At 61.8% G+C, this 45,951-nt stretch carries 27 protein-coding genes (1 of these 27 only partly in view); 3 read left to right on the forward strand and 24 right to left on the reverse strand.

Annotated elements, in window-relative coordinates:
- From Q7C20_RS16085 to Q7C20_RS16150, 14 genes are all read right to left on the reverse strand, one after another.
- Nucleotides 1-6,495, reverse strand: the 5' portion of a protein-coding gene (locus Q7C20_RS16085) for a hemagglutinin repeat-containing protein (protein WP_375068653.1). 3,852 nt of this gene lie to the left of the window's left edge; 6,495 of the gene's 10,347 nt are visible here — the first part of the coding sequence; it begins with the start codon at nt 6,493-6,495; its stop codon lies off the left edge, out of view.
- A 30-nt stretch (nt 6,496-6,525) separates the two neighbouring features.
- Complete coding sequence (locus tag Q7C20_RS16090; protein ID WP_375068654.1) at nt 6,526-8,250, reverse strand: ShlB/FhaC/HecB family hemolysin secretion/activation protein; 1,725 nt, start codon at nt 8,248-8,250, stop codon at nt 6,526-6,528.
- Nucleotides 8,251-9,108: 858 nt separating this feature from the next.
- The gene (gene pgaD, locus Q7C20_RS16095; protein WP_348055836.1) at nt 9,109-9,591 is read right to left on the reverse strand and encodes a poly-beta-1,6-N-acetyl-D-glucosamine biosynthesis protein PgaD; all 483 of its coding nucleotides are present in this window, start codon (nt 9,589-9,591) and stop codon (nt 9,109-9,111) included.
- Nucleotides 9,592-9,593: 2 nt separating this feature from the next.
- Nucleotides 9,594-10,934: a poly-beta-1,6-N-acetyl-D-glucosamine synthase gene (pgaC, locus tag Q7C20_RS16100; protein WP_375068656.1), complete on the reverse strand. Its 1,341-nt coding sequence runs from the start codon at nt 10,932-10,934 to the stop codon at nt 9,594-9,596.
- Between the two features lie 2 nt (nt 10,935-10,936).
- Nucleotides 10,937-12,934 (reverse strand): poly-beta-1,6-N-acetyl-D-glucosamine N-deacetylase PgaB, encoded by a 1,998-nt coding sequence (gene pgaB / locus Q7C20_RS16105; protein WP_375068658.1) that lies wholly within the window; start codon nt 12,932-12,934, stop codon nt 10,937-10,939.
- Nucleotides 12,935-12,946: 12 nt separating this feature from the next.
- Nucleotides 12,947-15,427, reverse strand: a complete 2,481-nt coding sequence (gene pgaA / locus Q7C20_RS16110; protein WP_375068660.1) for a poly-beta-1,6 N-acetyl-D-glucosamine export porin PgaA — start codon at nt 15,425-15,427, stop codon at nt 12,947-12,949.
- Between the two features lie 800 nt (nt 15,428-16,227).
- Nucleotides 16,228-17,724: a YdgA family protein gene (locus Q7C20_RS16115; protein ID WP_375068662.1), complete on the reverse strand. Its 1,497-nt coding sequence runs from the start codon at nt 17,722-17,724 to the stop codon at nt 16,228-16,230.
- Between the two features lie 158 nt (nt 17,725-17,882).
- Complete coding sequence (locus tag Q7C20_RS16120; RefSeq protein WP_348062332.1) at nt 17,883-18,515, reverse strand: NADH:ubiquinone oxidoreductase subunit N; 633 nt, start codon at nt 18,513-18,515, stop codon at nt 17,883-17,885.
- Between the two features lie 80 nt (nt 18,516-18,595).
- The gene (locus tag Q7C20_RS16125) at nt 18,596-20,038 is read right to left on the reverse strand and encodes an efflux transporter outer membrane subunit (protein WP_375068664.1); all 1,443 of its coding nucleotides are present in this window, start codon (nt 20,036-20,038) and stop codon (nt 18,596-18,598) included.
- Nucleotides 20,035-20,925, reverse strand: coding sequence for an efflux RND transporter periplasmic adaptor subunit (locus tag Q7C20_RS16130; protein ID WP_375068666.1), 891 nt, complete (start codon nt 20,923-20,925; stop codon nt 20,035-20,037). The genes Q7C20_RS16125 and Q7C20_RS16130 overlap by 4 nt, the downstream gene beginning before the upstream one ends.
- Nucleotides 20,922-21,131, reverse strand: coding sequence for a DUF1656 domain-containing protein (locus tag Q7C20_RS16135; protein WP_016969155.1), 210 nt, complete (start codon nt 21,129-21,131; stop codon nt 20,922-20,924). The genes Q7C20_RS16130 and Q7C20_RS16135 overlap by 4 nt, the downstream gene beginning before the upstream one ends.
- Nucleotides 21,128-23,206, reverse strand: a complete 2,079-nt coding sequence (locus Q7C20_RS16140) for an FUSC family protein (protein ID WP_375068669.1) — start codon at nt 23,204-23,206, stop codon at nt 21,128-21,130. Before Q7C20_RS16140 ends, Q7C20_RS16135 begins: the two co-directional genes overlap by 4 nt.
- Complete coding sequence (locus Q7C20_RS16145) at nt 23,203-23,622, reverse strand: MarR family transcriptional regulator (RefSeq protein WP_348061960.1); 420 nt, start codon at nt 23,620-23,622, stop codon at nt 23,203-23,205. The genes Q7C20_RS16140 and Q7C20_RS16145 overlap by 4 nt, the downstream gene beginning before the upstream one ends.
- Nucleotides 23,623-24,058: 436 nt before the next feature.
- The gene (locus Q7C20_RS16150; RefSeq protein WP_375068671.1) at nt 24,059-25,669 is read right to left on the reverse strand and encodes a glycosyltransferase family 39 protein; all 1,611 of its coding nucleotides are present in this window, start codon (nt 25,667-25,669) and stop codon (nt 24,059-24,061) included.
- Nucleotides 25,670-25,863: 194 nt separating this feature from the next.
- Between Q7C20_RS16150 and Q7C20_RS16155 the strand changes: the two genes are divergently transcribed.
- Entirely contained in the window at nt 25,864-28,029 is a 2,166-nt protein-coding gene (locus tag Q7C20_RS16155; protein ID WP_375068673.1) for an outer membrane assembly lipoprotein YfiO, read from the forward strand.
- Nucleotides 28,026-28,730 carry a DUF3142 domain-containing protein gene (locus Q7C20_RS16160; protein WP_375068675.1) on the forward strand — a complete coding sequence of 235 codons (705 nt, stop codon included), beginning with the start codon at nt 28,026-28,028 and terminating at the stop codon, nt 28,728-28,730. Before Q7C20_RS16155 ends, Q7C20_RS16160 begins: the two co-directional genes overlap by 4 nt.
- A 174-nt stretch (nt 28,731-28,904) precedes the next feature.
- Here Q7C20_RS16160 and Q7C20_RS16165 read toward each other — a convergent pair whose 3' ends face one another.
- From Q7C20_RS16165 to Q7C20_RS16210, 10 genes are all read right to left on the reverse strand, one after another.
- Nucleotides 28,905-30,344 (reverse strand): efflux transporter outer membrane subunit, encoded by a 1,440-nt coding sequence (locus tag Q7C20_RS16165; RefSeq protein WP_375068677.1) that lies wholly within the window; start codon nt 30,342-30,344, stop codon nt 28,905-28,907.
- On the reverse strand, nt 30,341-31,399 hold the full coding sequence (locus Q7C20_RS16170) for an HlyD family secretion protein (protein ID WP_375068679.1): 1,059 nt from the start codon (nt 31,397-31,399) through the stop codon (nt 30,341-30,343). Before Q7C20_RS16170 ends, Q7C20_RS16165 begins: the two co-directional genes overlap by 4 nt.
- Nucleotides 31,400-31,414: 15 nt before the next feature.
- Nucleotides 31,415-32,950, reverse strand: coding sequence for an MFS transporter (locus tag Q7C20_RS16175; protein ID WP_375068681.1), 1,536 nt, complete (start codon nt 32,948-32,950; stop codon nt 31,415-31,417).
- Between the two features lie 235 nt (nt 32,951-33,185).
- Nucleotides 33,186-34,106, reverse strand: a complete 921-nt coding sequence (locus tag Q7C20_RS16180; protein WP_375068682.1) for a LysR family transcriptional regulator — start codon at nt 34,104-34,106, stop codon at nt 33,186-33,188.
- Nucleotides 34,107-34,171: 65 nt separating this feature from the next.
- Complete coding sequence (locus Q7C20_RS16185) at nt 34,172-35,020, reverse strand: ABC transporter permease (RefSeq protein WP_375068684.1); 849 nt, start codon at nt 35,018-35,020, stop codon at nt 34,172-34,174.
- Between the two features lie 9 nt (nt 35,021-35,029).
- Nucleotides 35,030-35,881, reverse strand: a complete 852-nt coding sequence (locus Q7C20_RS16190; RefSeq protein WP_375068686.1) for an ABC transporter ATP-binding protein — start codon at nt 35,879-35,881, stop codon at nt 35,030-35,032.
- A gap of 22 nt (nt 35,882-35,903) precedes the next feature.
- The gene (locus Q7C20_RS16195; protein ID WP_375068688.1) at nt 35,904-36,797 is read right to left on the reverse strand and encodes a TauD/TfdA dioxygenase family protein; all 894 of its coding nucleotides are present in this window, start codon (nt 36,795-36,797) and stop codon (nt 35,904-35,906) included.
- Nucleotides 36,798-37,011: 214 nt separating this feature from the next.
- A complete protein-coding gene (locus tag Q7C20_RS16200) occupies nt 37,012-38,376 on the reverse strand; it encodes an HlyD family type I secretion periplasmic adaptor subunit (RefSeq protein ID WP_348060629.1) in 1,365 nt (454 codons plus the stop codon).
- Nucleotides 38,366-40,522, reverse strand: a complete 2,157-nt coding sequence (locus Q7C20_RS16205) for a type I secretion system permease/ATPase (RefSeq protein ID WP_375068689.1) — start codon at nt 40,520-40,522, stop codon at nt 38,366-38,368. The genes Q7C20_RS16200 and Q7C20_RS16205 overlap by 11 nt, the downstream gene beginning before the upstream one ends.
- Nucleotides 40,523-40,563: 41 nt before the next feature.
- The gene (locus Q7C20_RS16210) at nt 40,564-41,922 is read right to left on the reverse strand and encodes a TolC family outer membrane protein (RefSeq protein WP_375068690.1); all 1,359 of its coding nucleotides are present in this window, start codon (nt 41,920-41,922) and stop codon (nt 40,564-40,566) included.
- A 336-nt stretch (nt 41,923-42,258) separates the two neighbouring features.
- Here Q7C20_RS16210 and Q7C20_RS16215 point away from each other — a divergent pair.
- A partial coding sequence (locus Q7C20_RS16215; protein ID WP_375068691.1) for a retention module-containing protein occupies nt 42,259-45,951 on the forward strand: 3,693 nt, incomplete at its 3' end.

Genomic DNA, 45,951 nt, shown 5'->3' on the forward strand with positions numbered 1-45,951 from the left:
GTTGGCGGCTTCGATGCGCGCGGCGTTGTCGACGAAGTCGGTGCGCTCGGTGCGGTAGCCGCTGCTGCTCTGGTGGCTGGTGACGGTGCGTTCGTTGAGCACATCGCCGTTTATGGCGCCTACGCTGACGTCGCGCCCAGCGATGATGCCGCCGGCGCGGTTGGTGAGGCTGTTGCCAGCGAGCAGGTCGAGGCGGTTGCCGGCTTCGGTGAGGCCGCTGTTGACCATGTTGCGCCCGGCGCTGGCGGCGAGGTTGTTGGTGGCGCGCAGGGTGCCGACGTTGTTGAGGTCGGTGCCCGACACCAGGCTCAAGTCGCTGCCGGTGATCAATGCACCATTGGGCGCCAGGCGGTTGTTGGCCTGGGCCAGGTAGAGCACGGGCACCAGCACTTGTTGGCCGGCGACGGTGGCGTTTTCCATCCACACGATGTCGTGGGTCAGGGCCGCGACTTGTTCGGCGGTGAGGCTTACGCCCACCGACAGGTTAAGCGCCTGCTGGCTGCCGTAGGCGTTGTCCATCAGGTACTTGAACATCGCCATATCGCTGGTCTGGCCATCGATGAAGCGCTGGCCAGTGCGAGCGATCACGGCTTGCTGAATCAGGCGTTGTTCGTAGAGGCCGTCACCCAAGCGTTTTTGTGCCTGGTCCGGGTTAAAGCCCAGTTTTGCCAGCAGGTAATCGGAACTCAGGAACTGGCTGAGGTTGGTCAGCAGCGGGTTGGTTTCGATCAGGTATTTCTGCGGGTTGGAGACAAACTGGCTGTCGGGCAGGCCTTGCACACGGTTGACCACGACGCCATCGGCCGAGGTGCTGCTAACGGGTACGCTCGGGCCACTGGCTGGCGCACGGTCAACGGTGCCGCCACTCAGGGTCCAGCCTTGAGGCGCGGTGCTGCCGGGCGCGCTGGCGCTTTGGCCACTGAGGCGGAACAGACCGCCCTGCCCGGTTGGCAGGGTAAAGCCGGGCAGGCTCAGCGGGTTGATCTGCTGCTGTGCCAAGTCAGGCGGCAGTTGCTGGTTGAGGGTGACGCGGGTGGAGTACCCGGCGGCGCCACTGGCACCGGTGGCGCCAGTGGTGGTTTTGGCACCTGCGCCAATGTAGTTGTAACCCAGGCGCACCACGCTGTTATCGATACCGGCTTGCGCCTTGACGTCCACCGCGCCAGCAGCCTGAATCACGGCGGCGTAGCGTTGATCATCGCTGGCGATTTTGGTGACTTTGCCGAACTGGGTGTTCTCGCTCTCCATCATGCCGATGAAGTTGGCGACGCTCGCTTCCAGGCCGCCGAGGTCATTGGGGTTGTAGCCAGGGCTTAGATACCAATACTTATTGGTCAGCGCGCTGGCGGCATTGAACCAGCCGCGCGGATGCTCGGTACGCTCTGAGGTAAAGTTGCGGTAGGTTTCGGTCTCGCCGGTTTCGATCCCGGTGTTCACCAGGTTGTTCAGGCGCGCGGTGAAGTTGCCGCCAGTTGCAATTGAACTGCTGCTGTTGAGCAGGTCGCCGCCGGCCAGGGTCATGTTGCCGCCCGAGGTAATGCTCGAGCCGGCACTGGCGGCAGTCACTTCCAGCTTGTCGCGGGTCACCACTTCCCACACATAGTTACGGCCCGTACCGCCGGCATGGCAGTCACCGGCGTTGACGTGCTTGATGCACGCGCCTTCAGTGGCGGAAGCGGTGTAGACGCCTGCGTCATTGACGGTCAGCACCGCACGCTCATTTTTGATCGTGCCTGCGCTTAGGCTCAGGTTGCCGTCGCTTTGCATACTCGACGAGCTATTGATGATGCTGTCGGCCCAGCCGCCCTGGCCGTCGCGATCGACGCTCAGGTTGCCCATGCTGTAAATATCGCCGTAGCTGTTGTTCAACGACGCAACGCGCAGGCTCATGTCGGCGCCGCTGAAGATCAGGCCGTGGTCGTTGAGCAGCGCGCCGGTGGTAGCGGTGAGTGTTTGCCCGCTGCCCAAGGTGGCGTAGTTGTTGAGCGTGCCCGCGTTAACCACCAGGTCGGTGGCGGAGGTCAGGCGACCATGGTTGTTCAGAATGCCGCTGATGGTCGCGCGGGTCACGCCACCGCCGGCGATGCTGGCGGTGTCAGTCAAGTTCGCCTGAGCCGCCGTGAGGTTCAATTTGCCCAGGCTGCTGATGCGCCCGCTGCTGTTCAAAGCGCCGCTCAACGTCAGGTCAAGGTCGCCGTCGCTGGCGATAAGGCCGTTGGTGGACCAGTTGCCGCCGCTGCCGATAAAGCGCTGGGCACCGAGCAATTGGCCGGTGCTGGTCTGGTCGAGCGTGTTGACGTTGACCGTCAGTTGCCCGGCCTGGATCACGCTGCTGTTGGTCCAGTTGCCCAGGGTGATGGTCAGGTCACCGCGCGTCACCAGGCTGCCGCCGACGTCGTTGAGGTTGGCGGGCGCAATGCCAAAGGTGCCGGTGCCCACGTGCAGTACATTACCGCCGAGGTTTTGCAGGCTGCCGGCGTTCAGCGTCAGGTTGGTGTTGGCGGTTTCCAGCACGCCGTTGCGGTTGTCGAACACGCCACCGATGGCGAATTCCGTGGTGCCATCGGCGCCCAGGGCACGCAGGCGTCCGGTCTGATTGTCGAGGCTGGCCGCGCTCACCTTGAGCGTGGATTCGCTTTCGATGATGCCCAGGCGGTTGTTCAGTGCGCCGCTCAGGTCGAGGTCGATCTGCCGGGCGGCGATTTGGCCATCGTTGTCGCCGCTGTTATCGAAGTCGTGCCCGACCACGCGCATCAGGCCTTTGGCGTACAGCCCGCCGTTGCGGTTGTCGAAATTGCCGGTGGTGACCAGGCCGTTGCCGCCTTGCGCAGAAATGCGCCCGCCATAGTTATCTACGTTGCCGGCTTGCAGGTCGAGGGTTTGCCCCTGCATCACGCCGCCCTGGCGATTGTTGTTGAGGTCATAGCCGTTGCGCAGCACGCCGACGACACGGGTCTGGAGCAGGGCCTTGAGGCTGGCGAGGGTGCCGCCCCGGTTGTCGAGGCTGGCGGCTTTGACATTCAGGTCGCCGGCCTGGGCGATCAGTTTGCCGCTCTGGTTGTCGATGGCGTCAGCCACGTCGAGGGTCAAGCCGTTCTGGCTTTGCACGGCGCCTTTGCCATTGTCCAGTCGGTTGGCGGCGAGCGTGAGGTCGGCGTTCTGGCTGTAGATCAAACCATCGCTGCCGTTCTGTACCAGGCCGCTGGCAGTGATGCTCAGGCGGTCGTTGGCGGCCAACGTGCCACGGTTGCGGTTGTCCAGGCCACCGGTCAACAGGGTCAGCAACCCCTGGCTGGCGAGTTGACCGCCCTGGTTGTTGATCTGCGCCGCGCGACTGATCAGCAGCGGGCCACCGCTGGCCAATTTGCCGTTGGTGTTGGTCAGCGTGGCGAGCAGGTCGAGGGTGGTGGCGGTGCCGCCGCTGATGCTGCCGGCGGTGTTATCCAGGTTCTGTGCGTTCAGGCTGAGCGCCGCAGCGCTGTCGATCACGCCGCCTTGGGCGTTGTTGAGCAAACCGCCCACGGTGAGCGTCTGGCCGGCGGCGCTGGACAGCACGCCGTTGGCGCTGTTATCCAGCTCGCCAGCGTTAACAGTGAGCGCTTTCTGGCTGACCAGCGCGCCCGCGCCGCTATTGAGCAGGCTGCCGGTCAGCGTGGCATTGAGGTCGCCGTAACGGCTCGACAGTGTGCCGTTGTTGCGGTTGTCCAGGTTCGCGCCGCTGACGGTCAAGCCTTGCCAGCCGGACATCAAGCCGTTCTGGTTGATCAGCGTGTCGGCCTTGAGCACCAGCAGGTTATTGCTGATCAATTGGCCGTTGCTGTTGTTCAGGGTGCGACCACTGAGGTTCAGGGTTTGCGCACTGGAAAGTTCACCGCCGCTGTTGGTCAGGTCGCGCAGGTGATTGATGCTCAGGTTGCCTGCGGTGGTGATCAGGCCACCGGTGTTGTTCAGGTCGCCGGTTGCCGCGCCGAAGTCCAACGCAATCGCACTGCCCAGCAGCGAGCCGCCACTGTTGTCCAGAGCCGCGCTGTTGAGCGTCAAGGTGCCAGCGGCGTTAATCAGGCCTTTATCGCGATTGACCAGTTGGCCAGCGACGTTGAGCAGGGTATCGCCACGGCTGGTGACGGTACCGCCGCTGTTGTCCAGACTGGCAGCCTGGGCATCCACCGAGGCGGCGGCAATCATGCCTTTGACGTTGGCCAAAGCCTGGCCGATGCGCAGGGTCAGCGCGGTATTGCTCAGCAATTTGCCGTCGCTGTTGTCGAGGTTGTCGGCAGTGAGCGTGAACGCCTGGGCACTTGAAATTTCGCCGCCCTGGTTGTGCACGTCCTTGAGGTTATTGAGCATCAGCAGCGGGCCGTTGATCAGGCCGCCGCCGTTGTTGAACTCGCCACGGTTGAGGTCCAGGGTCAGACTGCTGGCGCCTGTGATCTGGCCACCTTGCGTGTTGTTCAGGTTTGACGTGCTGATGTTGGCGGCTTGGCGCGCGCTCAGGGTGCCGTTCTGGCTGTTGTCCAGGTTTGCGCTGTAAACGTTCAAGGTGCCGTCAGTCACCAGGCGCCCGCCTTTGTTGTCCAGGGCCCCCGTGTTGGTGATGGTCAGCGGTCCGGCGCTCGACAGCGTACCGGCGCTATTGACCAGAGTACCCGTCGTGACAGTCAACAGCCCTTCGCTGCTGATCAGGCCCTGATTGCGGTTGAGCAATTGGTCAACCGTGAGGTTCAAGCCGCTGCCGGCAATCACCAGCCCGCCGTCGCTGTTATCCAGTTGCGTGCCGGTGACCAGCACGCCCGCCCGGCTCGACAGCTCGCCGTTGCGGTTGTCGATGTTGGCCACATTCAGCTGCACACCACCGGTACCAGCAACCAGACCTTTCTGGCGGTTATCCAGGCTGTTCCCGGCAAGGGCGACGGTGCCCTGGCTGGTAATCAGCCCGTTCTGATTGTTCAGCGCGCCTGTATTCACGCTCAGCGCCTTACCGGCTGTGATCAGGCCGGCGACGTTATCAAGGGTCGCGACGGTCAGTGTTGCCGTGTCCAGGCTGGAGACTTCACCGCCGTGGTTTTGCACATCACCTAAGGACGCGGTCAGCGCGCCATTGCTGGTAACCAACCCGCCTTGCGTGTTCTGCAGGCTGCCAGCCGTGATGTTCAGGCTGTCGTTGCTGAGAACGCGGCCGTTGTTCTGGTTGTTGAGCGTGGTGGCGGTAACCTGTGCGTGCTGCCTGGCACTCAGGGTGCCGCCCTGGTTGTTGAGCGTTTGGGCATCAACGGTCAATGCACGGCTGGCGGTGACGCTGGTGCCGGAGTTGTTGAGGGTCTTGGCGCGCAGGCTCACATCACCGGCTGCGTTGCGGGTGTTATCGGGGTTAACGCCGGCTTCGATGATGTCGCTGTTGGTCAGCGTGCCGCCGCTGGACAGTGCAATGCGGTCACGTGCGGCGAGGCTCTTGCGGTTGGTCAGGTCACCTTGGGTTTGCACGTCCAGCGTTGTACCGGCATACACCTTGTCGGTGAGGTCGACGCTCTGCGCCGTGACCTTGACGTTACCGGTGGCCGCCGCCTGCGCCATGCTCAAGTGGCCATTGGCATCCAGCTGAATATCCCCACCACTGGCCGCCAGCGTGCCGTCGAGCTTCACGCCCACACCGGCTTCGGTGCCCACCAGTTTGATCGCGCCTGCATACATCCCGCCCAGGGCCGACGAATCAATCGCCAGCTCCGGTTTGGCGCTGCCGTCGTCGGCACGCGGGGTGGCGGTCAGGGTTTTGGCATCGACGTCGTTGCGACCGGCGATCACCGCCAGTTCGCGGGCATTGATCTGTGCGTTGATCTTGGCCGAGCGGGTGATGATTTCGAAACGGTCGACGTTGCTCGCGTTCAAGCCTTCGCCGTCGATGGTCACCGCGCCGCCGTCAACCTGGTAGCGCTGCAACTGGCCGCTGGCGTCGAGCACCGGCTTGCCGGTGGTCAGGGTCACGTTGGGCGTGTTGATAAACCCGCAACCGCTGCACGTGACGCCGTAAGGGTTGGCGACGATGACCTTGGCCGACTGGCCGGCCACTTCGGTGTAGCCGCGCAACTGGCTGGGGCTGCCGCCGTTGACTTCGTTGAGGATGACGCTGGCCGCGCCGCCCTTGAGGTTGGGGTTGCCGACGATGTAGCCGCCCAGCTGAGTGTTCTGCACCGCGCCGGTGGCGTTGTTGAGGATCACGCCGTTGGGGCCGACGTTGTAGTCCTTGAACTGGTTGTGGGACAAGCCACTGCCATTGGGCGTGGCGATGTTCACCACCGGCACGCCATTGCCTGCCTGGCCGACGGTGGTACCCGGCGCACTCACCACGATGCCTTCGGCTTGCGCCAGCAGCGGCTGCCAGAACAGCGCGTTGGCGAGAATCAGCACCAGGCCGCGCTTGGGCAGGCCAAAGAACGAATCTCGCGGCTTCAGCGCTGCAGAAGGTTGGCGGGCCAGGAAGGCAAAGTGGCGAACATCCATTTCAAATTCTCGATGCAACTAGGCGTTGAATTACAGGAAGAAATCCATGCGGAAGTAGATCGGCGCTTCGCGCTCGCTCATCACTGCCGGGCGTTCCAAAGAATGCGCAAAGGTCACGCTGGTGCTGACGTATTTGCCACGGGCGAACAGCTCCAATGAGTTGCTCGAGACCCGGCCGTGCACTTCGCCGTTGTAGCGGCCGTTGCTGATCACGCCCTGGTCATAGCCGACGCTGGCGCCGTATTCGGCAAAGGCTGGGCGCATCCAGTCCCAGGTCACTGGGCGGGCCCAGCGCACGTCGTTGCGCCAGTAGCCGCCGCTGTCGCCAGTGAGTTGCTGGTCTTTGAAACCGCGTACCGAGGATGAGCCGCCGAGGCTCATGCGCTGCGGGCTGAACAGCACGTCTTCGCTGCGTTGGCCGGTGGCCAGGCTGGAAAAGCTGAACGACTCGCCCCACAACGAAAAAGGCTGCAGGTAGCTGACGGTCGCGGTGTATTTGCGGTAGCGCGGGTTGGGGTTCAGATCGCCAAACTGGTTACGGCCTTGATGGCTGTTCTGCGCATCGAAGGCACCGATACCGTTTTGCATGCCGAGGTCGACGTTGACGAAGGCCGTGCCGATGCGGCGGCCGTGGTTGATGCCCAGTTGCAGTTCGCTCAGGCGGTTGCTGCTGGTACCGAGGCGCTCATCGTTGATGTAGTTGTTGGTGCGCAAATGCGCGACCCCGGCGTTGAGCGAGGTTTTGCTGACGTCGTCGCGGTGGATCACCCGCTCGGCGCGAAACTGATGGTTTTCGTTGTCGCCCGTCTGCTTGAACTTGAAGGTGTCCGTTTCGCCCACGGCGCGGTAATCACTCTCGCTGTAGGTGTAACTGAAGTTCCACCAGCCCCACGGCAGGTTGTAGTAGAGCATGCTGTTTTTCGAGGTTTTCTGATGGTCGCTGACACCGTCGTGGCCGCCGCGCAGCACCAGTTGGTCGGCCAGGCCGAGCGGGCTGTCCCACTCAAGGCCAGCGCCCCATTGCTGTTCGCCGGTGCTTTTCTGGCCGTCGTTATTGCGCGAGAGGCTGGCGCGCCACGGCTTTTGCGGGGTGTTCTTGACCACCACGTCGCTGCCGCCAATCTGGCTGCCGGGGGTGAGTTCCATTTGTGCCTGTTTTGATGGCAGGCGGTTCAACTGGTCCACCAGTTGCTCGACTTCACGCAGGTTGAGCGCTTCGCCTACCTTGCCGGGAAAGGCCATGGCCAGTTCGCGGTCGGTCACGCTGCTGCCTTCGGCACCTTTCAAGGCTTCGAGTTTGCCCTCGACCACCAGCACCTGCAGGTGGCCGCTGGAGAGGTCTTGCTGCGGCAGGTAGGCGCGGCTGGTAACGCGGCCTTTGGCGATGTAGTAATCGGTGATCTGCTTGAGCAGTTCATTGAGCTGCGTCACGCCCAGGCACTGGCCGACGTAAGGCTTGAGCAGGCGCTCGCGGTCGGACGCCGGCAGGCTGTCGGCGCCCTTGAGTTCGATGTCTTTGATGGGGAAGCAACGAGCGTCCACGGGCGCAGCCGGGGCTTGAGGCTTGGCCTCTTTGCCGGGCAGGTCCTTGAGTTCTTCAAGACGGCGCTGCTGCTCTTCGAGCAGGCGGTTTTGCCGGTCGCGGATCAAGTCTTGATCCCCTGGCGTGGGGGCGGCCATGGCGCTGTTCAGGCTCAGGTAAGTGAGCAGGAAAGTACACAGCAGGTACCGAGTCCGTGGTAATAACGAAGACATGTTCGATCCATCGATAATCAAGGGGCGGCAAACTAACATCGAATTTCTGCGGGTCCAAGACGCTGGACCAAGCGGTCATTCGCGCTGAGAAATTGCGCAAGCCGTTGATAAATAAATAAAACTAATTATCAAAAAAGAGTTACAAGCTGTTACAGGAAGATTTATTCCGACAGGCGGCAACTGTTTTGATGGCGATTCGACGAACTGCCTATTGAGAGCCATTATTTAGCCATCAAGTACGCGTCGAGATAGGTTAGTGCCGAGGAATGCAGAAAAGTTCTCGAGCGTTTTGTGAGTTGGATCCCATTTCTCGCAATACCACGCAGAGCCGACGGAATGTGGGAGCTGGCTTGCCTGCGATGGCTTTGGGCATCTACGCAAACTTTAAAGGCTGTAGAAACTCCCCGTGGCGAGCGGGCTTGTCCCGCGTTGGGCTGCGCAGCAGCCCCAATACCAGCCTCCACGGTATGTCAGATACATCGCATGCTTCTTTACTGGTGCTGCTGCGCAGCCCAACGCGGGGCAAGCCCGCTCGCCACAACGGCCCTGTCTAAATGGGGTAAACCATGTTGTGTGGATACCTAAGCTGCGATGCGGGCGCAGCGCAAGTATCTACACAATCTTTAGAGGCTGTCGAAACTCCCTGTGGCGAGCGGGCTTGTCCCGCGTTGGGCTGCGAAGCAGCCCCAAAACCAGCCTCCACGGTGTGTCAGATACATCGCATGCTTCTTTACTGGGGCTGCTGCGCAGCCCAACGCGGGGCAAGCCCGCTCGCCACAACGGCCCTGTCTAAAAGGTAGAGACCTATGCTGCAAGCCAGCTCCCACATTTGATCCTGGGTGCACTGCAAATCCAGTCTCAGCCGGCGCCCTGATCTTTTTCGGCGCCCGGCACCAGGGTCAGGCCCGGGCGTTCCACGTCGCGGGACACCTGGGATTTAACATCTTCCACACCGCCTTCATCGTCGTTGTGGATCACCAACACACCGGGCTTGCGAAATTGTTCCAGGTGGCCGTCGCCCAGGTTGAAGCTTTTACTCAGGCTCTTGTCGCTGAGCGCATTGGCCTCGGCGCGGCGCTGGGCGAACTTGCGCCCTCGGCGCTGTTGGTAGCGTGCCCAACTGATGAGGATCAGCGCGTTGAACACGGCAATCCACAGGTAGGTCTGCAAGGTATTGAGCGCGGCAAAAATCGGCGCTTCCAGGCGCGGGCCGCCGTGGGTTTCGAGCATGGCGCTCATCCCGCGAGCCAGCAGCCAGACCAACCCGGCCCACGCGATCACTGTCAACAGCACATCAACGATCCACATCACCGGGTTTTGGCGAGTCCTAACCAGTTTCATGATCACGCCTCCTCTTGGCTGGGTTTAATACCGCGGTCCGGGCTGACCCAGCGCGCGCGTTTCTGGTGCTGGTTGAACAGCACTTTGGGAAAGCTGACCAGCGTGGTGAACAAGCTGACCAGCCAGAACACCATCGGGTACCACACGGTCCAGAACAGGGTTTTCCACAGGTCTTTTTCGTAGCGCCGATCGATCAGAATGCTCACCGCAAATTGCAGCAGGCAGACCATCGCCAGCACCAGGCCGGTAAACGCCGGCGGCATCAGGGAATCCACAGCAATCGCTTGCGGCAGCACCATGAATTTGCCCATGCCCCAGAAGATCACCGACAGCAAAAAGGTGAAGGCCCAGCCAGTGGACAGGCAGTACTCGAACAGCAGCGGCCACAGGTAGCGATGGCGCCACTGCCAGATACCCCGGATGTTTTTGAACAGCACCTCGGCGCCGCCCTGGGCCCAGCGCAGTCGTTGTTTCCACAAGCCACCGACGGTTTCGGGCATCAGGATCCAGCACAGCGCGCGCGGCTCGTAGAAGATGCTCCAGTGGTCCAACTGCAGTTTCCAGCTGACGTCGATGTCTTCGGTGATCATGTCGGTGGACCAGTAGTCGATGCGGTCCAGCGCCTTCTTGCGAAACGCGACCACCACTCCCGACACCGTGAAGATCCGGCCGAACACGCGCTGGGTGCGTTTGATCAGGCCGATGATCGAGGAGAACTCGCCCACCTGCACCCGGCCAATCAAGGTCGAACGCGTGCGGATACGCGGGTTGCCGGTCACGGCGCCCAGACGCGGGTTGTCGAGCATTGGCGCGACCATATACGCCGCTGCGTTTTTATCGAGCAAGGCATCGCCGTCAATACACACCAGGTATTCACTGCGCGCGGCCACGGCACCCATGCGCAACGCCACGGCTTTGCCCTGGTTTTGCGCCAGGTGCAACACGCGCAGGCGCGGGTGCTGCAAAGCCAGGGCATCGAGCACTTCGGCGGTGTTGTCTTTGGAGCCGTCGTTGACCGCGATCACTTCGATGTTGGGGTACAGCTGGCCCAGCGCCGCGTGAATGGTGTCGGCCACGTTGTCGCCCTCGTTGTAGCAAGGAACGATGATCGAGATCAGCGGGTCGCCCGCCAGGGTCGGCGCCGGCGTGTCTTCTTTCCACGGCCAGTGGCGCTCCCAGTGCAGCCAGAAGTACAGGCCGCCGGCGATCCACAGCGCTGACATGAACAGCGGGTAGAAGAACACGAAGTCCATCAGGAACTGCCCGGTGACCAGAAATATCAGGCCCAGGGGCACGCCCAATACCAGCGCCAACACGAATAAAGCCAGGATTCTGTCGAACATGGTCAAGGGTTCCATTGATTGGAAAGGGCCGGACGTACCGTCTTCAGGTCCGGGGAGTTTTCCAGGAAGTTGTCCGGGTAGTAGCCAAAGCTCCTGACCCCCTGGCGTTTGAGTACACCCATCCATTCGGCCATCTGCGCGCCGTCGATGTTTGGCGCGTCTTTCGTGCGCCAGTCTTTGGCTTGCAGTTCAAACACGGTGCGCTGCAATGCACCGGGCCGTGCCTTGACGGTGGCCACGAGTTTTTCCAGCCAGGCGTTGGAGTTCTTCAGCGTCTCGCCTTCCATCAACGGCATGGCCATCGGCGCGGTCCAGTCGTAGGTCTGGAGGAAGTCGTCAAGGTTCTGCGCGAACCAGGTTTCGCTGGCCGGGTTGAGCATTGGCTCGGCGAAGATGTTGCGCGCGGTCTGCACCTGCGGCCCACGGACAGCGCGAACCTTGGCGGTCAGCTCCTCGGTGAAGTCGATCAGGTAGCGGCTCTTGAAGCGGGTCCAGCGTTGCATCACGGCCGGGTCGGCGCGCAGTGCGGCGATGCTGTTGGGCAGGCCATTGGCGGCGTAGGCCTTGAGCGCTGCGGGGCTGGCGTCTTCAAAGTCGGAGAACAGCGCGTCGTCGTGGTACAGCACGCCATCAATCGAGGTGTTGCGGGCCAGGTCTTCGTAGATCTCGCCGATCTGCTGACGCACCTTCGGATCAAACGGCGACAGGCGTTTGTATTGGTCCGGGTCGATGCCGACCTGGCCGGTTTTCGGGTCCCACCGCGTCACGCGCGGCAAGGCCGGGTCGAGGGCAAAGCTGAGCACCGGCATCCACGCGTAAATCGCCACATGGCCACGGGTGCGCAGTTGCCAGGTCACGCGGTTGAACAAGTCTTGGCGCACCGGCAGGTGGCGGTTGGGGAAGTACAGCGAGTGCACCAGGCCGTCGCCCTTGGGGTCGGCGAAGGCTTGCAGGAACACGGTGCTGGCGCCCATGTCGACCACGCGCTGGATCAACTGATCGAGGTTGCGCGCCTCTTGGGCCGGGTCGGCATCGTAGACGTTATCCAGGTCCACGTGCAGCACGCGCATGGAAGTCCGCGACTGGGTGCCTACGATGGCGTTGGCGTAATGCTCGCCGTCCGGGTCGGAAGCCACCAGGAACCGCGGGCTGCTTTGCAGGTTGGCAAGGTCGTCGAGGCCGTCGTCCAGGGTCAGCGACATCTGATAGCCCTGCTCGCCCACCACCGCGAGTGAGGTGCCATCGGCGGCGCCGTAAGGCCACACCCACACGCGCGGCGTCTTGCCGGTGACTGCGCGCAGTTTATTGGTAATCGCCGTCACATCGGCCCGCATGCGCGCCTGGAACTGGGCTTCGGTTTCATATCGGCCGGTGGCGGCGTCATAACGACGGGTTGCGGCGGCGGGCTCCAGGTTGCCTTGGGGGTTGGCCAGGATGCCGGTGTGGCTGGCGTCGGTATGGGCGGCGATTTCCACCAGGTTCGACTTCGAAATTTCGCGCACCTGCTCCCAGGTCAGGAAATCGGAACGGGCGCGTGGTGTGCCGGCAAAGTCCACGGGTTTGTTCAGCGGCGTGTCGATCCAATAGCCCACTGGCGCCAAAACGACGGGCCAGTTATAGGCGCGCAGAATCGGCAGCACACGGGTATAGAAGCTCGAATAACCATCGTCGAAGCTGAGCATCACGGCTTTGGGCGGCAACTCACGCCCGCCGCTGCGCGCGGCCAGGATCTGGTCGACGCTGACCGGCTGGTAGCCGTTCTCGCGCAGCCAGGCCAACTGGTCAATCAAGCGCTCGGTGCGCACCGCCACCACCGCCTGATCGGGGTCGCGGTCTTCGATGTCGTGGTAGGCAATGCCCAGAAAGTGGTTTTTCGGCCACGGCGCTTCACGCGCGGGAACCGGGCGCTCGGCGGGGGGCGTGTAGGGCGCGGGCTGCTGGGCGCAAGCGCCGGCGAGCATTACACCCAGGACCAATAAGCAACGGCTGAGAACAGTCATGGTCAGGCTCTTCTAGAAACGGTAAGTGAGGTCGATGAGCAGGCGCAGGTCGCGCTCGCGATCGCCGTCATAAGGGCGGCTGATCAGGCTCAGGTTGGCGCCGGCTTCGAGTACGTCGTTCCAGCGAACGCGTTGGCCGTAGCCGATCAAACCGACGCCACCGGTGGAGTAATCCCGTTGGCTATACGTACCTGCACCGACCTGGAACTGCTGGCTCCACTGGGTCTCGTAGCGGTGATAGAGCACATGGTTGACCGTAACGGTGGGCAACACACTGAGGTCAGACTTGGGGTTAAAGTAGAGCGTGTCGTCCTTGGTGTTGCGGCTGGCGCCGACGTCCAGGCCCAGGTCGACTTGCACGTTGGGCGAGCTGTAGATGCCCTGGCGCCCGGTGAGCAAGGCTTCAAGGCGGTTGTTGCCGTCACTGAAGTGCGAGGGGCTCAACGACAGTTTCCACTCGCGGCTTTCGTTCTGGCGCCAGCGGATAAAGCCGCTGCCGCCATTGGCCGTCACGTCGTCATTCAACGCGCGCAGCGGCGTAGTGGTGAGGAGGTAGCCGAGGCTGCCGCCGTACTGCCAGTTGTCATTGATGTCGCGGGTAATCGACACCGCCGCGCCCTGCTTGGAGCCATAACCGTAGGAGTGGTTGGAGACTTCGGCCTCCAGGGTCATGTCGCGGGTGCGCTGTTCCACGCCGACACGCTGCCAACGGTGCTGGCCGGTGCCTTCGGTGAAGTCGGCGGTGGCGTAACCGGCACCCGCGAACACGCGCCAGTCTTCGTTGATCGGCGGGCTGTAGAGCACGCTTTCGATGCCCCAATCACGACTGCCCGACACTGCGCCGGCGTCGCCATTGTTGCCGCCACCAAAGCTCTTGCCGGTGTAGGCCTCGACGCGCAGTTCGGCCATGTCGTGTACATCGCGCAGGCGGCTGAGGCGCTGCACTTGGCGGTTGTCCGGGTTGCGTGCGAGTACATCGTCCGTCAGCGCGTCCATCTGGCGCCACTCCTGCAGGTCCATGGCGGTGTAGGCCTGGGACACTTCCAGGCCAATGTCACGCGGCGCCTGAGCTTCGATTTCCTTGAGGGTGCCTTCGGCGCGCCGGGGCAGGTCGCGGGCACGGTACATGTCGGCTTGAGCCAGGCGCAGGCCGACGTTGCCCGGAGCCCTGGCCACCAGGGCTTCAAGGCCGGTTTCGCTGCCTTGCAGGTCGCCGCCGTAAGTGCCGGCCTGGGCCGACAGTTGCTGGGCGTCCATCCAATTGTCATTCGGGTTGCCGATCGCCAGGCCCTTGAGTTCCACACGCGGCTTCTGGCTGGTGGCGAGGTCGTTGGCGACGGTACGCGCTTCGTCGACTTTGTCGCTTTCGAGCAGCGCATAAAACAGTGCAGTGCTGTCATCCACACGGTAGCTGGCGTCGGCGTCCGGGGCGGCTAACACCTGGCGATACAGCGGTTCGGCCTGTTCCGGCTGACGCTGGTCGAGGTAAGACGCGGCAACCCAGCGCAGCGCATAAGTCGGCAACTGCACACCTTCGCCCTTGAGGGCCTGGTACTCGCGAATCACTTCAGCGGTGCGCGCCCGCGCCTTGAGCGCGCCAAGGCGGTCGATGCGCCAGCGCACCACGTCGTCATGGGCACTGGCGTCCGGGGTCCAGCGCGTGAGCAATTTGTCGTAGTCATTAAGGGCGCGGTCGGCAACCACATACCGCTCTTTCTCGGTGCGCGTGGCGTACTCGGCCATGCGCACGCGTTCGGCGGCGAGGTCACCTTCCAGCCGGCGCTGGGTCACGGCGTCGAGCACCCCAGGGTGTTTGGCCGACAGGCGCAGCGCCGGTTCCGGCAAGCGGGCTTTTTGCAGGGCGACGATGTACTCGCGTACTACTTCGGGCTTATCGCCGGCGCGGATGAAGGCTTGGTCAAACTCGAACAGGGCGTCGTAATTCAGGCCGGCGCGGTTGAGTGCATAACCCAGGGCCATGCGGCGATTCGGGTCATTGGGGTTGGCGGCGACCAATGCACGCGTGCGGCGCACCGCTTCAGCGGTTTGGCCGCCGTCGGCCTGGGTCAGGGCCTGGCCCAATTGCAGGTCAATATTGTTCGGCTCGCGCAGCAACGCCTGCTGGTAAACCGCCAGGGCTTGCGGCCACTGCTTTTGATTGCGATAAGTGCGCGCCACCGTGGCGAGCGCCTGGGTAGTGAGGTTGCGATTCTTGCCCTGGGCCTCGTAGACCTTAAGCACTTCGGCGTCTTGCCCGGCCCACCCGGCAATCACCAGGTGATCGCTGATCTGGCCTGGCGTCTGACGTTCGGCAGAAAGCTGGCGCAACTGGCTCAGGGCGGGCGTGAAATTGCCGTTGCGCGCCTGAATGATCAAGGCATCGTAAGCCGGGTCGGCCATGGCGACAGCGGGCATCAGCAACTGGCTGCACAAGGCTGCCCCGATGAGCAGTCGCAACCGGCCCGAAGCACTGAGAGGTAGGTTTCGCAGCATATCGTGAGCTTCCTTACACGCGGAAAGCTGTAACGATGGGTAGCCCTGAGCAATTCGCATCAGGGTGCCGGCGTCTAGTGACCCGGCCTAGCTTTCCTGTGGGAACTATCCCTCAGGAAAGTGGGAGAAAGGGCAATTCGGAACAATTGTTCAGAATTGGTGGGTGGGTGTGCTTGATGTATCGCGGTGCCTGCATCGCAGGCAAGCCAGCTCCCACAGAGAAGCTCAACAGTGTGTGGAGGTATTGAAGTTGTACTCGGTCAAAACTGTGGGAGCGGGCTTGCTCGCGAAGGCGGTGTGTCAGCCAGTGAATCTATCAACTGACCCACCGTATTCGCGAGCAAGCCCGCTCCCACAATTGGATCTCCATTTTGTCTGGGAGACCGCAATCTGCTCTTAAAAGAAAAGCGCTTTTGATTCAACCACTCAGGTCGGCTACTAGGCCGCCGTGCTTTAGGTCTTGATCTTGATCTAAGGCGCCCCGTTAACCACGATGGCCGAACGCAGGCTTGAATCCGTGGGTAACCCGGCAGGACGCCGGGTTAGCCGCGCTGGGCCAAGGATGGCCCATCGCGGCGGCCCACGGATTCAAGCCGGAGTGAGGGCATGCCGAGCCACAGCGAGGCACCGAGTGGTGGGGCAAGAGCCCTTTTGGTTACTTTTGGGGCTCTTTTCCAAAAGTGACCCGCTGTAAGAGCGGAACCGATTTCAGCCGTTACCCAAACAACGGATATGTACCAAGACAAACCGCCATCGCGTTCAAGCCCGCTCCCACAGAGTTATGCAGTGCGCCTGGCTACTTACTGAGCGCCGCTGACCGCACCCGCTTTAGCCATCACAAACCCAATAAACTGCTCAACGGTCATCTTCTGCCCATTGAAGGTCACTTCATTGTTGGCGTAATGCAGCTTGGACACCACATCAGTACCCACCAGGGTCGCCAGTTGAGTCCCCACCGCCATGCCGCTGACCATCTCAGCCGCCATCTGCGATTGCTGCTCGATGGCTTTAGGATCAGTCACACCACCCGCCTGCGCTTGCAGGCCGGCCACGTCGCCAATCATCGGCTTGGACAGGGTCAGGTTGGCATCCAGCAATGAAACCATTTGCTTGCCCAGTTCAACCGGTGGCAGCTGCATGGATGCTGGCTTGGTCAGGTCCACAATCAGGTTGAACTTGCTCTCGCCGTGGGTGGTTTTCAGCGACAGGTTTTCCACCGCCACTTGCGGCTTGGCAGCCAGCACTTGGTTGACGTTGGCTTCGACCAGGGCCTGTTCGGCTTCGGTCAGTTGCAACTCAGGCACCGGTTGACCGGCAGCGGCGGCGGCTTGCACCGGCTGCATTTTGTCCTGGTACAGCTTGGTCAGCAGCAGCATCGCCGGGATGTCGACGTTCTTCATGCTCAGGGCCATGGCGGCCGAGCCGACGGGCTTACCCTGGAAACCAATCTCGTCGATCTTGTAGTCGACGCGGCCGGCCAGGTTGTTGTCTTTGGTTTCGCTGGTGTCTTTCTGCTCAAAGCCCTTGAAGGTCAGCACGGTTTTCTGCGGGCCGTAGGTGACCTTGGAATCGGTCAGCTCCACGGTGTTTTGCCCGGTGTAGAAACCAAAGCCGGATTTTTCCAGGTTGCTGGCCACGGTCAGGCCGGACAGTTCGGCGTCGAACGGTGCACCGTTGGCATCGATGACCGAGACTTTGAGGCTGTTCATGAAGCCTTCAGCCTTGACCTTCTTGCCTTCGGCGGTGCTGTCGAAGTCCATGTTGGCGCCGCTGAAGCTCACCGAGGACTTGTCGTCCTTGAGCTCCAAAGGCAGCAGTTCGACGTTGCCGTTGACCGAACGGTTGTAGCCGATGTTGGCCACGCCTTTGAGTGGCGACACGTCTTTGCTGGCAGCGAACCATTTTTCGGTGGTGGCGTTTTTTTCCAGCGCATAGTGACTGGTGGCCATGACCGGCAACCACTTCAGCGACACCAGGCGCGAAAACGGCAGCGGGCCGTGTTCGATGTGGTCGACGAACAGCAACTCCGGGTTCGGGTTGTCTTCACCGAACACGCTGCCCTGCCCTTTCAGACGGTAGTGAGCGGTGCTGCTGAACAGGCCACGGTCCAGGGACACCAACTCCAGGCTCGCGGTGCCATCGACGCCGGCCATGGAGGTCTGCAGTTCTTTGTTGGCGTTCTGGATCGCGGTTTGCAGCACCGGCTCCAGCTGCTTACCGGTGTACCAGGCGCCGCCTGCACTGATGGCGCCGACGGCGACAACGAAACCCAAAAAAACAACTGCTGGCTTATTCATGAAGTGACCTGATCAAATCCTGTGAGAAGTGGGCTGTCTTCCTTGAACCCCGAGGGGGTTGGCTCAAGCCCGCCGAAAACGGGGGAAGATTAGCACTCGCGGCCGCGTACGGCGCAGTTTTTCAGAGGGTCTGGCCCGCGGTTGGTTCACCCCGCAGCTCAGGAATACTCGGTTTCGATCTCATCAAGCTGGTGATCAAAACTCTTCAGGCGTGCCGTCCAGGTGTACACCAACACCTCAAACTCGCGGTGTATCACCGCATTGCCTGGGGTATCGACCTTGGGGTCACAGAAGTCCAGTTGGTAGCGTTCGCGGGCCATTTGGTTGGCCACGTCAGACAATTCCCGCGCGTTATTCAGCCAATGCCTGCCGTCGGCTACCTGTTTGTCGAGCAGCACACATTGTTTTTTCAGGGCTTCGAGGCTTTTTTCAAGCGGCGTGCCGGTGAGTTCGCCCATCACTTCCTGAAATGTTCGCCCAGGTTGCCAATAGCTGCCCCAGAAGTAGCGGTCGAACACGGTCTCAACACGGCGCAGCGCAACCTTGGTGTCCCAGATCACCACGCGGGTCTTGCCTTGTTCGAGCAAGCGCCGCTTCACCTGTTGATTTTGATAGGACGCCCAGGCGACCACGCCAATGGACAGGGTGCCGATTACCAGGCAGGCGCTGTCGAGGAACACCATGGCGGTGTCGATTTGGTGAGCGAGCATGACGCCGTAAAAATAGGCAGCCGATAACAGCACCAGTGCGAAGAACACGCACCAGAAAGCGGGAGCATAAGGGTTTTTCATTATTCGAATCCCCATGAGCAAACGCGAGCAGTGTCAGGCGAGCCATTACGCGGTTCGCCTGACAAAGCATAGCGTTTCGCTCAGGGTTTGCCGGGCTGTGACGCTTGCGTTCGTCCGCTTTCCCAGCCGCCGCCCAAGGCGAGGAACAGATTGATCTGGCTCATGGCGACCTGGGTGTTCGCCGCCGCCAGTTGCGCGCGCACATCGGTGTAGGTGCGGGTGGCTTGCAGGTCGGCCAGGAACGACGCACGGCCAGCCAGGAAAAATCGGTGCGTTTGCTCCGACGCTTTCTTGGCCGACTCACCGGCATCGGCAAGCGCCTCCCGGCGTTGCAGTTGCGCGGTGTACTGCGCGAGGCCGGTCTGGGTTTCGCGGATGGCGTTAAGCACCACGCCGTCGAAGTGCGCGAGAGCGCCCTGGGTGGCGGCTTCGGCTTCATGGATGCGCGCACGGGCGCCGTTGGTCGGCACGGTCCAACTGATCAGCGGGCCAAAACCCCAGCGGTTGGTCGGCCCCGTGCCCAGGTCATCCAGCAAACCCACGGTGCCAACCGTGGCGCCGATGCTGATGTCCGGGTACAAGGCGCCGGTGGCAACACCGATCCGCGCGGTCGCGGCGGCCAGTTGGCGTTCAGCCTGGCGCACGTCGGGGCGACGCTTGAGCAGCGTCGCGCCGTCGCCTACCGGCAGCAACTGGGTGATGTGTGGCAGCTCGGCGCAACTGGCGGTGCCCGCTGGCAATTGGTCCAGCGGCTTGGCCAGCAGCATCGACAAGCGGAACAACCCTGACTGGCGTGCCGCTTCGTAGCGCGGCATGTCGGCGCGCAAGGATTTGTATTGGGTTTGCGAGCGGGTCACCTGGGTTTCATCGCCGCGCCCGGCGTCACGCAAGCGCTGGGTCAGTTTGGTGCTCTGGGCTTGCAGGCTGAGCGACTCGTTGGCAATCGCCAGCTCTTCGTTGGCCGCGCACACTTGGGTGTAAGAACGCACGACATCCGCGACCAGCGTGATGCGCGCAATATCGGCCGCCGCCTGGGCAGCGTCCGCACTGGCCTGGGCGCTTTCAATGCCGCGCTGCAAGGTGCCGAACAGATCGAATTGATACGAGGTGGTGATACCGACACTGCCGATGTTGTCCACCGGGACTTTTTCCGTCAGCAAATACGCCTCGCCCGACTCCTGCAGGCGCTGGGCTTCGGCCTTGGCGCCGAGGCTCCAGCCGCCTGCGGATTCAGCCTGCTCGGTCTGGTAACGCGCGCGCTGCAAGTTGGCGGCGGCCACGCGCAGGTCGGTGTTGGAGACCATGGCCTGGCGCACCAGCTCATCCAGGCGCGGGTCTTTGTAGAGCTTCCACCAGTCCGCCGGCACCGGCGCCGAAACCACGTTGTTGCCCTCGCCCGCGAGCTGGCCTTGCAGGTCGCTACGGTTCACGGCGGACTTTTCCGGCAACGTGTAATCCGGGCCCACCACTTGGCAGGCCGACAGCAACAACCCCAGCGCAGCGGTCGCCAGCAGCTGCTTCATTGGGTGTCTCCGTCTTTGACCTTATCGCCGATGATCGACACCGTCGCCGTACGCCCGGCGATCATGCGGAAGTCCGCCGGTACATCATCAAAGGCAATCCGCACCGGAATCCGCTGGGCCAGGCGCACCCAGCTGAACGCCGGGTTGACGTTGGGCAACAGGTTGGAGCCGCTGCTGCGGTCGCGGTCTTCGATACCGGCGACGATGCTCTGCACATGGCCACGCAGGCGCGCATTGTCGCCGATCACGCGGATATCCACGGCCATGCCCACGTGGATGCCGTCGAGCTTGGTCTCTTCGAAGTAGCCGTCGATGTGGTAGGAATTGCTGTCCACCACCGACAACACCGGCCGGCCGGCGGTGACGAATTCCTGAGCACGCGGCGCGCGGTCGTTGACGTAGCCGTCGACCGGGCTGCGGATCACCGAGCGGTCGAGGTTGAGCTGCGCAGCGTCCACCGTCACTTGCGCTTCGGCGAGGGCCGATTGAGCGCGGGCCACGCGGGACTGGCTTTCCTCCAACTGCTCACTCGGCACCAGGTTACCCAGGCCACGGTTACGCTTGTACTCGCGGCTGGCTTGCGCCAGGGTTTCCTGACGGTCGGCCGCGGCGGCCTGGGCTTGGCGCAGGGCCAGCTTGAAGCGGTCCTGGTCAACCGCAAACAGCACTTGGCCCTTGGCTACCAATTGGTTGTCGCGCACGTCGACTCGCTGGATCAACCCGGACACGTCCGGGGCGATCTGCACGATGTCGGCACGGATGTGCCCGTCACGGGTCCAGGGCGCAAACATGTAGTACATGACCATGCGCCACACAACGACGACCGCAAACGTCACGATCAACAACGTGAGGACGACACGGCCGATGGTCAAAAATGGTTTTTTCATGTCATCAGGTATCGACTGAGTGAGTCCACCGCGCCCAGCAACAGCGCGTAGAGCCCCACATTGAACAATGCCCGGTGCCAGACCAGGCGATAGAAGTGAATGCGCGTCAACAGCCCGTGCACCACCAGAAACAACACATACGTAATGCCCATCAGCACCAGCAACGTGGGCAGGAACACCCCGCTGATATCCAGATCACCGATCATAAAGGCGCTCCATCAGGCAGCGGCGCTTCCATCTCGGTGCCGCCAATAAATTCCACGCCGGGCAGCAACGACAGGCGCAAACCGGCCAGCGCGTGCAGCAGATGCAGGCGGGTGTCATCTTCGTTCTGCAGGCCCTGCCCGTTGAGGGCGCGGCGCGTGCGGTCCAGAGCCATCAGCAGACCGCTCGGCGCGGGCAAGCGTTCACCCGCTTTCAGGCAGGCCTTGAAGTAACCGCCGACGCCTTCCACCACTTGGTTGAGCAACACGCGCGCAACGCCGTGGATGCGTGGCGAATAAGCCAGCAGGTCAAGCAGGTTCAGCGCCACGCGCAAATCGCGCAGGGCGCTGCCGGTGTCTTGGTTGATCAACCCCAGGCGCGGCAAATGCTGCATCAAGCGGTCGAGCATTTGCGCGGCCATGTGCCGGTGCTCGGCCAGGGTTGCGGGCTCGGTGAGGCTGACAATGTCGCGCCAGCTGAAACGGGTCAGGCGCTTGGCCGCCAATTCAGCGCCGAAGGGCCGCGCGATCAGCGTCCACACAAAGGCGAACAGCAAGCCCACAGGCCCGGCCAGGTTGACGTTGGCGAAGTTGAGGAAGTCGGCGTCGTAGGCGCCCTGGATGCTGATAAACGACGAGGTGTTCACCAGCGTCAGCAGCATGCCGAGGTAAAAACGCGGCTGCACGGTGAGCGTGCCAATGCAGATAAACGGCACGGCGAACGCCAGCACCAGCATCGGAAAATCGTGCAGGTTGGGCAGCACCAAAAACAAATACAGGCTGGCGAACAGCACCGACATGGCGGTCCAGAAAAAGAACCGGAAAATCTGCGGCGCCGGGTCGTCCATCGTGGCGAAAAAGCTGCACGCCACCGCCGCCAGAATCACCGCGCTGCCGCCGTCGGTCCAGCCCAGCAGAATCCACAGCACCGAGGCGACGATGATCGCAGTGACGGTGGAAAACGCCGAATAGAACATCAGGCCACGGTCGAGGAACGGCGTCAGCCGGCCCAGGCGCCAGTGGCGGTACACGGCGCGCCAGGTGTCCTGGCTTGCGCACTGGATGGCGGCTTGCAGGCTGCGGCAGTCCTGCCACAAATCGATCCACTCGCCGAGGCGATACAGCGCGTTGGAGAACAGCAGTGTGTGGCGGTCGTCCAGCGCTTCGCCCTGGGGTTGCAGGGCATCGACTTGATCGCGCAGGACGCGCCAGCTTTGCAGCGGCGCGCTGTCTTTGGTGTTTTCCAGCCACTGCGCGGCGGCCTCCAACACCGGCTCTATTCGTTCAAGAAACTCAGGCGCGCGGTGTTCGATGGCGTACAGCGCATCGTCGAGCGCATCCACCACCGGCAGCAGGTGAATCATGCGCCCGCGCAGCTCCTTGGTATTACGCACCGTCTGCGGCCGCGCGCCTTCGTGGGGCAACTGGCCGATCATCAATTCGAGGGTGTTGAAGGTGGCAACCATGCCGCCGCGCAAGGTGCTGATTTCTCCAGTGTCCACGTTGCGGGTCAGAAAACGCTGACTGTAGACCTGTGCGTCGGCAAACCACTTGGCCACCGAGCCGTCGAACACCGGCATCAGCCGACGCGGCCAGAACATTGCGCCGACCACAGCGGCTACCGCGATGCCGAGGAAGATTTCTTCGGTGCGCGCCTCTGCCACATCCCACACGGCCAGCGGGTTATCCACAACCGGCAGCGCAATCAGCGGCAAGGTGTAGCCCGCCAGCATCAGTGCGTAGTTATTCGCCGTGCGCAGGTGCATCGAGAGGAACAGCAAGATGCCCGTCCACAACGCAATCACCACCACCAGCACATAAGGCGCCTGCACAAACATCGGCACAAAAATCACCGCCGCCGCCGCGCCCATAAAGGTGCCGACGGCGCGGTACAGCGCTTTGGAACTGGTGGGGCCGACAAACGGGCTGGAGACGATATACACCGTCGCCATCGCCCAATACGGACGCGGCATTTGCATGAGCATGGCGATGTACAAGGCGATCATCGACGCTGCGAAGGTGCGCACGCCGTAGAACCAGTCTTTCGCAGGGGGCATGCCGGTGAAAAAGCCGTTCAAGAGGGCATCACCCCGGCCGCTTCAAAGGCACGCAATACGCGCAGCGCAGCTTCAAGGTCGCTACGGGCGATGTCGGCGAGCACTTCCTGGCGCAGACGCACCAGTTGCGATTCCACCGCCTGCACCAGCTCACGGCCGCGCTCGGTAAGGCTCAAGGCCTTGGCGCGGCGATCGTGGACGTCTTCGGTGCGGCACACGTAACCGCCCGCGCACAGTTGATCGAGCAGGCGCACCAGCGACGGGCTTTCCATCCCCGACGCCTGAGCCACTTTTACCTGATGCACACCATCGCCCAAGCGGCCGATCATCAACAACGGCACGGCGCAGGCTTCGGAAATACCGTAGCTCACCAGCGTGGTCTGGCAGATTTTGCGCCAGTTACGCGCACCCACCACCATGCTGCTGCTGAGATTCATCTGGAGTTGTTCGAGGTTTTGAGACACTGAATAGTTCGCATACAGTTAGTTTGCTAACTATCAATATGGTGGATGGATCCAATGTCGTCAAGTTTTGATACAAATTTTTGATGGGTGGTGGCGGGTGTGAGTGAGTGAAGCGGGTTTGAACGCGGACGTGGATTTTTCAGCCTTGCACAATCGGTGTGGGAGCTGGCTTGCCTGCGATGGCGGCGTGTCAGTCGACATCTATTTCGACTGACACCCCGCCATCGCAGGCAAGCCAGCTCCCACATTGGAACACCACTGGCATTAAGAATTGTTGTGCGCTTTGGCATCACTCATTAAGGCCCCTACCGCCCAATCCGCATCCTCGTACAACCCGTCACGCAAAAACGCCTTTTAGCTGTCGTTCCAGAAAAACGCGTCCGCCAGATGCCGCTCCGGTTGACTGGGTCTAGCGACAACCTTCAGGTCGCGGCTGCGGCCCGTTGCACAGCACGAACAGTCGCGCCCTGGCGCCACCGCCATCCTGGCGACTGAGTTCGCGCCAGCCTTCGGGCAGTGGTGCAAAATCATCCGGCGCTTCGTTGCTGCTGATCAGCCACACGCGGTGGGTATCCGCCGGCAGCGCTGACAGGCGGTCGAGATAGATGCGCCCGCCATCCTGGTCCACCAGTGTGCCGAAGCCGTAGGCGTTCGGACGCGTTGGCGTGCCGTCGGGTTTGGGCGGTGTGTAGAGCTGCAATTGGGCGTCGGTCTGGTCGTAATACACGTAGCTGAGGTACCACATCATGTCGCTCAGGACGATACGGTCGTCTTCCTGGTAGTTGCGATTGACGAACTCCACAGGCACGTTGAACTGGTCCTGTTCATCGACGGCAAAGTTGTTCTTGAGCCCCACCAACTCCACACCCACAAACACTACGAACAACGCGACGCCGAGCCATGACAGGCGTGCCGGCAGGCGATCTATGGCCAACGCCAACAGGATCGGCAAACCCAGGGCGTACACCGTCAGGTAACGCTCAATAAACACCGGGGAAATGAACGATACCGCGTACACCAGCAACAGCGGCAGCAGGAAAAACAGCGCCAGCAGGCTCGCCGAGCGGTAGCGTTCGCGGTCCTGCCAGGCGGTGATGCCGACTACCGCAATCAGCAGCAGCGGGAATAACCAGAACAGCGGCTGCCAGAAGCCAATGCCTTCATCTTGCAGCACGAATTGCCAGATCATCGACGGCACGGAATACAGGCTGACCGGGTCTTCCCAGCCAATGTCACCGCCCACCTTGAGCTGGTCGACATGCCGGACCAGGTCCAGCAAGTTGGGTAGCCAGGGCAGGTAGACCAACACAATCGCCAGGTTCGCGGCCCACCACGCCGGGCGCGTTACCGAACGTTGGCCGGGCGCCTGGGCTGAACTCAACACGATCAGATAGGCCCAGTGCACCAGCACACACAGAGCAGTGAAGTAATGGGTATAGAAACCGGCACTCATCAGCACGACATACGCTGCCAGGTAGCGCGTGCGTTCAGGCCTTCGCACCCAATACACCAGCGCCAGCGTGGCGCCGAGCAGCCACACGCCAAGCAGCGAATACATGCGCACTTCCTGGCTGTAGCGCACCGCCGTGGGCAACAGCGCCAGCAGGATCCCGGCCAACACGGCAGCACGCCGGGTGGACATTTGCCGCGTCAGCCAGATGCCCAGGCCCACGACGATCGCGCCGGGAATGGCACTCATGCTGCGAATCGACCAGATGCTGTCGCCGAACAGCTCGATCCAGCCACGCAGCATAAAAAAGTACAACGGAGGGTGCACATCGTGGGCCGCGTGAAACCACAAATCATCCGCCGCGTATTCGCTGAGCAGCAGGCTTGAGCCTTCGTCACCCCAGATCGCTGCGGCCGTCAGGTTGTAAAAACGCAGGGCAAAGGCCAGTGCCAGGATTGGCACCCACCACAAACGGCTCATCCAGCCGGCTGCATCCCAGCTATTGGCGACGCGATCAAATGCGGGCAATCCCGCCACCTTTTCATCTTGCTCTACCACAGACCGTCGCACCTCGATTCCCCTACCATTACCTTTTTGGCCGGCAAACAAGGCCCTATGCATGAATGACCGCCACTCTAGGACAAAAACCCTTAAATCGCTGCTGGAATCGGACAAATCAACGATTTGTGTGGTCCTTCTCCGAAGCATTTGTGAGATCACGCTATTATTGCCTCCCTCGAAGGCTTAAGGATCAAGGAAACGTCATGCGCATTGGCTTTTTGTCACCCCTGACACTGGCGCTGCTGGCCGGAATCTCCCTGCAGGCCCAGGCCAGTTCAGACGACTCGTGCTACCCCGACTGGCGGGTGTCGCGGGACACGCTGGACCCGTGCAGCAACCTGCCGTTTCTGAGCCCCGGCAACGACAGCCGGGTCAACCTGCGCCTGCTGCTGGCCGACAAAAAGAACGCGCCGCTGACCCCCAATGCCCTGAGCGAAGATGACGTGTCCCAGGGTTTCGGCCCGGTGCCGTTTGCGGTGTACCGCCTCGTCCCGCGCAACGAAGCTACAGCCGTCAGCACCTCGGACGATCCCAAGGGGCTCACGCTGGATGCGCTGATCGAACCGCTGGGCATCAAGCGCGATGATAAGAAAGCCGCTGGCGATGCCTTCCTCACTGGCGAAGGCAGCCGCTGCCGCAGCAACGACGATGCCAGCGCCAACGCGTACATCGGCCAGGTGATTAACGCCAACCTGCCAACGGCCGAGCGCGACCTGTTGGTGAAGGCGCGCCTTCAATTGCTCACGGGCTGTGAGTGGGTCGGCCCGGTCGTGGAGCCGCCTGACGCCATCCAGTCGCCCGAAGGCCAACTGTTTCGCACTTACCTGCAAGCCGCCGCCGATTTCTATAGCGGGCGTTTTGCCGATGCCGGCAAGGGTTTCGTCGCCACGCAAAACGCGACGTCGCCGTGGCTGAAAGAGGCGGCGCTGTACATGACCGCGCGCAACGCGCTGAACCTGGCCCAAGACAATGTCTACGACAACGAAGGCGTGCCGCAGCCTGAGCGTGTGGATAAGTCTGCGCTGGCCGATGCCGGTCGCGGCTTCGACACTTACCTGAAGACTTATCCACAGGGCGAATACGGGGCCTCCGCGCGCGGCCTGTTGCGGCGCGTGTACTGGTTGCAAAACGACAATGGAAAACTCGCCGAGGCGTACGCCTGGCAGTTGACCCAGGCGACCGACGCGCAGCGCAACGTGAGCGTGGATGACCTGGTGGAAGAAACCGACCTCAAGCTCCTGATGGTCAACAGCGAAACCGTCAAGACGCCGATGATCCAGTTTGTCAGCGACCTGATGGTGATGCGCGGCGGCGGCCAGCCTGCCCTCGCCCGCAGCGACCTGGAAAAGCAAAAAGCCGCGTTCGCAGGCGAGCCGGAACTCTACGATTACTTGCTCGCCGTGAGCGCGCTGTATACCGAGCACGAACCGGATGCAGCCTTGAAGCACTTGCCGCAAAACGTGCCGTCGAGCCTGAACTACTTTGCCTTCAGCCAACAAACCCTGCGCGCCCTCGCCCTGGAAGCCAAACAAGACTGGAAAGGCGCGCAAGACCTGTGGCTGCAATTGCTGCCCCTGGCCACATTGCCGCTCCAACGCGACCAACTGGAGTTGGCCCTGGCGATGAACTATGAGCGCAGCGGCAAGCTGGCACAGGTGTTCGCCGCCGACTCGCCGATAACTGCCAAGCAGGTGCGTTACATCCTGCTGCGCAACGTCGCCGGGCCCGACTTGCTGCGCCAGCAGATCGCCAAAGCCAGCGACCCCGTGGAACGCCAGACCGCGCAATTCGTGCTGCTCTACAAAGACCTGCTGCGCGGCCAGTTCGCCACCTTCGCCGACGACCTCAAGCAACTGCCGGCCGCGGTGCCTGAAGACAAGCTGGGCACCAGCCTGGGTTACGTCTACACCTCCGGCCAGAGCTTGAAACTGTTCCAGTGGAACGGTGACAAAGCCGAGTCTGGCTATGCCTGCCCGAGCATCGCGCAAACCGCCGCCACCTTGCAAAGCGACGCGAAAAACCCGCAAGCCCTGAACTGCTTTGGTGAGTTCATCCTGCGCAATGGCCTGGATGGCATGCCGCTTGAGCAAGCACGCGCAGCGGGCAGCCTTGGCAGCACCGCGTCGCAGTTTCCGGGCGAAACCTTCTCGCGGCTCGATGGCTACAAGCAGGTGATCGCTAACGCCAAGGCGCCGAAGAACGACAAGGCCTATGCACTGTTTCGCGCCATCAACTGCTACTCACCGTCCGGCTATAACGGCTGTGGCGGGGTTGACGTTGAACCGGCGGTGCGCAAAGCCTGGTTCCGCCAACTGAAAACCGGCTTCGCCGACACCCAGTGGGGTAAATCGCTGCAGTACTACTGGTGAAGCAGCTGTGGCTCGGCGTGCTGTTGCTGGCAAGCCCGGCCTTCGGCGCCGTCGACGCCCGCGACTATGACGCCTTCTGGCTGTGGAGCGGCGTCACACCGCAGCCGGTACTCAAGCAGGCAAAAACCCTGTACATCCTCCAGGGCCAGATCAACTCCACCCGCCGCGCGCCCGAGCGCGGCGTGCAACTGATCGCCCAAGGCATGAGCGTGCCGCGCTTCACACGCGGCGACATCTGGGTGGTCTACCGCGCCCACACCCTGCACTGGCCCGAACAGGTCTACACCCAACTGCTCGGCCAGGTGCAACGCTGGCGCGACGCGGGCAACCCGGTGGTCGGCATCCAGATCGACTTCGACGCCCGCACCCAGTACCTGCACGAATACGCCGGCTTCCTGCGCGACCTGCGCAAGCGCCTGCCCGCCGACCTGCGCCTGAGCATCACCGGCCTGATGGACTGGAGCAGCAACGCCGACCCGGCCGCCATCGCGCAGCTCAAAGGCGTGGTGGATGAAGTGGTGGTGCAGACGTATCAGGGCCGCCACAGCATCCCGGATTACGCGGCGTATCTGCCCCGAATGAACCGGCTGGGGCTGCCGTTCAAAGTGGGCTTGATTCAGGGCGGAGAGTGGGAAGCACCGGGGTATTTGAAGGGGAATGAGTGGTTTCGGGGGTATGTGGTGTTTTTGCAGAATCCGTAATCACGCAGTACCCCCTGTGGCGAGCGGGCTTGCCCCGCGTTGGGCTGCGAAGCGGCCCCAATGAATTCACCGCGCGTTTTCAGGCAGAACGCGGCGTCTGGTTTTGGGGCTGCTGCGCAGCCCAACGCGGGGCAAGCCCGCTCGCCACAGGAAATCATCCACAGGAGGTTGAGTTCAGCCTGCGGGAGTGGGGTAGACGGATTCCCAGCCCCCACCCAGCGCCTTGTACAACCCCACCATCGCCAACGACACGCCGGTGGAGCTTTCCACCCACTGCTCCTGCGTCGCCAGCAGCGCGCGTTGCACGGTGAGGACGTTGACGAAATCCACCACGCCTTCGACGTACTGATGCTGCGCAGTGGTCAGGGCGATCTGGTTCTGGCGCACGGCTTCGGCGAGGCTGTCGCGGCGCAGTTGGCTGGCGTTGTAGCGGGTCAGTTGGTCGTCGATTTCATGCCAGGCGCGCAGCACGGTTTGCTGGTACGCCAACGCGGCTTCCTGTTGTTGGGCTTCGCGCAGATTCAACATGCCCTGCAGGCGCCCGCCATTGAACAGCGGCAGGCTGAATTGCGGGCCGAAGGCGAACGCGCGGGAGCCCCAGGAGCCGAAATCCGACAGTTGCAGGGCTTGGGAGCCGAGGCTGCCCGACAAAGTAATGCGCGGGTAGAAATCGCCCTTGGCCACGCCGATGTTGGCGGTGGCTGCGTGCAGGCGTGCTTCAGCCTGGCGGATATCCGGGCGGCGCTCGGCGAGTTCGGACGGCAGGCCAATCGCGACCTGACGCTGGGTTTGCGGCACAGCGGCGTCCTTGGACAGTTGCGCGTGCAGCGCTTGCGGCGGCTCGCCCATCAACAGGCTCAGGGCGTTGATCAACTGGTCCTGACGTTGTTGCAACTCCGGCAGGCGCGCTTCGATGGCCGCCACTTGAGCGGCGGCTTCGGCCACGTCCAAATCCGTTGCCACGCCGTCGGCCAGGCGCAGTTGCGAGAGCTTGAGGCTATGGCGCGCGACGTCGAGGTTTTGCTCGGTGACGGCGCGGGTATTTTGCACGCCGCGCAGTTGGATGTAGTCCTGTGCCGTCTCGGCGAGCACCGACAGCAACACGGCTCGGCGGTCGTTTTCGGCGACTTGCAGGGTGGCGTCGGCGGCTTCGGTTTCGCGCTTGACGCGGCCCCAGAAGTCCAGCTCCCAGGCGGCGGAGAAACCCATGTCCCATTGGTTATAGGCGGACTGGCCATTGTTGTTGGACGGGTCGCTCAAGCCTTTGGCGCTGTTGCGCTGGCGCAGGTAATCGCCGGTGGCGTTGACGTTGGGGTAGCGCTCGGCGGTGGTTACCTGGCGCACGGCGCGGCTTTGTTGCAGGCGGCTGCTGGCGAGCTTCAGGTCGAGGTTGTCGGTGAGCGCGCGGCGCGTGAGGGCCGAGAGTTGTTCGTCGTGGAACACGTCCCACCATCGCTCCTGCAAGGGGTCAGTGACGGCGCGGCTGGCGGCTTGACGGCCTTGGGGCTCGGCCCACTGGGTAACGTGCGGGCTTTGGGGTTTCTGGAAATCCGGGCCGACGGTGCAGGCACTGAGGCTGACAAGGCTCACGCTGAGCCAGAAGAGGCGTCTCATTGCTGGGCTACCTCACGTTGTTGCGCGACCGGCTGGGTATCGACGCTGGCTTCCACCGACATGCCAACGCGCAGGCGTTCGGTCAGCGGCTGGTTCGGCTCCAGCACAATCTTCACCGGAATGCGCTGCACCACCTTGGTGAAGTTGCCGGTGGCGTTGTCGGGTTTGACCGACGCGAAGGTCACGCCAGTGGCCGGTGCCAGGCTTTCCAGGTGACCGTTAAGCAACTCGCCATCGAGGCTGTCGACGCGCACCTGCACAGCTTGGCCGGCGTGCATGTGCGAGAGCTGTGTTTCCTGAAAATTGGCCACCACAAAGGCCTCGGCCAGTGGCACCACCGCAAGGATCTTGCTGCCCGGCGTTACGTAGGCGCCCACGCGAACGGCGCGCTCGCCAACCATGCCGTCCACCGGCGCAACAATGCGCGTGTACGACAGCTGATAGCTGGCCATTTCCAGCGCGGCCTGGGCACGTTTGAGCCCACCTTCAGCGGCATCGCGCTGCGCGGTGAGGATCTCCACCTGCTTGCGCTCGGCGGCCAGCACTGCGGTGGCATTCGCCAGGCGCGCGGTCGCCTGGTCGATGCGGGTTTTGGCTTGCTGAGCGCTTTGCACGGTGCCCGCGCCAACGCCGGCGAGGTGGTTGTAGCGGTTCAGTTCATGTTCGGCAAACGCCACTTCGGCGCGGTCTGCCGCCACGGTGGCCTGGGCCTGGGCGATCACCGAGCTTTGGCGTTCCAGGGTCGCGGTGGCGTTTTTCAGTTGGGCTTGAGCGACTAACGTGTCGGCGTCGGCCGCCTGGGCGGCGGCGCGAAAATCGCGGTCGTCGATCAACGCCAGCAGTTGCCCGGCTTTAACGCGCTGGTTGTCTTCCACCAGCACTTCCTTGATAAAGCCGGCCACGCGCGGCGCCACCAGGGTGAAGTCGGCAGCAACGAATGCGTCGTTAGTGGTCTGACGTTTGCTGCCCAACAGGCCCGGCGCAACCAAGTACACCAGCACGCCGACGGCAAACACGGCGATGACGGAGACGGCGATTTTGTCTTTGCGTTTCATGAGAAATCCTTTTGGCTAGGTCGGTGCGCGCGGTGGAAAAATCCGCGTCGGCATCCAGAAAATCAGCAGAATCAACGCCACCGCGACGGCGGCCATGACGTAATAAAGGTCCGACGAGGTCAGCACCACGGCCTGCTCGTGCAGGCGGTGCGCCAGGCCCGGTGCGTCGCCGTCGGCGAGGGGCGAGTTGCCCAGGCTGTCCACCAGCATCGTCGAGTGAAAGTGCAGGCGCTGGGTGGTCAGTGTGTCGAGCACAGCGGTGGCGATTACGGCGGCGAGGCCTTTGATGGTGTTGAACCACGCCGACGCGAACGGCCCATCCATCGGCTGGATGCTGCCGGTGGACAACATCAACAGCGGCAACACGGACATGGGCTGACCGAAGATTTGCAGCAGGTACAGGCCGTAGAAATCGTCGCGAATCCATTCCGACGTCAGCTGCGAACTGCCCACGCAACACAGCACCAGCATGCTCAGGCCGATGCCCAGCACCCATCGGCAATCAACCCAGCGCAGGTTGCACAGCGCCGCCACCAGTGGCAGTGCGATCAATTGCGGCAGCGCCATCAGCAGCATCACCGGCGCGGTTTGCAGCGGTCGATAACCTTGAACCTGGGCGAGAAAACTCGACGGAATGAGGATCACCGAGGTCAGCACCATCAGCACGCCCGCCAGCACAATCAGGGCAAACGCCAGGTTGCGCAGGCCGAGCATCTGCAGCTTGAAAAACGGAATCGGCTGCGACCATTCATTGACCAGAAACAGCACCAGCAGCAGCGTGCCGCCACTGAGCAGGAAGGTGATCAAGCCGGACTCGAACCAGTCCAGGCGATTGCCCTGCAACAGGCCGATCACCAGCATGCAGATCGCCGGAAAGCCCAGCAGCAGGCCGCGCCAGTTGAATTGTTTGAAGCGCTCCAGCCGCACGGGGTCTTGCGGCAAGCCATACGCAACGGCGGCCATGGCCAGCAGGCACGGCGCGACAATCTGCCAAAACGCCCATTGCCAGCCGACGTATTCGGTCCACAGCGCCGCCAGCGGCGTGCCCAGGCTCGGGCCGAACGTGGCGGTGAGCGCGTAGCCAGCCAGGCCATACAGCTTGACGTTGGCTGGCAGGAAACGCAGCGCCACCGTCATCAGCATCGGCGGCAACGCGCCACCGGCCAGACCTTGCACGGTGCGCAGCACCAGCAGGCTTTCGTAGTTCGGCGCAAACGGGCACAGGATGCCCAGCACGGTGAACAAACCGATGGCGCACAGCGTGAAGCGGCGCAGCGAAAACGTCACCGAACACCAGGGCGCAAAGGCCATGGCCGCGACCGAAGTGGCGGTATAAGCGGCGACCAGCCAGGTGCCTTCGTCAAAGCCGATGTAGAGCGCACCGCGAATATCGGCGAGGGCGACTTTGGTGACCGTCTCGTTGAGACCGGACACCAGCACGGCCAGCAATACGCCGACCAGACCGATGATGATCCGCAGATCAAACACAGGCGGGCTCAGGGCAGTGGGTTTGGCTGCGGCCTGAAGGGCGGGGGCAGCGAGGGGAGTCATGAACAGGTAGCTCGGGTTTAGAAATACCCAAGCAGTTTAATCAGACATACCCATGACAAAAAGTTACTTGTCGGAAGCTTATAAGTGCGCCAGACGCAATCCTAAAATGCACCACAAAACCCTGTGGGAGCGGGCTTGCTCGCGAATGCGGTGGCTCAGTTGGAACATCTTTCACTGACACTCCGCTTTCGCGAGCAAGCCCGCTCCCACATTTTGACCGAGCCAGCATCAACAATCAGGTGGGCTGGGCTTCAAGCCAGGTGGCGTGGCAGCTTTCGCGCATGGTTTCGCGCAGCCATTTGTGGGCGGGGTCTTTGTCGAAACGCGGATGCCAGGACTGGGCCAATACCAGCGTCGGCAGCGAGATCGGTAGCTGGAAGGCGCGCAACGGCAGATTCAGGCGATTGGCGCTCAGCAGCGCTTCCTTGGGCACCGGCAGCAGCAGGTCCGAGTCGGGCAGCATAAACATAGCGCCGTGAAAACCCGGAGCGATCATTGCCACGCGACGCTCCAGGCCCAAGGCATTCAGCGCGGTGTCGATCGGCCCACGGGCGATGCCGCGTCGCGAGATGCTGATGTGGGAATAGCCGGCGAAACGCGCGGCGGTGATCTCTCCATCGAACAGCGGGTGATCTTTGCGCGCAAGGCCGACGAAGGTGGTGGAGAACAGGTTTTGCACTTTCACTTCGGGGCTGGGAGGCCGGGAATTGCTGACGCGCAAGTCCAAACGACCTTCGCGCAGCGCATCGTCGTCGGTGTCGGCCTCAGGCACAAAACACAGCTCGCACTGCGGGGCCATGCGCTCCATGGTGTCGAACAGCCGGCCACCGTACACGCCGATAAAGAAGTCATTGGCCCGCACACTGAAGCGACGGCGCAAGGTGCTCAGGTCCACTTGATCGGCGGAGCGAAACAGCAACGCTGCCTGCTCCACCACGTTGCGCACTTGGCCCTGCAACTCCAGGGCCTTGGGCGTCGGCACCAGGCCGCGACCGGCGCGCACCAGGATCGGATCGCCCACCGCCTCGCGAATGCGCGTGAGGGTGCGGCTCATGGCGGCGGGGCTCAAATTCATCCGCCGCGCGGCGCCGACCACACTGCCCTCGTCGAGCAAGGCGTCGAGGGCGACCAGCAGGTTCATGTCCGGTAGTTGCATGCCAAGCACTCGTGGTCTTTGGAGAGTGAATTGCGTGCGATCGTAGCAGGATTAAAACCGGCGGTTCAGCGCTGCATGCCCCAGCGCTTGACGGTAAGCCGTTCGAAAGTGTCGAACACCAGGTTTTCCACGAGCAGCCCGATGAGGATGACCACGGCCAGCCCGGCAAAGACTTTGTCGGTGTACAGCTCGTTGCGGTTCTGGAAGATGTACCAGCCCAGCCCGCCTTTGCCGCTGGTGGCGCCGAACACCAGTTCGGCGGCGATCAGCGTGCGCCAGGCGAATGCCCAGCCGATTTTCAGGCCGGCGAGAATCGACGGCAGCGCCGCGGGAATCAGGATGAACAGCACAAAACGCATGCCCTTGAGGCCATAGTTGCGGCCCGCCATGCGCAGGGTCTCGGACACGCCGAGGAACCCCGAATAGGTGTTCAGGGCCAAGGCCCATAACACCGAATGCACCAGCACAAAGATCAGGCTGTTCTGCCCCAGGCCAAACCACAGCAGCGCCAGCGGCAGCAGCGCAATGGCCGGCAACGGGTTGAACATTGAGGTCAGCGTGCTGAGCAGGTCGCGGCCAAGCTGTGTCGAGACCGCCAGCGTGGTCAGCGCAAACGCCAACACGATGCCGATCAGGTAGCCCTTGATCAACACCGCCAGCGAGATGCTGACCTTGCTGAGTAACTCGCCACTGAGCAAGCCGTCGAATAACGCCTGTGAAGTTTGCAAGAAGCTCGGCAGCAGCAGGTCGTTGTTCTGATACCGCGCGACGGCTTCCCACAGGACAGCGAGCACGATCAGGATCAGGCCCTTGCGCAGCCAGCCTTGTTGCCACAGGCGTTGGCGCAGCGGCAACTCGCGCTCCACCGGCACGCTGACCAGTGGCTCTAAGGTAATTTCGTATTCCTGGCGCATGGGTGGCCCTCAGTAAGCAATGCGGATATCGGCGAAACCCAGCTCTCGCTCGGCCTCGGGCGCTTCATCGAACAGCAGGCGGTGAATGCGCCGCGCCGACGCCTGGAATTCCACACCGCCGAGGCTGTGCAGGTCGTATTGATGGCTGTGGATTTCTGCGCGAACCCGCCCCGGGTGCGGCGACAGCAACAGGATGCGATTGCCAACTACCAGCGCCTCTTCGATGGAGTGGGTGACGAATAACAGGGTGAATCGCACCTCTTCCCAGAGCAGCAGCAACTCTTCCTGCATCTTGCGTCGGGTCAACGCGTCGAGGGCGGCGAAGGGTTCGTCCATCAGCAGGATTTTCGGCTGCATGGCCAACGCGCGAGCGATAGCGACGCGGGCTTTCATGCCGCCGGACAAGGTGTGCGGGTAGGCGTCGGCGAAGGCGCTCAGGCCCACTTTGTCGAGGAAGTGCAGCGCCCGTTCTTCGGCTTCGCGGCGCTTGAGGGTTTTCGATGCCAGAAGCGGGAACATCACGTTTTGTTTGACGGTTTTCCACGGCGGCAACTGGTCGAATTCCTGGAACACCACAATGCGGTCCGGGCCGGGCTGTTCGACTTTTTGCCCCAACAAGCGGATCTCGCCTTCGCAGGGTTTGATAAACCCGGCAATGGACTTGAGCAGCGTGGATTTGCCGCACCCCGAAGGACCGAGCAGCACGTAACGGTCGGCAGGGTCGATCTCGAAGCTGACTTGGTGGGTGGCCCGCACCACGCGCTCCGGGGTGCGGTATTCAAGGCTGACGTTATCCACTGCCAGCAACGGGCCGACGGTATTGAGGTTGCTGGCCGCGTGGCCTGGCAGGGGCGCGTTCATTTGATCTTCTCGTGCCGGGAAATCAGAAAGGCGCATCGCCCTGGATGGTGGTGCGAAACAGCTTGCGGCGCAGATGGGTCGGGCAACCGGCGGCCAGGTGGATCAGCGAGCGGTTGTCCCAGAACACCAGGTCGTGGGGCTGCCACTGGTGGCGATAGATGTTTTGCGGCAACACGCTGTGGGCGTAGAGCTGGGCCAGCAGGTCGCGGCTTTCGTCGTCGGGCAGGCCGACAATGCGGGTGGTGAAGCCTTCGCTGACGAACAGGGCTTTGCGGCCGTTTTCCGGGTGGGTGCGCACAATCGGGTGCACCACCTCGGCGACCTGGGCCAGTTGTTCAGGCGTGAGCGTGGGCCGCCAGTTGCCTTCGAATTTGGTCTCGCTGTAGCGCGCCGTGTAGGAATGCGCGGCGCTGCGGCCTTCGACGGCGTTGCGCAGGTGCTCGGGGAGTTGGTCCCAGGCTTTGTGCATGTCGGCGAACAGGGTGTCACCACCTTCAGAAGGCAGCTCCTGGGCATGCAGCATCGAGCCCAGGCTTGGCAGTTCTTTGTAAGACAGGTCGGAGTGCCAGAATTTGCCGGCGTCACCCAGGCCAATGGATTGGCCGTTTTCGATGATGTTGGAGACGATCAGGATTTCCGGGTGGTTGGCCAGCAGGAACTGTTTGAGCACGTGGATTTGCAGCACGCCGAATCGGCGGCTGAAGGCAATTTGTTGTTCGGGAGTGATGCGCTGGTCGCGGAATACCACGACGTGGTGGTCCAGGTGCGCGCGATGAATGCGCGCGAAGTCGTCGTCGCTGACTGGGCGGGACAAGTCCAGGCCGATGACTTCGGCGCCGACACTGCCGGTGAGTGGGCGAACCTCGAAGGTTTGGGGGGTTGCGGTCGCTGTTGGAACAGTAGAGGTGGCGGACATGAGGTCACTCCCGGTCGGACAGGGGAGTGACTTTATAGATATAAGAACGAGCGCTTAAATACCGTTAGTGAATATCGATATGCATTAGGGTTGGGATTCGAGGTGAGGCTGATGGCGCTATCGCAGGCAAGCCAGCTCCCACATTTGAATGTGTTCACAAATCAAAATGTGGGAGCTGGCTTGCCTGCGATAGGGCCCTGACAGTCGCTGAAGATTACCGCTCGTGCAACGCCTCGGCCCGCGCCTTGATGATCGGTTTGAGCAGGTAGCTCAGGATGCTCTTCTTGCCGGTGATGATATCCACCGACGCGACCATGCCCGGGATGATCAGCAACGGCTTCTCATCGGTGCCCAAGTGGCTGCGGTCCGTGCGCAAGGTGATCATGTAGTAGGTGGTTTTCTTGTCTTCATCGGTGATGGTGTCAGCACCGATGCGTTCGAGCTTGGCCTTCAGGCCGCCGTAGATGGTGTAGTCATAGGCGGTGAATTTGACGATCGCTTCTTGCCCTGGGTGCAGGAAGGCGATGTCTTGCGGGCGGATCTTGGCTTCCACCAGCAGGGTATCGTTGAGTGGCACGATTTCGACCATGTCGCTGCCCGGCTGGATCACGCCGCCGACGGTGTTGACCAACAGTTGCTTGACGATCCCGCGCACCGGCGAGGTGACGAGGGTTCGGCTGACGCGGTCTTCAAGGGCGCGGCCGGTGGATTCGGCCTTGTTCAATTCGGTGCGGGCTTCGTTGAGCTGGGTCAGCGCTTCGCTGCGGAATTTGCCACGGGTTTCGTCGATTTTGCGCTGTACTTCCTTGATCGCCGAGTCGGCGCGGGGAATCGCCAGGGTGGTGGCGTCCAGCTGACCGCGGGTTTCCATCTCGGCGCGCTTGAGGCGCAGCACTTCAACCGGCGATACCGCGCCCTGGGCCACCAGCGGCTCGGACATGTTGATTTCCTGGCGTTGCAGGGCCAACTGGCTGCGGTACTGGCTTTGCTTGGAGCTGAACTCGCGCAGTTCCTGTTGGCGCTGCACCAGTTGCTCCTGCAAACCGCCGACTTCGTCTTTCAACTGCTGGCGGCGGCTTTCATAAAGCGAGCGTTCGTTGGCGGCCTGGCTTGGCGCGGCCTTCAGCACGTCGTCGGGGATGTTCAGCGGGCGGTCATCCACCTGCGCGCTCAGGCGCTCAACACGCAGTTGCATGGCCAGGCGCAGGGCTTCGGTTTCACCGGCGTTGGAGACGAAGCGTGTGTCATCGAGGCGAATCAACGGCGCCCCGGCTTCGACGATCTGGCCTTCCTTGACGTACAACTCGGAGACGATACCGCCTTCCAGGTTCTGGATTTTCTGCAGCTTGGACGACGGAATCGCCTTGCCGTCGCCACGGGTAACTTCGTCGATGCTGGAAAAGCCCGCCCACGTCACCAGAAACAGGAAGAACGCGATGATTGCCCAGATGGTCAGGCGGATCACTCGCGGCGCATCTTCGATCAGCGCTTTGTTGACCTCGGGCAGGGGCTGGCCCTGCAGCGAATCGGAGCCTTTGAAGTAACGGCCGATCGCGCTCTTGATGGAGTTAAGCAACACTGATCTGCCCCTTTTTCAACGCTTCCATAACCACGGCTTTGGGGCCGTCCGCGAGGATCTGGCCACGGTCGACCACCAGCAGGCGATCCACCAGGGAGAGCAGTGAGGCACGGTGAGTGACCAGTACCACGGTCTTGTTTTGCACCACGGCTTGCAGGCGTTGTTTCAAGCGTTCTTCACCGGTGTTGTCCATGGCGCTGGTGGGTTCGTCCAGCAGCAGGATGGGCGGGTTGAGCAACAGGGCACGGGCCAGGGCAACGTTCTGGCGCTGGCCGCCGGACAGGTTCTGCCCACGCTCGCCGACTTGCAGTTCATACCCTTGCGGGTGCAGGCGGGCGAATTCGTGCACGCCAGCCAGTTCGGCGGCCTGCAGGACCATTTCATCCTCTACGTAACGCGCACCGGAGACCAAATTGTCGCGCAGTGTACCGGCGAGCAGTTGGATGTCCTGGGCGACGTAGCCGATGTTGTGGCGCAACTCGCTGACGTCGATCTGGCGCACGTCCACGCCGTCCACCAGCAAGGCACCGGAGTCGGGCTGATAGAGTCCGACGATCAGTTTGGCGAGGGAGCTTTTACCCGAGCCGCTGCGACCGATGATGCCGATTTTTTCACCTGGCTTGATCACCAGGTTGATGTTTTTCAGCGCGGCGTTCTGCTGGTTCGGGTAGGTGAAGCTCAGGCCCCGGCATTCAATCGCACCTTGCAGGGTGCGGCGGCTCATGGGGCGCTCTTCGAAATTACGCTCTTGCGGCAGCTCCATCATCTGGTCCACCGAGGTCATGGTGACCTTGGCTTGCTGGTAACGGGTGAGCAGGCCCGACAACGACGCCAGTGGGCTCAAGGCGCGGCCACTGAGCATGTAGCAGGCAATCAGGCCACCCATACTGAGGTTGCCATCGATGATCTGGTACACGCCGAACACGATCATGATCACGCCGGCAAGTTGCTGGATGAGCAGGGTCATGTTCATCGACAGGCCCGACAGCAACTTCACGCGCAACTCAAGCCGGCTCAGGGTGCCAATGGTTTGCTCCCACCCGTACTGGCGCTCGCTCTCGGCATTGTTGACCTTGACCGCATCCAGCCCGGCGAGGGTTTCGATCAGGCTCGACTGGCGCTCGGCGGCCAGGGCCATGGTGCGTTCCATGGTGGCTACCAGCGGTTTTTGCAGCGCGTAGCCAATGCCCAGGGCCAGCGGGAAGGCCAGCACCGGCACCCACACCAAGTGCCCGCCGAGGATGGCGATCACCAGGAAAATCAGCAGGGTGAATGGCAGGTCGATCAGGCTGGTGAGGGTCAGCGACGCGAGGAAATCGCGCAGGCTCTGAAACTCATGGATGTTCTGGGCGAAGCTGCCGACCCGCGCCGGGCGGTACTTCATGGACATGCCGACGATGCGCTCAAACAGCGTGGCCGAGATGATCAGGTCGGTCTTTTTACCGGCCAGGTCCAGGCACAGGCTGCGCAAACTTTTGAGGATCAGGTCGAACAGGTACGCGCCGCAAATGCCTACTGCCAGCACCCACAGGGTAGCCGTGGCCTGGTTTGGCACGACGCGGTCGTACACGTTCATCACGAACAGCGGCGCGGCCATGGCGATGATGTTGATCAGGAAGCTGGCGGCGATGGCGTCGGTGTAGAGCCAGCGAGAGCGCTTGAGCGTATCGCGAAACCACGAACGCGCACGGGGAATCAGGCTGCCATGGTTGACGTCGAATTTATGCTGCGGCTGGGCAAAGAAAACCTTGCCGATGTAGTCATCGGCCAACAGCTCACGTTTGATCAGCACTTCACCGCCGTCGCTTTCGCTGAGCAGGACTCGCGCTTCATCTTCGCCTTGCCATCCCACCAGCACGGTGCTGCGCCCGTCTTTGAGCAGCAAGAGCGCGGGCAGGGCAATGGCAGGAATCTGTTCGAGCTTGCGTTGCAGCAATCGCCCCTGCAGCCCGGCACGCGCGGCGGCACGCGCCAGCAGGTCGGCACTCAGCCGCTGCGAAGGCAGCGGCAGGCCGGTGGTGAGCATGGCTGCGCTGGCCGGTTTTTGATGCAGGGCACAGAGCGCAAGTAACCCGTCGAGTAACGGGTCGTCGTGCAGCGTGCGTGGATCATGACTGAGATGAACTCGACTGACTTCGGATTCCACGCGGTGCACTCTCGACTAACAGCTGGGGCTTTGGGGGTGGCTCAATTCATCCCGGGCAGTTGGACTTTAGGCTTCACGTCGTTCTGCACGACGGAGGCCATGGGTGCGACGACGCCCTGGCTTTTGAGCAATTCGCCCATGGTCGCCTTGATTCGATATTGAGTAAATAACTGAATGTTCTTGATCTCTTCCAGGCGACGAGAAGCCGTGAACAATTCGTTCTCGCTGTCGAGCAAATCGAGCAGGGTACGTTGACCAAGGCCGAACTGCTGTTGGTAGGACGTGCGCACGCGGGTGCTGTGGTTCACGTATTCCTGGGCGACCGGCAACTGCGCGTTGGCGTTGTTCAGGGCGTTCCAGGCCAGGCCGAGTTCTTCATTGAGTTGGCGCAGGGCGTTGTTGCGGATGTCCAGCGCCTGGCTTGCCTGGTACGACTTGGACTGCAAATCGGCCTTGTTGCTGCCACCGGCAAACAGGTTGAAGCGCATGCGCACCATGGCTTCCCAACCGTTGGTGTGGCCTGCATCGCCACCGACGTTATTGTCGGCATTGGTGCCCAGCTCTGCATCAAAACGCGGGTAGAAGGTCGACTTGGCGGCGTCGTATTGGCTCTCGGCGGCGGAGATGTCCGACTCGGCCGAGCGCAGCACCGGGCTGTTGTCGAGCATTTGGCGGCGCGCTTCGTTAAAGTCAGCCGGCAGCATGGCCATGAACGGGGCCGGGCGCTCGAGCTGGTCGGGCATCTGGCCGACGGCGCTGAGGTAATTGACTTGGGAGTCGGCCAGGTTGGTCTGCTCGGTGATCAGGTTGTTGCGGGCCTGGGCCAGACGCGCTTCGGCTTGATCCTGGTCGGCACCGTTGCCGACACCGCGCTGGGTGCGCAGCTTGATCTGGTCGTAGATGCGTTCGTGGTTGCGCAGGTTTTCTTCAGCCAGGCGCACGAATTCACGACGGGTCAGCACATCCAGGTAGACCTGAGCAACGGTCAAGCCGGTGCGCTCGGACGTACCCAGCAGGGAGTAAGCGCGGGAGTTGACGTTGGCTTGTTGTCGCCCGACTTCGCTGGAGGTAGCAAAACCGTCAAAAATCATCTGTTGCAGGCGCAGGCTGGACTCGCCGCGGTTGTGCGTGTCCCACTGGTTGCCATTCGTGCCGGCGGCGGCACGGGTGTTGGCATCATCGGTGCCTTCACGGCCATAACCGGCGGCCAGGTCAACCCGAGGCAGATAACCACCTTGGGCGGCGCGCAATTGGTAATCGGCGGCGATACGGCTGTTCACACCGGCTTGAATTTCGGGGTGCACATCGAGTGCCTGTTGCATGGCCTGGGGCAATGTTTGGGCTTTTACGAAACTGGCGGCGAGGACGAACGGTATTGCCATGAACAGGTGCAGACGCATGTAAAAATTCCCCAGTACTACTTGTCGCAAATCACAGCAATTAACGTGGCTGCGTCGGAAAATGGCTACCGTAATGACCGTACGTCGGAAAGTTCAAAAAGCGGAACTGCTTCACACATGTAGGACGGTTCGCCGCATAAATATCAATGTGACATTACGGGGCCGATTGTTTAGGATGGCGGCCATAAGGTCAATAGTTTGGCATAAACTAGATAGCGAAAAATTATAGCCAATAATTTGACGCCAATATCTTTGTAGACTACGCCCCCTCCTGTCTGGCCCTCCCCCGAGCGGCCACATAGAAATCATCAGAACGGAACGCCGGAGAAATCTTTAATGAGCAGTGTTGTTGCCATCGTCAAAAGCATTGTTGGTCAAGTTTTCGTGATTTCTCCGGAAGGAACGCGCCGCCTCCTTATTGAAGGCGATCGCCTGTTCGCGGGCGACCAGGTCGACACCGGCATGTCCGGCTCTGTGAGCCTGGAACTGGCCGATGGCCGCACGCTGGACCTGGGTCGCGATACCCAGTGGAGCGCTGATGCGCCCGACTCCACCGTCGACTTGGCCGCAGCCACCGAGCAAGCCGCACCGTCGGTTGCCGAGTTGCAGCAAGCCATCGCCGCGGGTGCCGACCCGACCACCGACCTGGAAGCCACCGCCGCGGGCCCAACCGCTGCCGGTAACGGCGCAGCGGGCGGCGGCCACAGCTTTGTCGTGCTGGACGCCACCGCTGGCCGTGTCGACCCGACGATCGGCTTCCCGACCGCCCCAATCGGCCAGACCAACGCGACGCAAACCCAGCTCGCTGGCGCCCAAAGCACCACCGACAACGGCAACTTGGCGCTGCAAGCTTCCACCCTGACTCTGAGCGCGACCCCGACCATCACCGAAGCCGGCGGCGTGCTGACCTACACCGCCACCGTGACCCAGGCGCCGAGCAGCGACCTGAGCATCACCCTGTCCAACGGCGCGGTGATCACCATCCCCGCCGGCCAATTGACCGGCACCGCCAACGTAACGCTGGCGCCGAATGACAGCCCGTACATCGACGCGAACCAAATCAGCGTCAACGTCACCGGCACCACCGGCGGCAATAACCTGGTGCTGACCACTAACCCGGCACCGGCTGTGACCCAAGTCACCGATACCCTCGACACCACGACTGTCACGCTGACGGCTGGCGGGACCGTGACTGAAGGCGGTCAGATTACTTACACCGCCACGCTGACCAATCCAGCGCAGACGCCGGTGACCGTGAACCTGAGCAATGGCTCGGTGATTACCATCAAAGCCGGCGAATCGACTGGCACCGTCGTTGTTGATACTCCGGCTAATGATGTTTACAACAATGGTTCGACTGTCAGCACCACCATTACCGGCGCTACTGGCGGTAATTTTGAAAACCTGGTGCCGAGCGCTACGCCTGCGGTTACCACTATTGTTGATTCGGTCGATACCACTACCGTCACGCTGACGGCTGGCGGGACTGTGGCTGAAGGTGGGCAGATTACTTACACCGCCACGCTGACTAACCCAGCGCAGACGCCGGTGAACGTCACTTTGAGCAATGGCTCGGTGATTACCATCAAAGCTGGTGAGTCGGTCGGGACTGTTGTGGTCGATACTCCGGCTAATGATGTTTACAACAATGGTTCGACGATCAGCACCACGATTACGGGTGCAACCGGCGGTAATTTTGAAAATCTGGTGCCGAGCACTACGCCTGCGGTCACTACGATTACGGATTCGGTTGATACCACGACCGTTACGCTGACGGCTGGCGACACGGTGACCGAAGGCGGTCAGATCACCTATACCGCGACTTTGACCAACCCAGCGCAGACCCCGGTGAATGTCACCTTGAGCAATGGCTCGGTGATTACCATCAAGGCTGGTGAGTCGGTCGGCACGGTAGTTGTCGACACCCCGGCTAACGACGTTTACAACAATGGTTCGACTGTCAGCACCACTATTACTGGCGCTACTGGCGGCAACTTTGAAAACCTGGCGCCAAATCCGGCACCAGCTGTGACCACCATCACTGACTCGATCGACACCACCACCGTCACGCTGACCGCAGACAACTCGGTCACCGAAGGCGGCAATATCACTTATACCGCTACGCTGACTAACCCGGCGCAGACTGCCGTCAACGTGACGCTTTCCAACGGTCAGACGATCACTATCGAGGCTGGCAAATCTGCTGGTTCGGTCGTGTTTGAAACCCCAGCCAATGACGTTTACAGCAACGGTTCGACCGTCAACACGACGATCACCAACGCTACTGGCGGCAATTTCGAGAACCTAGTACCGAATCCAGCTCCGGCTGTGACCACGATTACCGACTCGATCGACACCACCACCGTCACCCTGACCGCCGATAACTCGGTCGTTGAGGGCGGCAATATCACTTACACCGCTACGCTGACCAATCCGGCGCAGAACGCGGTTACCGTGACGCTTTCTAACGGTCAGACAATCACTATTGAGGCTGGCAAATCTGCTGGTTCGGTAGTGTTCGAAACTCCGGCAAACGACGTCTACAGCAACGGTTCGACCGTCAACACGACGATCACCAACGCTACTGGCGGCAACTTCGAGAACCTAGTACCGAATCCAGCTCCGGCTGTGACCACCATCACCGACTCGATTGATACCACCACCGTCACGTTGACCGCAGATAATTCGGTCACCGAAGGCGGCAACATCACCTACACCGCAACGCTGACTAACCCGGCGCAGACTGCCGTCAACGTGACGCTTTCTAATGGTCAGACCATCACTATTGAGGCCGGTAAATCTGCTGGCTCAGTAGTGTTTGAAACCCCAGCCAATGACGTCTACAGCAATGGTTCGACCGTCAACACGACGATCACCACTGCCACCGGCGGTAACTTCGAGAACCTGGTGCCGAATCCAGCTCCGGCTGTGACCACCATCACCGATTCGATCGACACCACCACCGTCACACTGACTGCTGGTGACACGGTGACCGAAGGCGGTCAGATCACTTACACCGCCACGCTGAACAATCCAGCGCAGACCCCAGTGAATGTCACCTTGAGCAATAGCTCGGTGATTACCATCAAGGCTGGTGAGTCGGTCGGCACGGTAGTTGTGGATACCCCGGCTAACGACGTTTACAACAATGGTTCGACGATCAGCACCACGATTACGGGTGCAACCGGCGGCAACTTCGAAAACCTGGTGCCGAGCACGACCCCTGCCGTCACCACGATCACGGACTCGGTTGATACCACGACCGTTACGCTGACGGCTGGCGACACGGTGACCGAAGGCGGTCAGATCACCTATACCGCGACCTTGACCAACCCAGCGCAGACCCCGGTGAATGTCACCTTGAGCAATGGCTCGGTGATTACCATCAAGGCTGGTGAGTCGGTCGGCACGGTAGTTGTGGATACCCCGGCTAACGACGTTTACAACAATGGTTCAACGATCAGCACCACGATTACGGGTGCAACCGGCGGCAACTTCGAAAACCTGGTGCCGAGCACGACCCCTGCGGTCACCACGATCACTGATTCGGTTGATACCACGACCGTTACGCTGACGGCTGGTGACACGGTGACCGAAGGCGGTCAGATCACCTATACCGCGACCTTGACCAACCCAGCGCAGACCCCGGTGAATGTCACCTTGAGCAATGGCTCGGTGATTACCATCAAAGCTGGTGAGTCGGTCGGCACGGTAGTTGTGGATACCCCGGCTAACGACGTTTACAACAATGGCTCGACTGTCAGCACCACTATTACTGGCGCTACTGGCGGCAACTTTGAAAACCTGGCGCCAAATCCGGCACCAGCTCTGACCACCATCACTGACTCGATCGACACCACCACCGTTACGCTGACCGCAGACAACTCGGTCACCGAAGGCGGCAATATCACTTATACCGCTACGCTGACTAACCCGGCGCAGACTGCGGTGGCCGTGACGCTTTCGAATGGCCAAACAATTGTTATCGAAGCGGGCAAGTCCGCTGGCTCTGTAGTTTTTGAAACTCCA

Origin of the sequence: Pseudomonas sp. AMR01, assembly GCF_041946035.1 — a bacterium.
Lineage (GTDB): Bacteria > Pseudomonadota > Gammaproteobacteria > Pseudomonadales > Pseudomonadaceae > Aquipseudomonas > Aquipseudomonas antarctica_B.

Bases quoted from the DNA above. Each gene is read 5' to 3' on its own strand.
- Q7C20_RS16195 (WP_375068688.1), bottom strand. From the start codon at position 36,797: ATGTCCGCCACCTCTACTGTTCCAACAGCGACCGCAACCCCCCAAACC.
- Q7C20_RS16210 (WP_375068690.1), bottom strand. From the start codon at position 41,922: ATGCGTCTGCACCTGTTCATGGCAATACCGTTCGTCCTCGCCGCCAGT.
- Q7C20_RS16185 (WP_375068684.1), bottom strand. From the start codon at position 35,020: ATGCGCCAGGAATACGAAATTACCTTAGAGCCACTGGTCAGCGTGCCG.
- pgaB (WP_375068658.1), bottom strand. From the start codon at position 12,934: ATGACTGTTCTCAGCCGTTGCTTATTGGTCCTGGGTGTAATGCTCGCC.
- Q7C20_RS16180 (WP_375068682.1), bottom strand. From the start codon at position 34,106: ATGCAACTACCGGACATGAACCTGCTGGTCGCCCTCGACGCCTTGCTC.
- Q7C20_RS16170 (WP_375068679.1), bottom strand. From the start codon at position 31,399: ATGAAACGCAAAGACAAAATCGCCGTCTCCGTCATCGCCGTGTTTGCC.
- Q7C20_RS16175 (WP_375068681.1), bottom strand. From the start codon at position 32,950: ATGACTCCCCTCGCTGCCCCCGCCCTTCAGGCCGCAGCCAAACCCACT.
- Q7C20_RS16120 (WP_348062332.1), bottom strand. From the start codon at position 18,515: ATGAAAAACCCTTATGCTCCCGCTTTCTGGTGCGTGTTCTTCGCACTG.
- pgaD (WP_348055836.1), bottom strand. From the start codon at position 9,591: ATGAAACTGGTTAGGACTCGCCAAAACCCGGTGATGTGGATCGTTGAT.
- Q7C20_RS16145 (WP_348061960.1), bottom strand. From the start codon at position 23,622: ATGAATCTCAGCAGCAGCATGGTGGTGGGTGCGCGTAACTGGCGCAAA.
- Q7C20_RS16155 (WP_375068673.1), top strand. From the start codon at position 25,864: ATGCGCATTGGCTTTTTGTCACCCCTGACACTGGCGCTGCTGGCCGGA.
- Q7C20_RS16125 (WP_375068664.1), bottom strand. From the start codon at position 20,038: ATGAAGCAGCTGCTGGCGACCGCTGCGCTGGGGTTGTTGCTGTCGGCC.
- pgaC (WP_375068656.1), bottom strand. From the start codon at position 10,934: ATGTTCGACAGAATCCTGGCTTTATTCGTGTTGGCGCTGGTATTGGGC.
- pgaA (WP_375068660.1), bottom strand. From the start codon at position 15,427: ATGCTGCGAAACCTACCTCTCAGTGCTTCGGGCCGGTTGCGACTGCTC.
- Q7C20_RS16130 (WP_375068666.1), bottom strand. From the start codon at position 20,925: ATGAAAAAACCATTTTTGACCATCGGCCGTGTCGTCCTCACGTTGTTG.
- Q7C20_RS16135 (WP_016969155.1), bottom strand. From the start codon at position 21,131: ATGATCGGTGATCTGGATATCAGCGGGGTGTTCCTGCCCACGTTGCTG.
- Q7C20_RS16115 (WP_375068662.1), bottom strand. From the start codon at position 17,724: ATGAATAAGCCAGCAGTTGTTTTTTTGGGTTTCGTTGTCGCCGTCGGC.
- Q7C20_RS16090 (WP_375068654.1), bottom strand. From the start codon at position 8,250: ATGTCTTCGTTATTACCACGGACTCGGTACCTGCTGTGTACTTTCCTG.
- Q7C20_RS16190 (WP_375068686.1), bottom strand. From the start codon at position 35,881: ATGAACGCGCCCCTGCCAGGCCACGCGGCCAGCAACCTCAATACCGTC.
- Q7C20_RS16165 (WP_375068677.1), bottom strand. From the start codon at position 30,344: ATGAGACGCCTCTTCTGGCTCAGCGTGAGCCTTGTCAGCCTCAGTGCC.